The sequence below is a fragment of the Adonisia turfae CCMR0081 genome, assembly GCF_011009555.1.
GTDB classification, from domain to species: Bacteria; Cyanobacteriota; Cyanobacteriia; order Phormidesmidales; family Phormidesmidaceae; genus Leptothoe; species Leptothoe turfae.
Map to the genome: position 1 here is coordinate 1,988,550 of NZ_QXHD01000004.1, position 56,577 is coordinate 2,045,126.

Here is a 56,577-nt window from a genome sequence, read left to right on the forward strand (position 1 = left end):
AGTCGTCACGAGCCCAGGCATGCCTGGGGACTCTCAATCATACCCGTTGCTACCAAGCAGTTGAGTCAGCAGTTCCCAATTATAAATTCGGCCGTAATCGCGTAACCAATTGAGTAGCGTTCATGGCACCTTCAATTCGGTCCACTTCTTGACCATCCTTAAAGAGCACCATAGTCGGTAGCGCATGGATCTGATACTTGGATGCCAGCGTGTCGTAGCGATCCGTGTCAATTTTCACGATTTGCAGCTTATCCTGTAGCTCATCCTTAACTTTCTTCAATTCTCCTGCCATCAACTGACAAGGACCACACCAGGTAGCATAAAAATCCACCAGCGTAGGCTTATCAGACCCAGCTAACATATCCTCAAAACTAGAAAATTGTTGTTTTACAGCCATTGTCCTAAATCCAGGCTAGGTTCAGCCTTCATGCTAAGCGAGCCCCATCAAAATGGTGGGAATTTAAGGGAATTCTTGGCATTTTTATAAGCATTTGTAAGGTACTGGATTTTAGGCTAACTATTTGGGCCAAGATGGGCAGTGAAAAGAGGGTAATTGATCCCCAACCCCCAAAAATAATAGAGTGATCGAGCCGTTAACCATTTCCCCTCACCATGACTGGAGCAATGCAAGATCAGGTCGCTATCATTACCGGCTCGTCCCGTGGCATCGGTAAAGCAGCTGCCCTCGCCCTCGCCGCAGAAGGGGCCAGCGTTGTGGTCAACTATGCACGCTCTAGTACTGCTGCTGATGAAGTCGTTTCTGAAATAACGGGTGCAGGTGGTAATGCCATTGCCCTTCAGGCTGATGTCTCTAAAGAAGATCAGGTAGAGACCTTGATCAAGGGCACTATGGAAAAGTTTGGGCGCATCGACGTGCTAGTCAACAATGCCGGCATCACCCGAGACACGTTGCTACTCAGAATGAAGCCCGCCGACTGGCAGGCAGTGATCGATCTCAACCTCACAGGCGTATTTCTCTGCACCCGTGCCGTTGCCAAAATCATGCTCAAACAGCGTTCAGGGCGCATCATTAATATTTCATCCGTGGCCGGTCTCATGGGTAACCCCGGTCAAGCTAACTATAGTGCCGCTAAAGCAGGTGTCATCGGTTTCACAAAGACTGTGGCCAAGGAAATGGCAGGCCGTAGTGTAACTGTCAATGCCGTTGCACCTGGCTTTATTGAGACTGATATGACCAGCGAACTCCCTAACACCGAGGAAATTCTCAAGTACATTCCGTTAGGTCGCTACGGTCAAGTAAGTGAAGTTGCTGGACTCATTCGATTCTTAGCAGCTGATCCCGCAGCAGCTTACATCACCGGTCAGGTAATGAATGTGGATGGCGGCATGGTGATGTAATTGAAATTCAATTTGTAGGGGTGTTGGATGTAGGGGTGTTGCATGCAACGCCCCTACATGGGTGCCTTCATCTCATTTTTTGCTAACGCTGCCTGCACCGCCGCCTGCTGATCTCGGTAGGTCATCCAACGGTGGTACGTCCGATTGTGTACCTGTACCGAGTGGCCCATCATTCTGGCGGCGACGGCATCGGGTAGGCCCATTAATATAGTGCGCACAGCCCAGGCATGACGCAAGTCGTAGGGTGAAAACGGAATTTTGTAGCGACGAAACTGGGTGGTCACCTGCTGACCGACACGCTGCAAAGTCGTTGCATCTAGATCGGTATTGACGTTTGGGAGTTCACCAGTGGTGAGGTTAAAACGCTCTACCCATTCGGGGTAAAAGGGCCAAACTTCGTGGTGGCCGGTTTTGGTGGTTTCGCGGACAATGATTTCAGCGTTAGGGGTGCAGGTGCGATCGCAAAAGAACACCTCATGGTTCCGTAAACCATAGGTAGCCATCATGCCGTAAACATACTGCCAACGAGGATTTTTTAGGCTGTCGTAAACTTCAACAATCTGTTCATCAGAAGGCAGCTCCCGTAATTGAGTTTGGCTATTGCCATAGTTACCCCAAAAGGACTTGAGATCTGTAGGCAGGTCTAAGTTTAGAAACTCTGCTAAGGCAGCTAAAGCGGTGCAGCAAATCTGACGGCTGCGGGAATTGGGCTTGGTACTTTGCACTGTGGCATAAATGGCCTCAGGCAAACTGAGGTTACGATGATGCTCCGCTGTGGCTTGCAGTTTCCGCAGGTAAGGCACGTAAGCTTTTTCCCACGTCGTTTGCAATGAAGCAGCTGAGGATTGTGAGCGCCGGGTTTCAAAAAAATACTGCTCAAAAGCATCAATCTGCGCAGATAAATCAGCCCCTGCCATGCGCAATCCTGCAACAACTCCCAGATAGTTGCGCCAATCAAAGGTGTTTTGCAATAACTGAGCCGCAATGATTTTAGCCGTTTGCTCACATTGCTTCAGCCCCGCTTTAGTCGCAGGCAACTTTAAAGGAACTCGCTGTTGATAGGGGCGTAGCTTAGGGCTACCAGGCCGTGGTGGCAACGTACCCCGCAGATTTAAGCGATCTCCTCGCCGTTCGATTTGCAGCCCTAATTTCGCAGCTTTTAAGCGCTGATTCACCTGCGCTAATGACTTATCTATGGAATGCGCTATGGATACATCCGCCATACTAAATGAAAAAAATTCTCAACTTCTACAAATCTGATATGCCTATCGAGTAGTTAGTTGTTACGATAAGTCAAAGATGATTAAAACTTCGTTTATAAAGGTAACTGCGCTGTCATGGGTCGTACTGGAGTCTTACTACTTAATCTTGGGGGTCCAGAGCAGTTAGAGGATGTCCGTCCTTTTCTGTTCAACTTGTTTGCTGACCCAGAGATTATCCGGCTCCCATTTCCCTGGTTGCAAAAACCTCTCGCTTGGCTAATTTCCACTAGCCGTGCGAACAAATCCCAGGACAATTATAAGGAAATTGGGGGTGGCTCTCCCCTACGCCGTATTACTGAAGAGCAGGGAACGGCTCTCAAGGATTACTTACAAAAACTGGGGCGCGATGTCAAGATTTATATTGGCATGCGCTACTGGTATCCCTTCACTGAAGAGGCTGTTGCTCAAATTAAGCAAGATGGCATTGAAGACCTCGTTATTTTGCCTCTCTATCCTCAGTTCTCCATTAGTACTAGCGGCTCTAGTTTCCGCCTGCTAGAAAAACTTTGGCAGGCTGACCCCGCCCTACAGAAAATTAACTACACCCTGATTCCGTCTTGGTACAACAGCCCTGGCTATGTCAGAGCTATGGCAGATTTGATCATTCAAGAGCTGGATAAACTACCAAATCCTGAAAGTGGTCACATCTTCTTTAGCGCCCATGGTGTACCCGTTAGCTATGTCGAAGAAGCAGGTGATCCATACCAGCGAGAGATGGAGCACTGCGTTGACTTAATCATAAAAGCGGTCAATCGTCCCAATGACTTTACACTGGCTTATCAAAGTCGTGTAGGCCCCGTAGAGTGGCTACAGCCCTACACAGAAGATGCCATTGAAGAGTTGGCAGAGAAAGGCATTGATGACCTTGTGGTTGTGCCCATTAGCTTTGTATCTGAGCACATTGAAACTTTGCAGGAAATCGATATTGAATATCGCGAGTTGGCTGAAGAATCTGGCATCAAAGGATTCCACCGAGTTCCTGCCCTGAATACCTATCCTGTCTTTATTGAAGACATGGGTAACATGGTGGTAAAGGCTTTGGAATCTCCCCGTAAGCTATTTTCTGACGCTGCGCAGTTGCAGAAACAGGTACGTATTTACCCTCAAGATAAGTCTGCATGGGGGTTAACTCCCTTTGCCGAGGTCTGGAATGGTCGCCTAGCGATGGTGGGTTTCTTGGCACTACTGCTGGAAATGGTAAGCGGTCATGGGCCGCTGCACATTGCTGGACTGATGTAATTCTGCAAGAGCAATACAAAAATGCCGGAGGGTGGGCAATGCTCACCCTCCGGCATTTTTATCACCGTTTTTTCTGCCATTGCCGCCAGACAGCTGAACTCCGGATAGCAAACCAAAGTAAAAATAAAGCGATTAGGCCACCTTGTTCCGGTGCATCAAAGGCAAAGAATACCAGGCAGATGCAAAGGGCATCTTCCACAAAAATCATCCACATGGGCGGGCTGTTAAAACGATATAGCCAACCCACTTGAACCATTTGAATAACCAAGGCAAGCACGCCCCCGGTCACGGCTAAAAGGACAAGGGTGAGGCTGTCATTGATATCAGCGAGGCGTGCGATCGCAACGCCAGCAATTGTGCCAACAAACGGACTGATAAACAGCTCCGCACTTTGCAAAAATCGACGACTGACCCGATCTTTAGAAATCGTCAATTCTAGCAGGGACCAAATCACCAACACGGCAACCACCAACATCTGAGGAATGTTGGCCAAAATTGGCACAGCGGCCCATAACTGTTCGCCTGAAAACAGGCCAATCAGCAGTAATGGTAACGCCAGTCTGAGGCCAGTGGCTGCCGAAATCGAGAGCACCGCTAGCAGTTCTGGAAGGATCACGTCGTTTCTGTAAATGGAGTGAAGGGAGTCAAACGTGAGATGAGGGTGGTGACGCAGGTAGGGCGGTAGAAATGCAAATTTGCAAGAGAAGCGAAGGCAACTTTACGGTAGTTGGCTTAACCTAGGAACTAGTGGTTATTCCAAGCCTGTGCCGCATAGGTTGCCCACATCCTGAATTAATGCCATCTCAAAACATGTCATCCGATCGTCCTCTCTTATCTGAACTGAAATCTGCTACCGTAGCTCGATTTCAGCTATTGGGTATCATTTTGATTACCCTATGGTGTATTGAAATTATAGATTTTTTAGTGTTTGGTGGGCATCTCGATCGATACGGTATTCGCCCCCGTTCTATAGATGGGATCTGGGGAATTCTCTTTGCCCCATTTCTCCATGGTGGATTTAATCATTTATTAGCGAATACAGTACCCATGCTCACCCTCAGCTGGTGGGTGATGCTGCGCTCTATCGACACCTGGATCAAAGCCACAGTGATGATTACGATCCTGGGGGGAGCAAGCACATGGTTATTGGGCAGTCTCTTTTCTCTAGGTTCAACCGTCCACATTGGGGCCAGTGGCCTAATCTTTGGCTATTTAGGATTTTTAGTAGCCCGAGGATATTACGAACGAACGATGGGTGCGATCGCAATATCCTTATTTATCCTAGTTACCTATGGCGCAATGTTTTGGGGAGTTTTACCCACACAACCTGGAATTTCCTGGGAAAGCCACCTTTTTGGCTTTATCAGTGGCATTGTCGCCGCCTACTGGTTAACGTCTAAGCCTGACATAATCTCTGATAGATAACTAGATGTGGCTTCAACAGCTGCAATTGTATTTTCATACAGCATCCGAGTGGGTCCCATCACCCCCACACTACCCAACGGCAGAGAGTCCCGATTATAGGTCGCTGAAATCAGAGCACAGCTTTGCATTGGCTCCAGCGGATTTTCCTCTCCAATCCAAATCTTAAGCAGCGGGCTATCGTCTGAGTAGATCAAGGGCCATAGCTGCTCGCGTCCATCTGCCAACAACGACACCAGGTTTCTCAGCTGACTTTGCTCTGCAAACTCCGGCTGACTCAACACATCCGCTACACCTTTTACCAAAATATGGGTTTGGGGCTGACGCTTACGGCGCGACAGGTCATCAATGGCCTGACAAAGGGCTACAACATGATGTTCGGCTGTATCTACTTCATCCCAATCTAAGCTAGAGATCTCAGACAGCTGCCTGCCACATAGCTGAGCGGTTAAAAAATTGGATAAAATCTGTAGCTCTCGATCCAGCACTTCCTCGTCTTGGGTTCCCCCGGCCCCCGTAGTGCCTCTAGGCAAACTAACCACCATAGACTCAGTACCGTAGCTATCTAAGACCACCACTAAAAGCACTTGCTCAGCCGATATTTGCACTAGCTGTAAGTGCTTGACCACCATTTTTTCTAATACAGGCATGGTCACTAAAGCCACATAGCCACTCAAGTGAGCCAGAATGTGAGCCGCTTCCTGCAACAAGGCCTCAATGCTCCATCCCTGCCAATCTAGATGCTGTGACAAAAGTTGATCGATCCGCAGAGCCGTTGGCCTTGAAGGCTTAATCAGCTGATCCACATAGAGCCGATATCCTGAGTCAGAAGGCACTCGCCCTGCTGATGTGTGGGGCTGATATAAAAAACCAGAGCGCTCCAGTGCCCCCATGACATTTCGCACTGTGGCCGCACTGACATTTAAGTCATAGGCATCCAGCAAGGCTTTGGACCCCACAGGCTCTGCTGTCGACACATAGTGGCGCACAGTGGCACGCATCACATTTTGTTGACGGAGATTAAGATCCCTAGATTTATCGACAGCCATCAATATCTAAAAATACAAGCAGCCACATCAAGTATTATCTGGCCGAGCCCTCAATTAAACCCATACTAAAGGGTGCTGTTTACCTAGAAAGCTCAATAAGATACTAAATCTTTTAATAAAGATATTAAATTGTCTTTCTCAAAAAGACCTTGAAGACTATGGGCGTAAACATATCGTTACAAAATAATCTAAGCAATACAGGGACCTGCCTACATAGTGCCGTCTACCAGATACCTACATTCTAGGTACTGTGGTTGAAATACTCGTTCAGGTTTAAATCGGCACCATTTGCAATTTTGCGTAGCATCGACCGGGTAATTAATTTGCCCTGTTCTACCAGCACTGCACCAGTCAAAGGGTGTAGTAAATCTTGGTCGGCTCGACGACCAATCAGGGACTCAATGTCCTTGATGGAGTTGACGTACATGCCAGGGGGTAACTCCACCACTACACCATTCCCCTTCACCCGAGCTTGACAGGCTAAACGAGAATTGGCTCTACAGGAAGTAATAATTGCTAGGGTACGTTGCTCTCGTCGACTGATGGGGGTCAATTCATCCATGCCTTCATTGACATAAACGTGACAGGTAGCACACATACCTCGTCCGCCACATTCCTTTAATACAGTTAACTCTTGATGCAATAAGACCGATAACAGGTTGCCGTTAGTTTCAACGGCACTCTCCTGAGCAATCGGTTCTAACCGAACTGTCTTTACCATAGGTGTTTAAATATCGAGCAAAAGTTTCCACTATTCACGTAAACATAGTGATTGGCAAGTGTTTAAAATTGACTCAGTTTTTGGTTTACCGCCACTAATATCCGCCAAACAATAGTTAGCCACCAAACAGCAGCTGCCAGTGCTCTTTAGGTAGTGTCTGCTCCACTAATACGTCGTAATCTCGAATAATACGGGTACATCGCTGATGAAATCGCTGAGTCCACAGACGAATCTCTGTGAGCTGTTCCGGCGAAAGTTTTGAATCTACATCCTTCACACTGATCGTGCCATCAACAGAAATACAAAATTTCTTCAGCCAGACCATATCCTGGGATTGATAGGTGCGCCAATGATTAGCCACCAATTGCGTGCCTAAATATCGACTCGTTACCTGACTAAGACTATTCATCGCCGCTACAACATCATCAACACTAGCTGTTTGCCGCTGTGCAGAGAATGTTGTGGCAGGAGTTACATTGTCGGCATGAATGGACTGTATGCTCTCAACTAACGCTAAATAGTCAGCTTTAATGAACTGCATTAGCTCACTGACCGACTTCGAATACTGGCTAGAGAGTGCACCTTCACTAAAAACTAGTAAGACAGCTCCGCTCTCAACCTTGTGCAACTCCACCTGATACGACCCAAATTGAAATGCACAAAATTCTAGCGAGGTGGGCGTTGTCTTGATAATCTGTTGAATTCCTTGTAGCAGTAGGGGATTTTTATCAGGCCCGTTCCCTTGAGGAAAGCCAACGCTATAAGCGTGATTGGAGGTGTCATTTAAAGGCACCAGACTAAAACCAATAATACCGGGCAGGTCTAGAAAATTTTGAATTAATTGGAACTGCATATAAGCAAGACTAGAGCAGATAGAATATGACCACAAACGTTCAATAAAATCGGTAAACTCATTGACAAGCTTTAAAAGTTTTCCTCACAAAAAATACTTTAGCTAACGTTTTGAGTTATTCTCCCCTCATAAGGAATGAATGATCTACGTATCCTGTGGACTTTAACGTGCTAGTAAGTGTGTTAAGCAGCGACAGGGTAGCTCTATTTGTTAGATACTTTAAAGTGCTCTTATTTAGTAGAGGCCCTTATTGATCGTGCCACGGATTTTGCTTGAAATACCGGCGTTAACACCCTAACCGTTATGTCTGACCTCCCGTTTACGTTAGATCAACTGCGCATTCTAAAGGCGATTGCGGCAGAGGGTAGTTTCAAGCGAGCTGCCGATAGTCTGTATGTATCTCAGCCTGCCGTTAGCCTGCAGGTACAAAATTTAGAGCGTCAGTTGGATGTCCCTCTATTTGACCGTGGTGGTAGGAGAGCACAGCTCACTGAAGCGGGATATTTGTTGCTGGAATATGGCGATCGCATCCTCAGTCTTTGCCAAGAGACCTGTCGCGCCATTGAGGATTTGCAAAAACTACAGGGGGGCACTCTGATTGTGGGGGCCAGCCAAACCACAGGCACCTATCTACTACCAAGGATGATTGGCCTGTTTCGTCAACGCTATCCAGATGTGGCGGTACAGCTTCATGTGCATTCCACTCGCCGCACCTCTTGGAGTGTCGGCAATGGCCAGATTGACCTGGCGATTATTGGGGGTGAAGTCCCTCCAGAACTACAGGATTCGCTGGAAATTATCCCCTACGCTGAAGACGAACTGGCGTTGATTATGCCTGTCTTCCACCCACTGGCCAGTAGTCAAGCGATTCAGCGAGAAGATCTCTACAAACTAAAATTTATTTCCCTCGATTCCCAATCTACTATTCGTAAGGTAATCGACCAGGTACTCACCCGGTGCGGCATTGAAACCCGGCGGCTAAGAACCGAAATGGAACTGAACTCCATTGAGGCCATTAAAAACGCCGTTCAGTCTGGGCTGGGAGTGGCCTTTGTCTCAATCTCAGCCATTGAGAAAGAATTACAGATGGGAGTATTGCATCGAGCCAAAATTGACTCAGTCGTAGTCAAACGAACCCTATCGGTGATTTTTAATCCCAATCGCTATCGCTCAACGGCAGCTGGAGCTTTTACCAAGGAGATTCTGCCTCAGTTTACAAACCGGGAAATTGACTTTGACCAGCGCTCTGATCGCAAGAAAAATGGGGGAAATCAGGCAGCACCCGCTAAAGCAGATACCAACGGCAAGCAAGTAGACCAAAAACCTGTTGAAGAGAGCAGTTAAGCTTTAGTTAAGCTTATTCTTGGGCGTTGCCACTTGAATACGTCGTCACGTTGCTGCTCCATGCAATTACACTGCACTAGACCCGGCTGTTCTCGACCAGTTAACTTCCATCCAAACCTAAAGGATTCGCTTCAAACAGCGTCTCAGCTCTTTTGCACGAGCTGTGGCATGCCGTTAATTTTAAGAGGACGGTATTTGCCACAGCGACTTTTAGGTCAAGGGGGGTTTGGGTCAGCTTATTATGCGTGCGATCGCGACACCCCCACCTTACGTCCCTGCGTTGTCAAGCTATTTCAACCATCAGCCCAACTCAACCAACAACAATTAAAGATTGCTCAGAAGCTCTTTGCCCGTGAGGCTGAGGTCCTAGAGCGTCTAGGTAATCAACATCCACAAATTCCCGATCTCTACGCCTATTTCCCCATCGTGGTGAAATCTCCATCATCGGGTCAGGATGAAGAATACTTTTACCTGGTCCAAGAATTTATTGATGGTGAAGACTTAGACCAAATTCTCGATCGGCGCGGCACCTTACCCGAAAGGGCAGTTAAAGCTATCCTCATCTCTATTTTAAAAGTCCTGGATTTTGTCCATAGTAACGGAGCTATTCATCGCGATATCAAACCTTCTAACATTATGAAAACAGTTGATAATCAGCTGTATTTGTTAGATTTTGGAGCAGTCAAACAGGTCACTGGAGCCGCTGCATCAAATCGTTCAACAGGCATCTACACCACAGGCTACGCACCTCCCGAGCAGGTTACCGGTGGACAAGTTTTTCCAGCGTCCGATCTCTATTCCTTAGCCGTTACCTGCATTATTTTATTGACTGGCCAAGAAACAGCAGATCTATTTGATAGCTATAGCAGCGAGTGGCTTTGGCAAAAATACATCACCCTTGAAGACAAAAATCTGGACCATGTCATCACCAAACTACTAAGTGCTAGTCCTCAAGATCGATATCACAGTGCCCAGGCCGCCTTAGATGTCTTGATGCCCAGCATCAGTCATTCGGTATCTGGTGCAGCGACACCTACGCCCCAAACACCGACGTCACCGTCACCACCTCAGCCACTCAACACAGCAGCCTCCCCAAACCCTGTTTCAACTCGCCAAACCAAACCAGGAGTCATACGGTCATGGATGCTCGGTCTGGCTCTACTCGTCGCATTGGTAGCTGGAGGAGGTTGGTGGATAAAACAAAAGGGTCTGTTTAACACCCCAACATCACAGCTATCCGACATCAAGCCAGCAGAAAAATTTGCAGATGTCGATGTACCAACCGGGCAATTCACCTATGGTGGTAGCACCACTTGGGCTCCCATTCGAGGCATCATTGATCCTCAGCTACAGCAGGCTATTCCGGGGTTACAACTAACCTACCAAGCACCCAGCAATCAAGCGCCAGGGTCGTCTGCTGGTATTCAAATGCTGATCAAGGGTGAACTAGATTTTGCCCAGACATCGCGCCCTCTCACTCAAGCCGACAAGCAACAGGCCCACCAACAGGGTATAGCGTTACAAGAAATTCCTGTGGCCATTGAAGGTGTTGCCGTCGTTACCCACCCAACGTTACCACTTTCAAATTTGAGTCAGGCTGACCTCCGGGATATCTACACTGGCCGTGTCAATAATTGGCAACAACTCGGTGGCCCTGATCTTCCCGTTGTACCCATTTCCCGTGATGATGCAGGTGGCACCGTGATGTTTTTTAGCCAAACCGTGCTGAATGGAGAAGCCCTAAGTACTCAGGTACAACGCAGCAATAACACGACTGAAGCGATTCGTCTCACAGCTAACACACCAGGCGCTATTTACTTTGCATCGGCTCCAGAAGTCATAGGTCAGTGTACGGTCAAACCGCTCTCCATCAATCAACAGCCTCCGTATCAACTCCCCTATATTGATTTACAAAACTGCCCTAATCAGCGCAATCAACCCAACCTAAAGGGATTTGAGTCAGGAAACTATCCTCTAACGCGTCAAATTTATATTGTGTCAAATATCGATAAGCCCATTGGCCAAGCCTATGCAGAGCTAATTTTATCGGATGAAGGTCAAGCCGCTTTAAGCAGCGTAGGGTTTGCACGCCTGCAATAATCCTAAGGAACCGTGCCAAGCTCCACAAATTCTAGAAACACCAAAACGTAGGGGGGTGCATGCACCCCCCTACGTTTTGGCAAATAAAAATAAACTCAGCTCTTATCCCTGTTGCTTGAGGCTGGCACTAAAAGGAATACTAATCAAATTTTCCCCATGGCTCTGAATTAGACCCCGCTGACGCAATTTGCCCATCAGACGTGTGACGGTTACTCGGGTTGAACCGATAGCACTACCAATTTGAGCATGGGTTAATGGGAAGGGCAGGTAATAGCCATTTTCACAGGGCTCACCGTACTCATCAACCAGTAGAGTTAGAAAACCAAGCAGGCGATCGATGGTACGACGCTGCCCCAAAGTACTTAACCAAAGCAATTTACGCTGGTGCTGACGACGAAATGCGTCTAGCACCTCACGACGAAAATGAGGCCACGTGTCCAAATCGTTCCAGTAAAGCCAAACGATAGTTGTTTGATCTACATGGGAAAAACTTTGCAGGGTAAATGGTGGCTGCGCAACGATCTCAAACGGCTGACCTGCACCGACAAACCCTAGGAATGCTTCTTCAGCTGCCACCAAGGGGACCCTGGCAGATGAACTCTTCTGCTGCTTTAGCGTGGCGCTAACCTGAGCGCTTCCAACTAAGCGCACAGCTCCCTGTTGCACTAAATAAAGCAGTCCAGGGCGTGTCGGAATCCTCTCATCTTTACTAAAAGTGCGGCATCGATAGTGCTCTTGCGCCCAATCCAGAATGCGTTGCCATACATGAAATGGCCGAGCGTCATCTGATGGGATAGATGAGGACATGGAGGAGGTGCTGGAAGTTGTCGATAATTCAGATAGTGTCATTTACCTAGTGTCAAGCCATAGAGTTTGTAGACAAAACAAACAACCTGGAAAGCTTCCGATTAAAGAAAATTCCAGTTATCGATACGCCCTGAAAGTAATCATTTATGTAAATTAAAAAGAAGTAATTTAAAGCTCTATGTCAACTACCAAGGAACCACCATATCTGTCAACCGTAAAACCACGATCAGTATACGGAACAAACATGTCAAGTACATTAATACAAACGACTAACCTGGTTGGCATCCTAAAATTGATTTCTTTATATTTACTTCAGCTTTTATTGAAGTAGATGATTGAAATACAACCATTAACCTTCAGTAAAGCTAAAAAGGCCTGAACAGAGTCGGGTCTGTCCTACTTACTTTGACTATTACAAATATGACATGGTTTTCGTTAAAACGGACATTGCAGTCTAATCTAGCTTCCTCGATTGAAGTTCTTAATCCCATCAATCAAGATGTACCTAGATTAAACCTTCATACTCACCTTAGGTATTCAGCAGTTTTGTTAAGCATCGGTAAAACCACACAGATTTGTCATCAGAATATTCCCTTAAAAAAAGTTAACTGTAACGGAACAGTTACATACATTTCTGCAATTTCACGGAAGTTGGCGACAATCTGGCAGCAGCCAAGCGATGACATCGCAAATATGCTGTTATCGATCTTACGCCAACAAACCACTCCACCCCTATGGTCTAGTGTTCATAAGACCAGGGATGGTTGGTTGGAGTTCGTCATTTCTCAGCGAGGAATGGCACAGTGGCAACAGCAGCTAGAACAGTGGATACTGCCCTTGGCACCATCGCCTTGGCCGATTACGCCTGAAGACCTATGGCAACTGCAATCTGCTTATGAGCTGTGCTGTCGATGGCAAACCCGTGATCATCAGCGCGATTTTTTAACTACAAGAAGCGCTGCAAGGAGCATCGAAAGGGGCCCAACGGAAACATTTCAAACTTCCTGGTCTCCTTTACAAGCTCTGATTCATTGTTTGTTGGATATCTGCGATCGATGGCATCAGACAACCTCACCTCAGCTTTTGCGACAGGTTCAACAGCTTGTCCTGGCATTAGCAGCCTGCACTACGCCAATCAATCAATCACCAGAAGTCTTTGCCCTTAGACCTTGGCTAGAATCAACTCGAATTGTCTTGAAACAGTCTGTGAACGGCAGATTAGGCTACCAACTAGCTGAACGATTGTAGGTACTCTAGATATCTAACCTATGCAAACCTGCCACGGGGGGATGACAAAGTCCACGATGTGCCCTAACATATGGATGTGTGTGAGGAGCGAACCAGTGAGGGTACCGAGACGAAACACGGCCAGTCGTCGGTACCCTTTCTGCTTTTAAAATTTTCAATTAGTCAATCAGATACACTTGCTTCTCCCACATCCTTCTTAAAAGATTTAGAAAAGCATTCGCTGCAACCAACTTTTCTAAACTGCTGTCAAGGACTCGTATAGCTATTCGTATTGTTTGAATATTGAGCTGAAGTTTCTGTCTGCTTTTGTCAGCAAGTTACAGACGTTTGAGAAACATATGATGAGCGATGGCATCGGCTCGTGATGTCTTTGCCTGTCAGACCTGAAATTAATTTAGGGGCATCAGGTCTATTCTTACTATATTTACTCTAGCTACTGGTTAAATCAGTAGCTTTTTTATTGTTTCCTATAGGTAGGATCCAATGTTCATGGCTCATACGACATCTTGACTGATAGCGTTCGGTAGGGAAAATCATGGCTAACCCCACATTCAACTTGAAAGAAAATCCCCCATGTTCATAGATGCTGGGCAACAAAGGCAAACATGCTACCGCCTATTGCTCATGATGCTCTGGGCTAATTTAGTGATTTTGACAATTGAGGTCATAGCGGGTTGGGTCAGTCATTCTGTATGTCTATTAGCAGAATCACTCCACACTCTGATTGATGTATTTAGCACGGCTCTAAGTTTGACAGCGGTCGCTTCACCGCATCGTCCATTAGGACGCGAAATATGGGGCCATGGTCGAGGAGAAGCAGGAGGGGCATTAATTCTAGCAGCTACGTTAGGGTTCTTTGGCGTCAGCCTATTAATCATTGCTTTAGGGCAATTTCAACTAGCAATGCAAAAGATTACGACTCCTTTTCCAGTAGAAGTGACCGTAGCGCTGATGCAGTTGATGGCTGCCATGGTAGCCATTGCCTTAACGTTAGCTTTATTGGTGTCTTACCAAGGCAGATATCTAAATAGTTTGGCCCTTAAACTCACGACACAACATGTCTTAGGCGATGGCTGGCTCAGCATCATAATGCTGTTAAGCTTGGTAGGTATCTGGCGTGGTTATACTTGGCTCGATCCACTGCTTGCGATCGCACTTATCATCTTCACCCTTCACAGCTTCTGGCGCGTCCTAGACACCCAACTACCCACATTGTTACGTCCCACTGCCATTGCACCTGAAGCGATTGCCCAGGTAGCGACTAGCGTAGAGGGGGTCACCCGATGCAATCTCATTCGGTCACGGGGCATGGTCGGTCGCCAAGTTTGGATCGAACTTTATCTGGCCGTTCATCCAGAATTTTTAGCCATGTCCCACACTATCGGTGAACGTGTGGAAAATGCGTTACGCCAGCATTATGGACCAGTAAATACCCAGATTTGGGTAGAACAGGCCTACACACCACCCCCCGCTAGAAATTATTACTAGCCCTACCCCCACTCCTACTCTTCACTATCTCCCCCGCCAATCTTCGTTGCATTGGTCAGCTCGACTAAATTACTGGCAAACTCTTCAATTACCTGCTGGTTATTCGTAGCAAACATACGGGCCATCATGGCAATGGCAGCCAGCCGTTTAAGCCTTTTGTGGAGGGTTTGCAAGCTAGAACCATCCGTATGGGTTAGATCTGTGCTGAGGTCATCAAGTTCTAGCAGGACATCTTCCCGCTGTTCCTTAGGAAATGCTTGCGCTAGTTGACGCAAATTCACTAAACGGTCTTGGACCGTCTGTGACTCAGGCGAATGTTCAGAAGCGTTGCTCATAATGGAAATCCATAACTAATCCCTTCCTAGCATCTAAGAGTCTGGGACGTCCTTGCAACTCATCATTGACTGGCCCTGACAAACGTTCTAAGCGCTATCTTGATGCTGTACCTGCCACATCCGGATCGCCAACATAGGCCAGCAATCGGCTATCGGTAAAATCTGCAATCGTACACTGGGCTCCTAATTGACATAGGATCGTGTCGCTATGGGTAGACGTCACGCCAATAGTGGGAATGCCCGCCGCAGTCGCTGCCTGAACACCCGTGGGGGAATCTTCAAACACAATTGCCTCATCTGGAAGCAGCCTCAACTGCTCTAATGCAGTTTGATAAGGAAGCGGATCAGGCTTACCTTTAGGTAAATCATCCGCAATGACAATAGGATCAAAAACACCGTTTAAGGCCAGGGTTTTCAGCATAAATTCCGCATTGGGGCGGGGGGCATTTGTCACTAGGGCAATGGCATATCCTTTCTGCTCAATGGAGTGAAGAAAGTCGGTCAGCCCTGGCATCCGCTGGAGTTGATTCGCGGCCATTTCTCGAAACTGAGCTTCTTTATCAGCAATAAAAGCTACTCCTGCTTCCACTGAAAGCTGCGGTAAGAGATCTTGCACAATATCAGGGTTAAGACGCCCGCTGATAAAGCGATCATAAAATTCCTGGTCGACGACCATGTCATGGGATGCCAGCAATGTCTGCCACACTTGGAAGTGAATTGGATCGGTGTTGGCCAGGGTGCCATCTAAGTCAAATAAAACTGCTTTTAACATTGGAGTGGCGTTCTAAAAAACGATATAACTCTTCGACCATAGCGTGGGTTAGCCGTTGAGAGCTGTGTCGTGGCTATCCTCAAACCCTGTGTTACGATAGCGACCTACGAGACTTGAACGATGAAAAAACGGATTAAAGCAGATAGAGCTAGCGTGGTGATTGCGATCGCAACTCTTACCCTGGTGGCCGTGGTGGCTTTAGCGTCCCCAGCTTTCGCAACGTAGATTCTCCCTCCCATCAGATAGTACATCTTAACTATATAGTCTATATAGCACTAAGCCTGAGCTATGCAAGGTTGGGGCATCCATCACCAGTGGTGAGTATCATTATCTTTGCAAGAAAATCATCATGTTAAGTAGCTGCTTAAATCTGTCAGGTATGCGCTATATTTAGGGCTCTACTGAGAAAGTGCTACTAGATATAGCGTTTTATGGTTCAACAGCTGAGGGTAGATCAGAATGCCCGCCGCCCATCCCGCCTCTCGCCTGTTCCTGATGTTTCCCAAAGCATTGCCAGCGGGGAGCGTCACCCATTTTTACAAGCCCTTGAAGGATCAATACGGGTATTTACATCTGTTCATCGCAGCTTTTTTACCAATGTCATGGTTCAAGCCCTGCACTCTGCAGACCAAGGTATGACGGTACTAGTAGCTCAGTTTCTCAAAGGCGGTATTGACCAAGGCCCAGGTCACATGACCCACATGGGGCAAAACTTAGACTGGTTACGCTGCGGGTACGCTGGTTGCATTTTTGAAACTACAGACGATGCCGATGCCCAAAGGGCAGTAGGTGAGCTGTGGTCCCATGTCAAGTCAGTTGTACAAAGCGATCAATATGGTTTGGTCATGCTAGATGAGCTCAGCCTTGCCATTGAATACGGTTTAATTCCCGAAGCAGAGGTACTCGATTTACTTAAGCACCGCCCCACTCAAATGGATATCATTTTGACAGGCCCTAAGATGCCCTATTCAATTCTGTCAATGGCCGATCAGGTCACTGAGTTCCGCCGTGAGTTTTTGCCCTAGTCAAAAGGCAATCAAGCCCATTTCCATATGGTGAGTCGTGAGTCGTAAACAATGATCAAAAATGATGCTTGGATCAACACCATGGCCAAAGAGGGCATGATTGCGCCCTTTGAAACCAAACTAGTGCGACGGGTAGACCTAAATGGTGCCAACGTGCCCGTCATCAGCTACGGACTATCTTCTTTTGGATACGACATCCGCTTATCACCTAAAGAATTTCGGATTTTCCGTCATATACCAGGCACGGTCATCGACCCTAAACACTTTAATCCAGAAAACTTGGAGCTCACTCAGCTGCAACGTGATGAATCCGGCAGCTATTTCATATTGCCTGCCCATTCCTACGGCTTGGGAGTAGCCCTAGAGCGACTTGCGATTCCCGACAACATTACTACTATTTGTATCGGCAAAAGTACCTATGCCCGCTGCGGGATTATCGCTAACCTGACACCAGCCGAAGCCGGCTGGCGTGGTTACCTTACATTAGAGTTTTCCAACTCCTCCAGCGCAGACTGCCGTATCTACGCCAATGAGGGCGTCGTGCAGCTTTTATTTTTGGAAGGGGATCCTTGCCAAATTAGCTATGAAACTCGCCAGGGTAAGTATCAGGATCAATCAGAAATGGTCACCCTGGCGCGGGTTTAGTTAACCGATACTATATATAGAGACGGTTCGTTGTAGAGGCGTTCCATGGAACGCCTCTACAACGAACGCCGGAAGTTAAACCAATTCTCAGCCCCATCTCGTCGCCATTGCCCTTCACACCAACGGCAATGTTTCCATTGATCAATCGCTTGATAAATAACATCCAGCAATGTGCCAGGTCTAAAACTAGCAGTTATCCATGGGCTCAAGGTCTGCATATCAGGTTTGTTACCCAAAGCTGCTGCCAATGTAGGAGCCCCATCCCCCATCAGATGCATCCCAATAATCTGCTGACCTAAGATAATAAGTTTGCAAAAATTAATCTGTGCAACATTTTCAGCCATCACTGGCAGACAAAATGCCTGAAATATCTGCACATCACGCCCATAACATCGTCTCGCCTGGCGCTCCGTCAAACCCCAGCGGCCAATGGGGGACAATAAATTAATTCCATACAACACCCGCTCATATTGCATCGTTAATCGTCGCCCAAACAAGGCATTGACCAAAGCAATACTTATTTCTTGCTGGGTCAACTCAGGACGATTCTCTCCCCCCAGACTACTGCCAGTCACATAAAGCTGAGACCATTGTGTTTGCAGACAGACATTAACCGCCATGGGAACATCTGAAGCAATACCAACATTGCTTAAAGCTAGCGTCTCCCAGGCATAGGGCTGAGGTACAATCACCAATTGCTCAACATTAAATTTTTCCGCCTTAAACTGGCACTCATCAGATCCAGGGGAATTATGCGAGAAAATGACCTTAACACCTATGCTCCGAAGCTGAGCCGCAGCAAGACGTTGAATATCTTCATCTTCCGCTGGTAAAAGCGACCGATCTTGCAAAATGAGAACGACCTTGGCATGATGACTCAAAGCATAGGCCCATTCCAGAGCTGTTGCACCATATCCAATCACGCCAATGCTTTTAGGAAGTGTCTCAAGTTTTGCTAACTGATGGCATAAGAGACCAGTCGCCATGGGACCTGATGTGGCATAACCATCCGTTAGCAAATATCCCTTTGCCTTAAGATAACGATTTGCTAGTTTCAACCGTCGCCCTCGTGTGAAACTAGCCGGTTCAAGGATTACATCCACACCTTGGGAGTTAAGTGCCGCAGGAGAAAGAACTGTATGGGCACATTGCAAAGCAACCCAATCACGCCAAAAAGCCCAACGTTTCTTTGGTGTTGAAGTAGACCCAGCATAGCTAAGTGCTGCCAAGGTGTATCGAGTCATATCACTAATCTGCCAGTGCGGCGCGATCAAAGCGACCCGAGCACCTTTTTGAGCTGCAGTACAAGCAGCCATCCGACTGCTGAGACTACCCCCAAAAATCGCCAAGTCATAATCTGTGTCGTAGATTGCCATACTGTCCCATCAACGTCTGTCACATTGCTTTGTATTACAAACAACCTTTAAGACAGCTAAAAAGAAGTGCCGCTACAACTAAAAGCGGTTTGAGTGTAGTTGCAGAATAATTTCTGACAATAACACTGCCAATACGCAAAGTCGTAACGACACTATTAATAATTTTCTAATTACTTTTGACCAGCTTACTTTTTAGCAACCATTTCCTTGAATAGCTTACCTGCCGAAAATGCGGGCACAGTAGTAGCTGGGATAACCATAGTATCGCCAGTTTTCGGGTTACGGCCCTCACGTTCTTTGCGGTGGCGAGGCTCAAAAGAGCCAAACCCTACCAGTGTTACCTTCTCGCCATCGGCAACCGCTTCCATAATAGACTCAACCGCTGCAGAGATGACTGCATCAGCCTGCTTTTTAGTAACAGAGGCCTTTTCAGACACCTTGTCCACAAGTTCACCTTTATTCATCTTCGTCTCCTCGCAGATTAAAACCAATGAATGAACCATGTCCATGGTTGGACAAACAAGTCGAAAAACATAAGGAAAATCTCAACAGATCGCTGAAACCCCTGAGGCCCCATGTTTTCTCTGCCCTATTCTAAGGGGTACTTTGTCAGTATGGATCTATAAAACATTGAATTTATATGGATTTCAGCGATTTTTAGGAAAATTCATAGGATCTGTCCTCACAAAAGATACATTTTAAAGCAGAAAAATCTCTGAAAACCCTAAAAAATAAGGTCTTCAGAGATTTTACAAAAATGTTACAGAGGCTAACGTAAACTACTCGTCTTCTCCTAACAATTCCCGCACATCTTCCCCAGGTGTATAGCTATAGCCAAAGACACTCTCATCAGAGTCATCCAAAATCTGGGGTGTAACCAAAACAATTAGTTCACGGCGTTCATCTTCATTTTGTGTATCTCTAAATAAAGCACCAATTAGGGGTAAATCACCCAGAATTGGAACTTTACTGACTGTGACGCGATCAGTCTCTTGAATAATGCCTGATAGCAGTAACGTTTGTCCATCTCGAACTCTAATTTGCCCAGATGACAAAGCTCTGGTCGAAATTGGGGTCACTAGTCCCTGGTCTCCTCCTAGATCAATATCAGCCAGTGGAGATGAAATACTTGGCGCTACCGTCATGTTGACAAATCCATTATCGTCAATGCGGTCGATAAGAATCTGTAGTGTCAAACCAACGTCCTCGAAGTTAACAGTGTTAGTTTGCCGCGGAGGATCAGTGTTTGTGAAATTCACTGTAATGCTGCTTACAACCTGCTCAACTAGAGTAATGGCAGCATCTTGTCCTTCCTGAACAATCAATGTGGGATCGGTAATAATCTTGGCATGGCCATTTCTAATTTGGGCATCAATATCCAAAAAGAAGCTTGTGGCCAGCTGCGCTAAATTCCTTATACCAAAGCTAGCGTTTCCATTATCAACCTCAAACCCAAAATCCCCTGCACGAAAGCTAAGGCTAGTATCAACCTCTTCTATGGCACTGAGGTCAACATCGATCACCCTTACGTTGACAGCTACCTGACGACGACGAAGATCAAGCTGTACCAGCTGAGCGGTAGCAATTTCGATCTGGCGTGGAGTACCCACCAAGGTTACGGAACTAGTCCGCTCATCGCCAATCACCTCTAAACCGCGCAGCAAAGGTGCAGAGTCTTCATATTCTGCCCGCAGAATCTCAACTTCGGTTTCTAGTTCAGTTCTTTCAACTTCCTCGACTTCACCCACATCAGTCGTGGCCACAACCTCAGTAATCTCCTGCTGATCAGTGAACGCACTCTCAGCGCCCATGAAGACCAAGAAGTTAATCGCCGTTGCAACATCCACCTGGTTGAGACGAACACTGCGTATGTTTACGTTACGTGCAGCTTGAGGTAAACGGGGTCCAACAAAAATAGTTCTACCGACACGGTTGGCCTCAAGGCCAGAAATTTGCAAAACATAGTTGAAGACATTTTGCACAGGCTCATCTTCTATATCCAGAGTCACCTTAGTCTCTGCCTCTGCAGCACCTTCGCCATCTGCACCAGCCTCGGTGAACGCTAGGTTCAGGCCTGCTGCACGAGCCAATAGTGATAGTGCTTCACGGGCAGTTGCATCTCTCAGTACTAAACGGGGAACCCGCTCAGCCGTACCTAGATCAATAACATCTAGGCCAGAATTGATTTCAGATACCGAAATATCACCCACCGGAGGTGGAACAGCCTGGGGTAAAAATGGCGGTGCAACGTTGACTGATGGAGTTGGTACAACTTCGCCATCGATGATGACTTCGGGATTGGGGACTAAGATATCCGGTGTATCTGTTTCCGGCGTATCTGTGTCTGCCTGGGCGATATGGGTGGGTAGCAGAGTCTCATCGGTGACGGTTTCAATGGATTCGGGTAGCTCTGTAGGCTTGGGGATAGCATTGGGGCGTGTATCAAGACTTACGAGCAAGCCTTGACCATCAATCTTTTGCAAGTCAGCCACTGGAGCCGTGTCATTGCCCTTAATAGTTAACCTCACAGTGTTATCATTAAGGGTCTCTAATTGAATCGACTTGATCGTCGATGCAGGGTTCTGCTTGGTATAGGCCTTGCTGCTAGGTAACGTCAACTGAGCATTCGTGATGTCTGCCTGTAGCACATTATCGCGATTGACAGCAAAGATTTGAGGAGTATCACCGCCTTTAGTTGAAAGCAGCAACTCCATGCCAGTTTTAGTTACGTTAAGTTCAACGTCTTGAATGGCTGTAGCAGCAGCTTCAGCAGACTGGGCTGTGAGGACGCTGATAGCTCCGCCAGCAATTAAACTTCCGAGTTTGAAAAAGCGTTTCACAGTTCACTCCTTAAATCTTAGTTAGCGTACGTCAATGCCTAGGGATGGAATTTTGAAATTGGATAGGATTTACCAATCCACTGATCGGAGACTATCTACTACTCCGCAGGGGTTTCACCCTCAGGTGGCGGCGGTGGTGCAATTTCTGGCGGCACATTCGGATCCCCCGTTGGGATCAGCGCATTTACCTCAAAGGAAGTATTGATGCGCTGTTTTGGTTGCCCCACCACTTGTCCCTGGTTGTTAAGAACAGTTTCAGTTACTAACTGTCCTGCACCTAAGGAGAAATTCCTCAGCAACAGTAAAGGCTCTAATCGCTCAACATTGCCCAAAACTGCCTGAGTTTGACCAAAGTCCCCTGAAAACTGAACGTCATAGGTCTGACGTTTCAGTTTTCCATTCACCTCTTCCCCCAAACTGCCATCGTCAATAACAACTTCCTCACTGGGAACGAAGCTGTTTAGCTGAGCCTCAACTAAAATCGGCGGAATGCCACGGGTCTTAATCTGATTACGTTCTGCGGCAATCGTCGCATTACTATTCTTGATGCGCTGGTTAATGTCTAACAACAGGGTGTCCATTGAGGACTCATCTGCAAACAAGGAATAGACATTCCGCCGCTGAACCAACGCAACATCTCGGGCTTCTTCTAGCTTGGCAATCTCTTCAAGGCGTTCAGATTGAGTAGCCAATTGTTGCTCTTTCTCAGCAATAGCCTCTCGCAATTCTTGATTGCTTTGACGAACGGGTTGAACAAAGCGCTGGAAAAGAAAAATGGCTAAGCCAATGCCCGCCAGAGCAGCCAAAATCCCTAAAACCTTGGGAGTCAGCTCAATGCCAAAGACGACAGGGTTTATCGGCTCATCATACAGCTCATCTTCGGCTGGTATAAAGTCTCCGCTTAATGTCATTATTCGAGCACTCCTGTCTCTAAAAGGGCTTTTAACCTAGATGAAAGACCTACAGATGCTTGCTGATTTTCAAGTTCAGCCAGTAGTCGATCAAATTGTTCAGTAGATACACTCTTGATATTGCCTGCAATTGTGTAATTGACAAGCTGTGTAGGCTCATCCCGTTGAGCTTCTCCTGGGCATCGGCCTAAAACCTCTGACCCCAGGTTAGATGTGGTTAGGGCCACTGTTTCACCTTCTAGAAACGGTGAATTTTTGAGGGTCAGAACAAAGTCATTGACATCATCAAAGGAACAGGCTGTACCATTAATGCTGATGCCACCAGCCTCAGGGACGACGGGCTCCCCTCCATCTTCAACAGGTACGGCTTCACCTTCGGTTTGACTCACCTGGGTGAGCTGTGCCCGAGTAGGGATGCGATTTTGAATGTCTTTAACAATAGCCGACCAGGGTCGAATTTTAGTAAACACGCTGGCCAGGGCACGACTCTCGTCACGGGCGGCAGCAGTCTCGGCCTTAATGCGATCAACCTCAGCTAGCTTTGCTTGTAGCTCTGTCAGTTGACTGTCTAGTTCAGCCTGGCGTTTTTGCAAGTTTGATTCTTGATATTTCAGTAAGCCTAAAAAGCCACCGACGCCAGCCAAAGCGGCAACTAAGACACCTGCACCAATAACAATGGGGGTGCGATCGCTAGTGGGTTGCTGTCGAACAATGGGCGCTCCGGTAGCCACTACAGGGCGCTCTTCACGATCATTGAGAAAATTAATATCGATGCTATACATGTCCTAAACCTCCCGCAGACCCAAGCCAAGAACCGTAGCCAACCCAGGACGCTGAGCCTCAGAAATCTCATCGCCCACTTCTAGCGATAGAGCCTCAATGGGGTCAATGGGGCTAGCTGGCAAACTCAAACGTTGAGCAAAGAACTCATCCAATTGACCGATGGCGCTACCAGGTCCAGCCAATAACAATTGAGCAACTTCCATGTCTTCACCTTGATTGAGATAGAAGTCAATGGAACGACGTAGTTCATCAGAGAGTTCGCCCAATACTCTTAACATGGCAGCTGTACCGGGATTAGTCCCTCCTGCCATTTGGGGAGCCCCCATACTATCCATGGGTGTAGCCGGTACCGTCATACCCTGAAGTAGCTCTGTATTTCGCGTTGGTGGGAGGTTCATAGCACGGCTGAGAGCGCTTTGAATCTGGAACGTACCAATGGGGACTGTTCGCGAAAAATGGGGAATACCATCGACAACAATCGAAATTTCTGTGCTTTCAAACTGAATATCAACGATAGCCGCAGCCTCTTGGGGAGTAAATTGTCGCAGTTGCTCACGAATAGTACGAATTAGAGCAAAACTACTCGTTTCAACGACATCAAGATTGAGCCCAGCCTGCTGGAAGGTTTCCATGTAGGTGTCGGTCACCTCTTTCTTAACCGCCACCAGCAATACTTGCACTTTTTCGATGCCATCCTCATCGACAAAAAAGCCTAGTTTCTGATAGTCAACATCAGCTTCTTCTCGCGGGAAAGGCAGATAGAGACTTGCCTCTTGATTAAGGACCATCTCGCGGAGTTCATTGTCGTCTAACTCAGCTGGCACTGGAATCACCCGTGTGATTGCTCGTCCAGGAACAGCCGTTGTCGCCCGTTTCACCCTCAGCTTGCTTTCCGTTAAAGCAGTCCGAATGGCTTCAGCCATAGCTGCCATATCGATAATTTGCCCCTCTTCAAAAATGCCCTCGGGAATCTCAGCGGAGGCAAGAGTTTCTAACTTTATCTTTTGCCCCTGCTTGCGCAGGCGAGCAATATTGACCCGTTCGGGCGTAAGTTCAACACCAACGCCAGGGGATTTCCTCGAAAATAGTGACTTTAAACTATTCACAGCATTATCCGGTCACAAAATTATCCGGTTATGGAAAGCAATTTGAACTAGTAGGCGACGCCTAAAAATTTGAGTCAGATAGAGCCCAAACTTTTGGTCTGATTTTTTGCTAACGCATCGTACACAATTTGTGCAGGAATAGCCAGCAATCGCCAAAAGATACAGAGTTTGGTGTCAATACTGCCCTAAAAAACTCACAAAACGTACTTTTTTATTTGAGATTTTTCCCGTCATAGATGAGGAGAAAAAACCGCTTTACCATTGATGCCTCCATGATTAAACGTTTTAGCTTGGGCAGCCTTCACGCCCCCTGAAAACATTTCATTGCAGATTGTTAATCACCTTGAATGTTTCATCAGTCCAGCATTTAAGTTTGAACATCGGCAGCTTATCACCTCCTAATCAGAACAACAGACAGATGCTCTGGGAAAGAAGGTGATTTTTTACGAGCGATATTACACGCAATTGGCTAAATTGATCACACGATTTCTAAAAAAAAGTTGGATTTTTATCAAACAACCATGGCAAAAGTGGCAATTCACCCTGAAGATGATGTCTGGGGAACTCCTCTATCCGGTAGCGGACACCGTCTGCTGTTATTGGGTTCCGGAGAACTGGGGCGCGAGGTGGCTCTAGAAGCAATGCGTTTGGGCATTGAGGTGATTGCAGTGGATGCCTATGCCAACGCTCCTGCTATGCAGGTGGCCCATCGTAGCCATGTCCTCAGCATGCTAGACGGCAAGGCGCTCAAACATGTGGTGGCACAAGAACAGCCAACATTGATTGTGCCGGAAGTCGAAGCGCTTGCAACGGAAACACTACTTGAGCTAGAGGCAGAGGGCTGGAAAGTTATTCCCACAGCTCTGGCAACGCGTCTGACCATGGACCGTGAGGGAATTCGGCGATTAGCAGCTGAGGAATTGGCGTTACCCACATCGCCCTATCAGTTTGCAGCAACGGCATCGGACTATCGAGATGCGATCGCAACCATTGGACTGCCCTGCGTCGTCAAACCCGTCATGAGTTCCTCAGGGAAGGGACAGAGTCTTGTCAAAACGGATGCCGATATTGACAGCGCCTGGACCTATGCCTTTGAAGCCGGACGCGGCAAAGACCAGCGAGTAATTGTGGAAGGTTTTGTAAAGTTTGACACCGAAATCACACTACTGACGATTCGGTCCCAGCCCGACCTCCCCCATGCTGAACCCACAACTCACTTTTGCCCCCCCATTGGTCATCGCCAGCAAGACGGCGACTATCGTGAATCCTGGCAACCCTGTGCCCTGAACCCCAGAACCCTCACCAAATGTCAAAACATAGCTAAAGCGATTACCGATGCGCTGGGTGGTGTGGGCCTGTTTGGTGTGGAATTGTTCATTGCCGGTTCCCCTAACGAAGAACAGACCGTTTACTTTAGCGAAGTCAGTCCCCGTCCCCACGACACCGGCATGGTCACCATGGTGAGCCAAAACATGTCCGAATTCGAGCTACATGTACGCGCAATTGCGGGCCTTCCCATTGGCGACATTGAGCAAATTCGTCCCGGTGCCTCAGCGGTGATTCTGGCCAGTGAACCTAGCAATAGCCCCACGTTTGCCGGGGTAGCGGAGGCACTCACAGTACCCTCCAGTAAGCTCCGGCTGTTTGGAAAACCTCGCGCTTACAAGAACCGTCGCATGGGAGTGGCTTTAGCCCTAGGCGATACGGTGGAGGAAGCCCGCAGCCGTGCCTGTGAATGTGCAGAGCGGGTGAGGGTCCATTAGGTGACTGCATGCAACTTTGCTCAGCCACCCATGGCTAAGGTTCACATACACGAACTTAGAGAAAATTGACAGGGTGCTGAGCGAAGTCGAACCACCACTTAAGACCGTCTTGGTCTAAAGTGTCTGAACACCTCCCTAAAAAATTTCTGTCGTTGCGGATCCTTGGCATGGCGTTGTCCCTCAAGCCGTTATCTGCGGCCCATTGGGTTGATCTGTTCGTACCTTAAAGGCGCAACAATAAATTTCCTTGATAAACAGAAAACCATCATGAAACTGTTTCAACGTCGGCACTTTTTAGCACGCATGGCATCGTGGGCCGCTGCTGGGGTCTTAGTTGCGATCGCAGGCTGTGGTGGAGGTAACGAACAGTCTGGCAAACAGGAGGTGGAATTTTGGACGATGCAGCTTCAGCCCAAATTCACCGACTATTTTGACCAGTTAATTGCCGATTTTGAAACAGCCAATCCAGACGTAGATGTGGTTTGGATAGATGTGCCCTGGGCTGACATGCAGAGCAAAATATTGACTGCAGTTTCTGCTGGAACAGCCCCCGATGTCGTCAATCTCAACCCTGACTTTGCATCTCAGTTAGCCAGTCGAAATGCTTGGCTCCCCTTGGATGAGCAGCTCACGTCTGAGGAACAAGCTGTTTATCTGCCTAAGATTTGGAAAGCAACAACGCTCAACGGCAGCAGCTTTGGATTTCCCTGGTATTTAACAACTCGGGTCACCCTTTTCAACACTGACCTGATGGAACAAGCGGGCATTGACGAGCCCCCCAGCACCTATGCAGAACTGGCGGATGCCGCTAAACAAATCAAAGAGACAACGGGCAAATATGCCTTTTTTATTAGCTTTGTGGCTGAAGATGCTGCTGATGTTTTGCAGTCGTTTATCCAAATGGGTGTCCCCTTGGTAGATGACGCCGGTAATGCCGCCTTCAATACACCTGAGGGTAAAGCCGTTTTTCAGTATTGGACCGATCTCTATCAGCAGGATTTGTTGCCCCGCGAAGTGTTGACCCAGGGCCATCGCCGCGCTATCGAGCTATATCAAGCAGGGGAAACCGTCTTTTTAGCCTCGGGTGCAGAAGCCTTAGACAATATTGCCAATAACGCGCCCGACATTGCCGCTGCCACTCAGACTGCACCCCAAATCACTGGCACCACTGGCAAGAAAAACGTGGCTGCTATGAACCTGGTGGTCCCTCGCTCCACCGATGTGCCTGAGGCAGCGGTAAAGTTTGCCATGTATGTCACCAACAATGACAATCAGCTATCTTTTGCTCAGGCGGCCAATGTACTGCCATCGACAGCCGCGGCTATTGATGGCACCTTGACGCAAGCCCCTGCCGATGCTACCCCCATAGAAGTAGCGAGGGCCGTCAGTGCCAGCCAGTTAGCAGATGCTGAGGTGCTGATCCCAGCCCTTGAAGATGCGAAAAAGTTGCAGAAGGTCATTTATGACAACCTACAGGCTGCCATGCTAGGCGACAAAACCGTAGATGAGGCCGTTTCAGATGCAGCGGACGAATGGAATAACCGATAGATACTCCCCGGAGGAGGGTGGGCAATGCCCATCCTCCTATGCCATCCCAGTACCAAACCGGGCAAGAAAATCACCAATTAAATACAAAGAACCACACAAAACCTTGGTCGCACCATCTGCTGCTGAAAATGCATCCAGCCCAGTAGCTAAGGTGTCGTGGGTATAACAACCGGACAGCTCTGGACAAACTTCTTGAGCTAATTTTGCTAAATCTGTTGGATCCGCTGTTTGGTGACCTGGTACAGGCACTATATATAGTGTGTCACCTGGGTGCAACAACACTTCAAAAATATCCTTATGATCCTTAGTAGACAGCATTCCCATCAGCCAGACAACAGGCTGGGAAAGAGAATCTACATAATGACGCAACATTGCGGCCGCCGCCGGATTATGGGCACCGTCAATTAAAAGTTGTTGTCCCTGCCAGGTCATCCATTGCAAACGTCCCGGCCAACGAGTTGCAGCCATGCCTGTCTGGATGGCCGTAGTGGGGATCTGCCAGCCTTGCTGTTGGAGTAGCTGGAGAATTGCGATCGCAATTCCACTATTCACACGCTGATGATCACCCAACAGCCCTGACTGATAGTCAATCGACTGACCTAAGCCACTACGCCACTGCCCTGATGCCATTAATTCAGCAGGCGCTACCTCGTACAGGGGGCAACCCAGTTCCAACGCTCGCTGGCGGACAACGGCATCAGCCTCAGAAGGCAGAGGCCCCATCACGACTGGCCGCCCCTGCTTAAGGATACCAGCCTTCTCTCTGGCGATATCAGCCAGGGTAGGGCCCAGCCGCTGCCAATGCTCACGACTAAGAGAAACAACAGACGTTACCAGAGGCTCAGAGCACACATTAGTAGCATCCAAGCGCCCTCCCAAACCCACTTCAATCACAGCAATATCCACGGCCTCAGCCGCAAAATAGGACCAGGCCGCCGCTGTAAAAACCTCAAATTGAGTCGGTGTTTCTGATGTCGGTGTGGAAAAATTTGCATCAATGGTCGCAGCGACCACATGCAAATGGTGCTCCAACGCCTGATCAGTAATCGGCTGCTGATTGATACAAATACGCTCGTTCCAGGTCAACAAATGGGGCGATGTATAGCGGCCTACTCGATAACCAGCCTCAGCCAGCACCGATGCCACATAGGCGCAGACTGAACCTTTGCCATTGGTACCGGCCACATGAACGATAGGCACCCGCTCCTGAGGGTTATCCAGACATTCTAAAAGCACCTCAATACGGGATAGCCCAAGGTTGACACCAAAGCGATCAAAGCTCGCCAGGAAATCGTCAATTGACAGCTTGTCAGAGAACACTAAACAGCTTCCGAATCTTTCTCGCCAGTACGAATACGAACGACTTCATTCACAGGCGTAACAAAAATTTTGCCATCACCGATTTCACCAGTACGAGCAGCCGAAATAACCTGATCAACAATGGCATCCACCTGATCATCATCAACCACAATTTCCACCTTGAGTTTTTGCAAAAACTCAACGGTATATTCTGAGCCCCGATAGCGCTCAGTTTGACCTTTCTGACGACCAAACCCACGAACTTCAGACACTGTCATCCCGACAACGCCTGCATTTACAAGTGCAATTTTGACTTCGTCAAGTTTAAACGGGCGAATGATGGCTTCTATTTTTTTCATACGAATTTATAAACTCCATACACCGGCCCAACAACAGAATTGGACCAACATACGATATCAACGTTTAAAGGGTCACACAGGTAAACTACCGTATCAATTGTTACGGTGTCACCTATATGCTGCGTAGTCAATTTTAGAGTAGAACCTGGGCTAAGCGATGTTTTTGACTAACGGTCATTAATCAACGGACGCATAATCAAAAAGCCTGCTCCAAACGCTGTGAAAATAATGATGGCAATGGAGAGAATTAGCCAAAGGGTACTCAAACTACCGCTAGCTGACGATTCAAGAGTATAACGACGATTTTCCCCAGCCTGTTCTGTAAAAACTTTAGATAGGGCCGCCTTAGGTCTTTTAAGAGGTTTAGGCGCAGGTTCTGGAACTGATTGTAAGGGCTGTGGCGCAGCCTGAACAGGAAACTCTGCCGGTGGAGGCGAGGAGAAGGTCATCTCCACTTCAGCAGGATGAGCAACACCCGCAGAATGCCCCAGTTGAAGAGCCACCTGTACCATCTGATGAATGTTCTGCCGCAACAGATGATTCTGGTTCGTAAGGTGTGTGTTTTGGGCGCTCAATGAATCTACCATTGCCTTAGTGGCCTGTAGCTCAGCTGCCAGCTCACGGTATACCGACACGGGTACTGAAGGGGCATAGCTGGAGTCTGATCTCATCGGTTTTCTCCCTGAGTCAGAATTGTGGGAAGGATTCATAAGCAGTTCCAAAAATCTCCGATAAAAATACACGTCAGCTGCTCTATGCGGTTTGCCAAATAAAGCCTTGCAAGCTGCAAATCTAAAAACAGGTGGGAAGCTGACCGTTCGGGACGTTCAAATTAGAGCAACGTCGACGTCATTCGTCAAGTACTTGCTCTAAGTTCTTTGAAATAGTCAGACAAGGCAGACAGGGATAAACTGATCAATCCACCTATGTAATCCTTGGAATGAAGCACACCTGTTAGCGGTCAATCAACGCCCCTGGAAACGGTTTATCCATTACCAACTTCATTGCTCGTCTAGTTGTACCCTGCTTCTTCAAAACCATCAACTCTTTTTCAGAACTTTCACAGCCATGACTGACACCACCTTTCCTAAAGCTACCCCTCCAGCAGAAATCAAATATGGCGAACGGGCAATTGAGGAAAACCATCTGATCACGTTCCCTAATCCGCGACCTGGCCGACAGTATGACGTTAATATCACGCTGCCGGAATTCACCTGCAAATGTCCATTCTCAGGCTATCCGGACTTCGCAACTATCCATATCACCTACACGCCCAATGAAAAGGTAGTAGAACTAAAAGCCATAAAGCTTTACATCAATGGTTATCGCGATCGCTACATCTCTCACGAAGAGTCTATTAACCAGATCATGGATGACTTTATAGCTGCCGCCGATCCATTGAAGTTCAAGATCAAGGGGGATTTTCAACCCCGTGGCAACGTACACACCACGGTTGAAATTGGCTACGAAAAACCGATAACGGTTTAGGCCAAAATTTCGTGTAGCGGCATTCCATGGAACGCCGCTACACGAAATTTTCAATTCACGTCCCCTGCCATTGATCTAAAACCTAGATCCTGGCCGCTTGAGAAAATCTAACTCGGCCTCAGTACTCGGACGGTCTAGGGTCTGATTACGATGGGGAAATCGCCCAAACTGAGCGATGACATCTCGGTGACGTCGGGCATAATCCAAACCATGGGCAAGGTCCGGCGCATCGAGAATCAAGGCCTCAAAGTAATCAACACAGCGATGCTGATGATCCAAGTTCTCACTATGTTCAAAGGGCAAATAGAGGAAAAAACGCTCTACGGGCAGCATGGCTGCATCATACCCCCGGTCAATGGCCATTTCAGCAGTCGCTAAAGCCTCAGGGTCAGCTGCAAAACTCTGGGGCGTATCTCGAAACATATTGCGGGCAAACTGATCCAACACAATGATTCGGGCTAGGCTTGATTTAGCCATTTTCAACCAAGGTTCAGATGGTGACGCTACCATGGCCCAATATAGATCTAGAAACTGCGTTTTGATCTGTTTATCGAAGTCAGGATCTTTACGAAACCACTGCTTGCGATACTCACCCACTGGTGAGCCAAACCAAAAGTCTAAGACTGCTTGGGTATCGCTGTTGACTGAGTCCATCAATCTCTAGATAGGTAACACTCGGGGGAAATCGATCATGTCGTCCATCTTTTCACTCATCTTCGCTGTGGTGCTGGTGGTGGCAGTTTTTTGTTGGTTGACAGGATATCGATTGCCCATCCGATTTACCGCACCGTCTTTACCCACCGGCCCATCTAGCGTTCCTAGGGCAACACGCCAGCGATTGATGCGACTCGTTAATGGTAACCAGGCAGTGGCAGCTCGACTAGTGCAGCGGGTGCGATCGCAAAATCCTGAACGCTCAGAACAATGGTGTTGGGAAAAAGCAATTTACGATATTGAACGCGATCGCAGAGCATAAATCTCCTTGCCTCGCTTACTAACACCTCACAGTGTCTTGATTTAATACCCAGATATTTAAAGTTAACGTGGTGGTTACCATCAACATAGGTGGCGACCAACCACCATCAGCAGATGCCAATATAACAATATATCTGCCAGACTAGGCCCAAGTGGGCAGCCTAGTACGTAAAGGTACCTTTAAACTCACTGATTAAGCAGGCAGTCATAGCTAAACTTAGCTAACTGTCATACTGAGCCCATTAAAGTACCTCATCTTAAGCTTTCATAGTTTGAAAGTCTGCTCATTCGACGGCTCCTCTGGAACCCTAGCAGTCCTATCAACTATGAATGCATTCCTCAATTACCAAATATTTGGTTATTAGGGCTATCTACTAGCAATTTTTTTATAGAGTAAGGAAGCTGACAATATGACGCAGACTAAGCGTGCGCTAATTACTGGAATTACAGGCCAGGATGGATCTTATCTTGCAGAACTTCTATTAGAAAAAGGCTATGAGGTACACGGCATTATTCGTCGCACCTCCACATTCAATACAGACCGTATTGACCATATCTATATCGATCCTCACAGTGATGATGCCCGTCTATTTCTCCACTATGGAGACCTCAATGACGGCACCATGTTACGGCGCATCTTAGAGCAAGTTCAGCCTAACGAAGTCTATAACCTCGGCGCTCAATCTCACGTGCGGGTGAGTTTTGATTCCCCAGAATATACCGTTGATACAGTCGCCATGGGTGCTCTGCGTTTGATGGAAGCCATTCGCGACTATCAGCAGCGTACTGATTCAGAAGTACGTTTTTACCAAGCAGGCTCTTCTGAGATGTTCGGTAAAGTTCAGGACATTCCCCAGAAGGAAACTACGCCCTTCTATCCTCGCAGTCCCTATGCCTGTGCCAAGGTTTATGCCCACTGGCAAACCGTTAACTACCGTGAGTCATACAACATGTTTGCCTGCAATGGCATCCTGTTCAACCATGAGTCACCTCGCCGTGGCGAGACATTTGTCACTCGCAAAATCACCCGCGCCGTGGCTCGGATTGTCGCGGGTCGTCAAAAGGAGCTTTACCTTGGTAACCTAGACTCCAAGCGAGACTGGGGTTATGCCAAGGATTATGTTCGCGCCATGTGGCTGATGCTGCAGCAAGATGAGCCTGGAGACTATGTTGTAGCAACTGGTGAAACTCACACCATTAAAGAGTTTCTAGATATCGCATTCAACTATGTCAACCTTGACTGGCATGATTACGTCAAGTTCGACCCTCGCTATCTGCGTCCTGCTGAGGTCGATATTTTAATCGGTGATCCTACCCACACTCAGGAAACGCTAGGTTGGCAGCCTTCTATTGACTTCTCAGGCCTAGTCAAGCTGATGGTGGATGCTGACCTGGAAGCCATCGGTCTAGACCCCGTCAGCAAGCAATCTGATGCCGCTACGGTACGTGCTGCTATTGCCGGTGTGATGTCCTAGGTTTCACTCTATGAACGCTCCTTTTAGAATCTGTTTTCTATGGGGGCGTTCTATTAATATAGGAAAGACCTTGTTTGGAGTGTGGTCTATGCTCCAAGCGCAAACTAACAGAACAGACAAAAAGCATGGCAGACGAGTCGACTCCTAAGGCCCCTGCGGCAAATTCCGCTGACAAAGCGCCAGCTAAGGCCCCTGCAAAAGCTAAGAAAGCAAAGCCACCTAAGTTAGAAGACAAACCGTTTGCTGAATTCATCGAGCAGCATTTTGTACCTGCTGTTAGGACGGCCCTCGAAAAAGAAGAGGGGCTTAACGATTTACAGCTTTCTTTTGAGAATCAGCCCATTAACGTAATCGGTGTGGATAAAGATAGCTATCCCCAGGTTATTGGTTGCTGGGCTAAAGGTGCACGTCAGTTCAATATCACCTTCCTAGAGGAAAGCATTACAGGTCCTAAGATTTATTCCTTTGCGACGAATGGTGCGACACCCAGCACCATCGAGCAGTTTATGGGCGATGAGCGCCGAGTTACGCTGGACCTCATGGTGTTGTATGTGCTGCAACGCATTAGGGGCCAAAAGTGGTTAAAGGGCAATTAGCCAATTTATTGGCATATCCCGGCTATAAGACCGGAGGATGGGTACTACCCACCCTCCGGTTTGTTCATTGGGGGCTAATGCAAGAAATGCCGCGTCCCGGTCAACGCCATAATCACCCCTAGTTCGTTAGCTGCTTTAATCGAATCCTCATCACGAATACTGCCCCCTGGCTGCACAATTGCCTTAATGCCAGCAGCAGCAGCCGTTCGCACCGAGTCATCAAAGGGGAAAAATCCATCACTGGCCAATGTCGCGCCTTCAGCTTTTTCCGCAGCCTGCTCTAGGGCAATTTTGGCAGCACCTACACGGTTCATTTGCCCCGCCCCAATACCGACAGTAGTGCTTTCATTGGTCACTACAATGGCATTGGATTTCACGTGTTTAGCCACACGCCAAGCAAATAGCAGTTCTGTGAGTTCAGCTTCGCTGGGCTGACGCTCAGTCACGATTTTCCACTGGGTCACATCTTGCTGGACGTCGTCAGAGGTTTGGATTAAAAAGCCACCTGCGATCGCACGAAGCGTTTGACTAGGACCGCTCAATAAATCTGGCAGTACTAACACCCGCAGGTTCTTCTTCTTCGCAAGGATTTCTTGAGCTGCTGGCACACAACCGGGGGCCACCACACATTCTAGAAACGTCTGGGTCAGCGACTCAGCCGTCTCCACATCAATTTCCTGATTGAGGGCAACGATGCCACCAAAGGCAGACACATTATCAGCTTCAAAAGCACGTCTATAGGTAGACGCCATAGACTCACCGATAGCGACACCACAAGGGTTAGTATGCTTGAGCACAGCCGCCGCAGGACCATTTTCACTAGGGAATTCCGCAATGATGCGACGAGCAGCTTCAAGATCCACCAGATTGTTGTAGCTGAGATCTTTACCCTGGAGTTTTTCGGCAGCGGCCCAACCACTAGGTTGGTTGCCGGTTTGATACCAAACAGCAGGTTGGTGGGGGTTCTCGCCATAGCGGAGGGGTTGCTTTTGAGTGCCGCTGAGGGCAAAACGCTCACTGGTGGCATCGCCAGCTTGCTCGGTTAGGTACGTGGCAATAGCCTGATCATAGGTAGCCGTATGCCAAAAGACTTGACGGGCGCATTGGGCACGGAATTCTAAAGAAGGTTGACCGTTATGAATTCTTAGTTCGTTGAGATAACCTTCATACTGACCAGGGTTGCAGAGAACAGTCAGGTAAGCGTGGTTTTTTGCCGCCGAGCGCAGCATGGTGGGGCCACCGATGTCGATGTTTTCAATGGCATCTGTCAGATTAGCGTCGGGCTTAGCAATGGTCTGCTCAAAGGGATACAGGTTGACAACCACTAGATCGATCGGACGAATATCGTTATCGGCCAGATCTTTTTGGTCATCAGGATTATCGGTACGCGCTAGCAAACCACCGTGGATGCGAGGTTGAAGAGTTTTAACGCGTCCACCAAGGATTTCAGGAAAGCCAGTGTAGTCGGATACTTTGGTGACGGGGATGCCTGCTTCGGTGAGGGTGCGAGCAGTACCACCGCTGCTAATGATATCAAAATCGAACTCTGTGGTGAGGACCTTGGCTAGATCAACAATTCCTGTTTTGTCAGATGCACTGAGCAGCGCTAAGCGTGTCATGGGATTTTCTATCTTCTCGGGGTGATCACCCCTACTAGGGTAGAACGCAAGGGTGCATTTTTCCGCCCCCAAAATCCCAGCTATGATGAATAAGCCTTAGTAGGAGTATGACCTTTGTGCCTACTCCATTCTGAACAGATCGCTATGCAACACTTCATCTAATTCAGCGTCAGCCAGCCAAACACATCAAGCGCCGTTAAGGATAAGTCAAGCCCTTCCAAAACCGGTAGATCTGCTTTATTGGTCAAAATCCGGATTCGTTGCTCCTTATCAACTACCAACACACTGTCTTCCCCTGGATCAAGTAACCAACCCAACTCACTTCCATGCTCAATACAGTGCAATAAATTACTGAGCACCTGGGTTTGACTCTGATCCGGCGACAAAATTTCAATGGACCAGTCCGGCGAAATTAGAAATCGATTGGCAATCCGCCCAGTTTCGGTCAGGGGAATGCGGCCCCAACGAAATACTGAAATATCGGGCACAATGGAACGTCCGCCAAACGTGCAGCGTAATTCTGGAAATGCGGCTGCCCGCTTGGTTGACCTTGCCACTTGGTTAATCGTTTCACAAAGCGTACTTTGCAACAGACTATGCTCACCCTGGGGCATCGGCTTCTGTAAGATACGGCCCTGAACAAATTCGGATGCAGGCTTAGTTTCTGGCAGTTCCAGAAAGGCTTTAAGCGTAAGTGGTTGAGTTGCAACAGTCATACGACTCAAATTTTGTAATCCAATCCTTCTCTGAACTGTAACAAATAGGATGAGCTTTCATATCTATTGACTGAATCCTTGCTCTTAACCAAAATCCCTAATTGGGGGAAGATGCTGAAACTGCATACAAAGCACTACTACCTGCCCCCTTCGACTTCGCGAAGGGGGCGCTTAAGATAGCTAGAAAAAACGTTGACTATCCAACTTAATCGTCGTCGTCGTCATCATCGTCATCGTCGTCATCGTCATCGTCGTCGTCATCATTGCATCGACGACATTCGCCATGATCATCCGAACGATTATCGATGACCGTAGTCGACGACCCGACAATTTGAGTAATTTCAGTAACCGTTGTGGTCACAATGCTCGTATAGCTGCGCGTGTAGGAAAACGTTTCCCGAATATCTCGACCGCCACCAACCAGGTCATAGCGAATACTGGCGACACAGTTAATTTCCACATCCTCCAGCCTGAGGTCATCCCCCAGTTCTGCCCGCAGCTCTCGTTCCAACTGAGTCAGGGAAATCACCTCAGATTTCAGAATATATCTACCACCAGCCGCCTCAATTAAACGGGCTCCACTGTTGGTATGAATCTCCTGCCAGCGGCCACCACGGGTTCTAGCAAACACCTGATAAACCACATTGGCATAGGTCGTTTGCGGCTTATTCAGGATCTCCAACTGCAGGACTAAATTACGGCTCTGCTGGGTGCTGCCCGTCTGACGAGCCACATGTAATACCGACTCCCAAACACGACGCGTAACCTGGCTTTGAATTTCTGAACGTCTACGGGTTGAACGACTGCTGTTGGTCTCCGTACGAGACCTTGAGCTACGCCGACGGCGTTGAGCGCGACTATCGCCATCATCATCATCGTCATCACGACTTTCTTGGCCATCGTCATCGTCATCATCGTCGTCATTACTACTTGATGTTAGGATGGCTGGCCGGTTAGAAGTGCGGCCAGAGACTGCAGTTTCTGTGGATTCAGTGCGGCTGGCTGTGACAGTACTTGATGTGGAGGTACGGACAATGGCTGTTGTCGTAGTTGTACTGATTTCTCTGTAGCTTTGTCGATAGGTAATCTTTTCGCGCAAGTCACGACCACCACCGACTAAGTCGTAGCGAATGCTAACGACACAGTCCAGCTCTACGTCTTCGATACTTAAATTCTCACCCAGTTCATCCCGGAGTTCCTCTTCTAGATCAGCAATGGAAATGACTTCTGATTCCAGGATGAACTTACCGTTACTAGCGGGAATTAACCGTGCACCGCGATTTGTATGAATTTCTTGCCAATCGTCACTGCCACGGGTCCTAGCAAAGACTTGATACACCGCATTAGCGTAGGTGGTCTGGGGTTTATTAAGCACCTCTAACTGCAACACTAGACTTGTACTCCGCTGGTTACGCTCCACCAGACGAGCCACATGCAAGACAGAATTCCAATCCTGAGCTCGACTTACTTGCTTTTGCGAGATCGGTGACGGGGCTGCAGATACTACATTTCCACGGGTTGGTGATTGCTGAGCCTGCCAAACCAAGGAAACCAACGCGGCTGGCAAAGCAGCCTTAAAGAACACTCTTCGGAAAAAGGAATACTGCATAGCATTTCGTGATGACGCTGGTAGCCCATGGAGCTACCAAAGGGGCATCCATAGCTTCAGGCGTAGCTGACTTGAGGGATTTATGGAGTATTGATGAAATTTATGTGGTCAAGTGAGCTTACCCCAACGTCCTCATATATGCTTTTATGGGGTTTCCATTGCTATTCAAGCCTCGGTTACAATTTTTTAGTTCTTGTCATTGACGGTAATACGCAAGGCCTTTGGTATTTACTATTTCTAGACATAGAACAGAGATTGAAAGGTCTATGGCGGGTCTACGGTAGAATCCGTAGCGACCTTCCCACTAATCACTGTTTGCCTATGTCACTTCGTGCCCTGTCCGCTGGTGACTCTACCGCTGACCATCTTTTGATTCTTCTCCATGGCTGGGGAGCTAATGCGCAGGACGTTGCAGGCATTGCCCCTTATATGCAGCTAGATAAGTATCAAATGCTGTTCCCAGATGCTCCCCATGCTCACAAAATAGCCAATGGTATGGGAGCACCTAACGGACGGATGTGGTACGCCCTACCTGACATTTTCGACTTTGACCAGCCCTTCACCCATCAAGCAGATCTACAGCAAAGTCGGCAGTTGCTACTCGACTGGATCACCGCTTTACCGGAAAAAACCGGCATTCCATTGGGGAAAACTATCCTCGGCGGCTTTTCCCAAGGGGGAGCCATGACATTAGACATTGGCATGGGGCTGCCCGTTGCAGGAATGATGATCCTTAGCGGTTATAGCCACGGTCCCTTAGTAACGCCCATTAATCCACGCCCCATTCTGCTAGTCCATGGCCGCCAAGACCCAGTGGTTCCCATTACCCAAGCCCATCAAAACAAAGCTGAACTCGGCCACTTGTCAGTTGATGTTGACTATCACGAATTCAACATGGGGCACGAAATCAACCTACAGGTACTAGAGATGGCCAAGAATTTTTGCGAAAAACTTTGTAAAAACTAGGTGTAACATTTCAGACGCACTCCGGGACAGTGATAACGACACCGAATACACTGGAGACAGCGCCCGCCCACAGGAGCCAGCACCCATGGTTTTAAGTACAAGCAAAGTTTCTGATAAGCCCATTGCTGACGTTACTCAAGAAGAGGTCGATCAGCTGGCACAACGTCTAGAACAGGATGAATACACGACAGCCTTTGAAGGTCTGCAGGATTGGCATCGACTACGGTCAATAGCATTCCAGCGTCCAGAGCTAGTGCGTTCTTATCTACATTTATTAGATGTAGAAACCTACGACGAAGCCTAATGACAGATGCGTCACCAACGACCAAAATTTTGGTCGGCATTAGTGGCGGCATAGCGGCCTATAAAGTTTGTGAGGTGGTGTCTACCCTGGCTAAAGCAGGGGCAGAGGTACGGGTTATTCTGACGTCCTCGGCAGAGGCGTTTGTTTCGGCTTTGACCTTTGCCACCCTCTCACGTCATAACGCTTACACCGATGATAATTTTTGGTCCGCTGACCAGGCTCGCCCCCTACATATTGAGCTAGCTGAATGGGCGGACTGTTTTTTGATTGCACCGTTAACAGCAAATACTCTGGGGAAATTGGCCCACGGCTTAGCAGACAATCTGCTAAGCAATACGGTCTTAGCATCCACATGCCCAGTGCTACTGGCTCCGGCTATGAATACGGATATGTGGCTACAGCCGTCTGTCCAGCGTAACTGGCACCAGGTTTTAACGGATGAACGTTACCATGCGGTGGGACCAGCGGCTGGCAGGTTAGCGTGCGATCGCATCGGCACCGGTCGCATGGCCACACCCCAGACCATCCTCGCTGCCCTAGAGTCTCTCAAACACACCCAAGGTCGTCGTGACCTCAAGGGCAAGCGCGTCCTCATTAGTACTGGTAGCACCCAGGAATTTATCGACGCCGTTCGCTACATTGGCAATCCATCGACTGGTCGTATGGGCATTGCTTTAGCCACTGCCGCCGTCCATCGTGGAGCACATGTATCCTTAGTACATGGCCCCATGGAAAGACATCTCCGCCAGACCATTCCAGATCCAGTGCAAACCACAGCCGTTGTTAGTGCCGCCGATATGGAAGCGGCCCTGATGGCTCAGTTAGACACTGTAGACTGGATCATCATGGCCGCAGCAGTAGCTGATATGCGCCCCCAGTTGCACGTCACTGGCAAACTTGCTAAGGCAGATTTACCTAACCCGTTACCCCTTGAACCGGTCACAGATATTGCGGCAAAACTGTCCGCTAACAAAAGAGCCGACCAAACCCTGGTGGGGTTTGCGGCTCAAACAGGCGATATTATTCAGCCTGCCCTAGGCAAGCTACAGCGTAAAGGATTGGATGCCCTTGTGGCCAACCCAGTAGATCAGCCGGAGAGTGGATTTGGCAGCGATCGCAACCATGGCATCTTCCTAGATAAATACGGCCAACAAATAACATTGGCCACCGACACCAAATTATCGATGGCCCACAAAATCTATAGCCTGCTCCGCAAGATACCTAGTGAGGCCCCATTAGACCTTTAGCGTCGAACCTTACCTCAATAATCAATCTCACTCAGACGCTCACCCAGTATGATCGCTGTCGCAACCTTCAGACTAGATGAGCCACTACCCACTATTGCAAGTCCAAACTCTGAATATGATTAATCACATCTGAATCTGGCAAGAAGCGAATACGCTCAAACGCTTCATTATCACTGCCCAAGATATTCCCAGATAAATCTGCCAAGGAAACCACACCAACATTTACCTGAGACATATTAGGGTTAGACGCTTGAATAGAACTTAAGACACTATCTGCATCCTGCTTGGAGAAGAACATGGAGAAAATAGACTCTTCAGAGTCATCACCAATCGATAGCGGCAGATAATTCCCAGCAGCATCTTGCAAAGCAAACAAAGGAACCAACGATGAAGAGGTAGTCCCACCAAAATTACTATCCAAAGCACGCGCTGCCTCCAATTCTTCAGCCTCAGGAATAAAGATCAACTTTAAAGGGACTTCCCGTTCTTCCTGGGCTAGGCGATGAACAGATGCTAAGTCAATCACACCAACAGAGCCACCTTGGTTAAATCGAGGCTCCTCTTCGCGAACCTGCTCTACAAAACTGAGCACATCATCTTCAGTAAAGAACACCCGTAGTAGAGATACATTTCCCATGCCATCATTGGGCAAATCAACAACTGATGTCACATAGCCACCAGAACTATCAGCCACCACAAAAACAGGGACTTCTGCAAATTTAATGAGCAATTCATCTTCCGAAAGCGCTGCTGCTTGAGGGGTATGGAATGTAGCGGCAATAACACCACCACCTAATAGGCCACATAGAAAACGACCAAACATTGCTTTCATACTTCCTCCTGATGCCAAACTACTGACTTGCTCAGTCTTCATCATCTAACACAGCTTAACTTCATCTACGATAAGCTGAGACATTTCTACAACTGGCCACCGTCCCAAGCAAAGATCCCAAGCTACCCCAGGAGTACTGATAATATCCCGCATCCAATAGACTCAAAAATCTTGCACAGAGAGATTACAGGATTACAACACAAATTTAAAAAATCGGGATGACAGGATTCGAACCTGCGACATCCTGCTCCCAAAGCAGGCGCGCTACCAAGCTGCGCTACATCCCGTGGTCAAAAACACCCTAGACAATTAAACTGCTAAAGCCCAAGTGCAATAGATTAACAACCTAACATAAATATACCTCTGTTTACCCAATGGTTTTTGAACCGCTCAGAATACCTAACTCTATCCGACTTCAAAACTGGGCTATTGAGCAGCTACCAGGCATCTCTGACGAGCACCAGCAGCAGCTAAATATATTGAATATTTTCACGACTTTTGACCTACTCAATGCAACTCGCACCCAGTCAGCACGCTTAAAGCTGGCCCAGCAGCTTAACTCTCATATCAAATATGTCAACAAGTGGACGGCCTTAGCCCAACTAGCTTGCCTCCCCAGCGTAGGATGCAAATACTGCGGTCTACTATTGCACGCTGGCATTAGCTCACCTCAGCAATTGGCACTATTACCTGTTGCCCAACTTCACTCCCAACTTAAGCGACTCCAAATAAAACTCATGCAGCGAGCTGACCTGAGCCCAGATACAGCCCAAGTTTCACAATGGATTACTGAAGCCAAACAACTATGCAGGTAGGGCAAGACTAGACTCGCACCTCAGATATCACTCTTGATGTCTTAAATGCGTACAACCCACCTCAATACCAGAAACTAGCAAAGCTTATGGGGCAATTACCGTTTAATGCCTAATCTGGGTACCAAAACATCCCCTTAATGCCCTCTGGGTCTGGCATAAACCCTAAGTTTTTGTAAAAGTTCACAACATGGGGATCGGCAAACAGCGTAACGTTACTGATATCTTCACTGCGAAGTTTCTTGATCAGTTGCTGCATCAGTGCCTTGCCCAAACCTCTACCCTGAAAGCTAGGATGCACCACAACATCCCAAATGGTTGCATTAAAGGCATGATCTGAGGTAGCTCGGGAAAAGCCAATTAATCGTTTACGGGCCCCTTGCTGCTCCCACATGGTGACCACTAAAAAACTGTGTTGAATAGCTTTTTTGACCTTTCTTAGAGGTCGACGCGACCACCCAACAGCATCGCAGAGCTCTTCTAACTCATACAAATCAATGTTTCGATCTGTACTAAAAACAATACGAGCCACCTGGTCAGAACCGGTTGGATTTATCGCATAATCATCAGAAACAGCTTGTGTGGGCACTGATGAAGCCTCGGTGGGACTAAATAAGCTTTTCCAGAAACCCATGCAAACAAAACGGTTGGAAATATGAACTCTGCTTTAACTCTAGCAGTATAGACCTATCCTTTCCTAAGAGGGTAAAAACATTGCTTCAGGATCAATCAAAATTACATGGCCAATCGGTAACCAGCGAACACAGTAGTGTATGTATTTCTAATGATCTCTGTTTCTCACACCGGACACGGTTTTCCTTAGCAGAGATAACAAGACACTTTGGGTAATATTGCGTCAGGGACTTTGGAGCAAAGTCATCAAAGTTTTAATTGATGGGGTGTGTTCATGTTTCAGTTTGCCAAATGTGGTAAACCAAATTAGCCAACCGGTACAACTCATGCAGTTTCTGAATACATATGGCAGCCGGATTAAAGACATCGACAGTAGAGCTGCTGAAGCGCTTCAACCGAGCGTTTCCGCAATTTTATGAGCAATTTGTCAGTAGTGAGATTCAATTGCAAAACCTACGGCTTGCCTATCAGCTCTACAAAACCAAAAAGGCCGTTATTGAAATCAAACCGGAAGGTAATCGCAGCGCCCTCCATTTTGCCTATCGTAATCAGTCCTTTTTACTCAGCGATATCTTTGGTGTACTCACAGCCTATGGTCTAACAATCCATAGCCTCAGCCTATACGGACAGATTTATCCACCCATGCTGGTGTTTGTCAAACTGGTGGTCTCGCGTGGGGGTAAAGCCCTCAGTGATAAAACTGCCGATAACACCTGCCGGGCTATTCGAGAAGCTTTAGCCGGACGCTACGAAGTGGAAGAAATGCTCAGCGTTGAATTCAACCTCAACGCAGGCTTAGAAAAAGTTGAAACTGAATTTTATGTAGACCCAGTCTTTCATTTGCCAGCCTTACTCATCGAAGCAGATAACCAACCAGGTCTGTTTTATAAGGTCATGTATGCCATTTGGCAAGAAGATTTGCTGGTGGTGAATGCTAATCTATTGGTATGGCGTGGTCGTACCCGATTGATCTTGTACCTATTAGGCCCCAATGAGAGTTTAATTCCAGAATATTTAGGACATAAGATTGCCGATGGTATGCGCGAGCGTTTACTTGGCGGGCCTTACTAGAGAATGCGGGAACAGAGGTTATCTATTTGTTATCTGTTGATAGGTGAAGCCTTTAGCAATCGAACGTTGGATGGGACTAGTTCGAGTTTGAATGTTGTCTTACGAATGCGATTTGCACCATGGTGGTGACACCTGTCTTCGGAGTGCCCCATGTCTATGATTTCACTCCCAATTTATTTTCCACTACCACCACCCATCGTTCAGTATTAGTCTGCATTCATGGCTGGCTACTCAGTAGAGCCTATTGGCAACCTCTGATGCAGCAGCTTGCTCCAGATATTGAGTGTCTTGCCTACGACTTGAGAGGCTTTGGGGATTCAACCCAAGATCTATCTTGCCGCTCTATTACTGTAGATGCCCCCACCTACGGGCTTACAGCCTACGCCTATGATTTAAATGCATTATTAGAGGCCCTCGAACTAGAGGATGTATGGCTAATGGGCCATTCTTTGGGGGGCAGTATTGCTCTATGGGCAGCTCATTTGTTTCCAGAACGTGTGCGAGGAGTTATCTGTGTAAATGCAGGGGGTGGCATATATATCCACAATGCCTTTGAAAGATTTCGCAGCACTGGGCAACAAATGTTAGGGTGGCGACCTCAATGGCTACAGCATCTGCCATTATTACCATGGGTATTTGCCAACATCATGGTGCAACAAACCTTGAGTTATCGTTGGGGCCAACAACGGCTGATTGATTTTCTAAGGGCAGATCCAGAGGCGGCAGCTCAGTCACTCCTAGCATCAACAACTGAAGATGAAGTCCATCAACTGCCCCAGATAGTCTCCCAGCTATCTCAACCGGTATATTTCATCACCGGTGAACAAGATATGGTTATGGAGCCTCGCTACGTACAGCATTTGGCTAGTTTTCATAAATTTTTTCGTCAGGGCAAAGAAGCAGTTGTTGCGTTCAAACAATGCGGCCACTTTGCCATGCTAGAACAGCCACTAGCGCTAGAAGCACAGATCCGCCAATGGCTGCTCCTTACCAGTTAACGCTGGTATAACTCAGCAACGTGTTCTAGAGGGAGCCGAGAATAAACTCCCAGATCTAATTTAGAACAATGTCCCTGATCAAAATGATCGCTAGCAGCACAGGCAATCATGGCTGCATTATCCGTGCAAAATTTTAGCGAGGGAATGTAAATGTTAATACCTTGCGCTGCTGCTGTCTCAGCAATTACATGACGCAAGCCACTGTTGGCAGCCACACCTCCTCCCATCACAATCGCAGGCAGGTTTTGGTCTTGGGCACAGCGCATCGCTCGTTTCACTAATGCCCGCACCACAGCGTACTGGAAGCTGGCAGCGATATCAGCTACAGGGAGTGGATCCACCCCCTCTGATTTAAGGCGCTCTACCAGCCTCAAAACAGCGGTTTTAAGACCACTAAAGCTTGCATCATAAGGATGATAGCCACCTTCTGGCAAGGAAATGTTGCCCTCTGGCAGTCGAAATGCTTTCGGGTCACCCTGCTGGGCTAATTGATCAATGATAGGGCCGCCGGGATATCCCAGAGCCAGCAAGCGAGCGACTTTATCGAAGGCTTCACCGGCAGCGTCATCTCGGGTTTTACCGAGCAATTTGTATTGACCGCAGCCATCAACTCGAATCAAGCTGGTGTGCCCACCGGAGACTAATAGACACAGGAAAGGCGGCCGCAGATCAGTGTGTTCTAAATAGGCTGCATAGATGTGTCCCTCCAGATGGTGCACACCTAAAAACGGTTTGTGATGTACCATTGCCAGGGTTTTACCAACACTCATACCAACCAAGAGAGCACCCACCAGGCCCGGTGCACAGGTGGTGGCAACAGCGTCGATATCAGCCCAACCCAATTGAGATTTAAGCAACGCTTCATTCACTGTGTCGCCAATGGTCAGCAAATGTTCGCGGGATGCTAACTCTGGCACAACACCACCATAGCGACTATGCAGGTCAATTTGGGATGCCACAACACTACTGAGCACTTGATGATGCTTCACCACCGATGCGGCTGTTTCATCACAGCTGGTTTCAATTGCTAAAATCGTGGCCATGCGTCAATTGTGTCGTCATGTAAAGTCTTGTGAGTAATTTCCCTGCCAGGGTTTGGCAGAAAGGTATGATCCCTGAGAGTCAAGTAGATCCTTAATTTAGTTCACGTTGGTTGAGTTTTAAAAGCGACTTCAATACTGCGTCGGCTAACTGATAAAGCATACACACTAGGGAACTAGTTAAAGCAGCATTACAGTTAGTTATCTAAGTTAAGAGATTCACTGAATTAATTTTTTGTCTTTTGTAAAACACAAAGGAAACATTTTATGCGACGGTTGTTTGCTCTGGCTCTAGTACTTTGCCTCTGGTTTGGCTTCGCGGCACCCGCCTCTGCCAGCTTGGCTGGAGACAACGTGGCTGGTTTGACCCCCTGTGGCGAATCTGCTGCGTTCCAACAACGTGCCTCTGCGGCCAAAACAGAAGGTGCTAAAGCACGTTTTGATTTTTATGCTAACTCCAGCCTACTTTGCGGCGAAGATGGCCTCCCCCACTTGGTGGTAGATGGAGATTTTGCTCATCTTGGTGAGTTTGTCATTCCCGGCATTTTATTCCTTTACATCGCTGGCTGGATTGGTTGGGCTGGGCGTTCTTACTTGATCGCGTCTCGCACTGCCAAGAAGCCCGAGGAGAAAGAAATCATCATCGATACTGGCTTGGCTATCAAGTCTTCTTTGGCGGGTGCGGCTTGGCCCCTAGCTGCATTCAAGGATATGGCATCCGGTGCCATGTTTGCGAAGGATGATGAAATCACAATTTCACCTCGCTAATTAATACATCAGAGGCACGGCTTGGGCTTGATGAGTCGAATCAATATAACTGGGTCGTGCTGACTTATTGTTTTTAGATGTTTTTATTCAGGACACTTTCCCATGCCCGAAGGCTTAGTAAAATACCTGTCTACAGCCCCTGTATTAGCTACAATTTGGATGCTGATCACAGCTGGTATCTTGATTGAATTTAATCGTTTTTTCCCCGATCTACTACTTCATCCTTAGGGATAGCTGACTATTTGTCACTGCACTGGTTATAGATTGGAAAAAATCCCACCTCAGTTTTCAAAGCTGAGGTGGGATTTTTTAAGATAACGGGCTTATATCTCCCTTAAATTCCTGGTTTTTCATTTAATGACCAGTAATATTCCACTGGCAACCTTGAAGCTCGGCAACTTTCTTCCAGTTGCTTTTGCTGAGACATTGCCTTACGCAGGGTAATAATCAGTTCCTGGAGTTGTTCCTTCTGTGGGGAGTGCTGATAGATAGCCGCAGTAGTTTCACGTTCCAAGAGCCTTAGTAATAGCTCGTAATGGATATGGGATGGCAGGGGAATAGGACGATCCATAGTCGGAAAATCAGAGTAGGGAACCTGAAACGGGTAGACAATAGACAACTTCCAGGGACTAGGTCATGAGCTGCCCAATAGCAGCACCGGGATCGGGCTGCCGCATCAGCGACTCACCCACTAAAATGGCATGGGCTCCAGCTTGCGCTACCCGCATAACGTCATCCGGTCGATGGATACCAGACTCACTTACAAACAACATGTCATCAGCTCTGACATGGGTTGATGCATGGGCCAACAAATCCTGCGTAGTGTCTAAGCTAACCGAAAAGTCCTCGAGGTTACGGTTATTCACACCAAGCACGTTAACCTGGTCTACATTGAGCACCCGGTCTAGTTCTTCAGCGGTATGGACCTCCACCAGGGCAGTCATTCCTAAGGCTTTAGCGATTCGCGTAAAGTAACTCAAATCCTTGTCTGACAAAATGGCCGCAATCAGCAAAATAGCATCAGCTCCATAGATTCGGGCCAGATAAATCTGATAGGGATAAATGATGAATTCCTTACATAGAATCGGCAGGCTTATGGCGTGACGCACTTGAGCAAGATAGTCAAAACTACCCTGGAAAAATTTTTGATCGGTAAGCACCGATAGACAGGTAGCTCCACCTTTTTCGTAGGCGGTTGCGATCGCAACCGGATCAAAATCTTCCCGGATCACCCCCTTACTGGGGGAGGCTTTCTTTACCTCAGCAATCACAGAGGGTGATGTCTTACCGCTACGTAAAGCCGCAGCAAAATCTAATGGAGGAGGTGCCGTCAAGACCTGCCGTTGTAACTCTGCCAGCGATGTTTTTCCCCGCAGACGCTCCACTTCGACTTCCTTGTGCCAAACAATTTCCTCAAGGATATGGCGGGGTTCACTATCAGGAACCTTCACCTGATAGCGCAGAGTATCAACAGCTACCGCAGGATTGGGAGGACGCCGTCTAATCTTCATGCCGTCACCTCAGCACGCTTAAAGGCCTCATCTAACACCTCAGATAGCGTTGGGTGTGTATGGACGATAAAGGACAGATCTTTAACGGTTAACCCCTGAGCAATAGCATTAGCAGCCTCTTGAATCAGGTCCGCTGCATGGATACCGATAATGTGAGTTCCCAGAATTTCCCCCGTGTCCTTACGGTAGATTACCTTAGCCAGGCCATCAGATTCATTTTCTGCCAGCGCTTTGGAGTTGGCTTTGAAGTAGCTGCGTACGGCACCAATCTTAAAACCTTCTGCCGCAGCTAGCTCTTTAGCCGCAGGCTCAGTAAGACCGACAAAGCTCACCTCTGGATGGGTAAATGCGGCGGCCGGAATACTGCGATAGTCAACGGTACGATTATTTTCCAAAATATTTTCAACAGCCACCACACCCTGGGCTGAGGCAGCATGGGCCAACATCATCTTGCCAGTAGCATCACCAATAGCCCAAAGATGGGGTATGGGCTCACCATCCCGCAGAACTTCCATACGGTCATTTACTGGGATAAAGCCACGACGGTCAGTTTCAATAGCCAGACTTTCTAAGCCCATATCCTTCGTGGCAGGGATGCGCCCAGTTGCCACCAGACAAGCATCAACCTCTAGCACATCGACCGTTTCCTTCGTTTTTAAATCAGCCAGCTCAATGGTCACTGGAGAGCCAGGTGTAACGGTCTTAGCAATCACACCCACATGGGTATCAATATCACGAGGGTCGATGAGAACGCGCTTAGCGATTTTGGCGATGTCCGGATCAAAGGTGGGCATCAGCTGGGGCAAAGCCTCAATCATACTGACTTCACACCCCAAAGCCGTATACACATCAGAAAATTCTAGACCAATATAGCCACTCCCAATAATGGCCACCCACTGAGGTAGCCAGTCCAGCTTAATTGCTTCGTCGCTGGTAAATACGGTTTTACCATCAGTCTCAATACCAGGGGGCACAAAGGGAACAGACCCTGGCGACAGCATAATGTCCTTAGCGGTGTAGGTCTTTTCACCATCAGCCGTGGTCACAGTCACTTTCTGAGTGCCGGCCAGCTTACCCCAACCGCGAATCGTATCTACACCCAGTCGAGTCAGACTATTGGTTAAGTCACCCTGGATCTTGCTAACCAAGTTACTGGCATGATCAGCAATGGCAGAGCGCTCAAACTGCACGTCTCCCACTTGAATGCCGAAGGACTGTAGATGATGCTTGTCGCGCAATTCGCGGACGCGACCAGATGCAGCCAACAATGCTTTCGAAGGTATACATCCTCGATTAACGCAGGTGCCTCCCATATCAGCCGCTTCAATAATGGCGGTCTTTAACCCGCTTTTCACAGCGTGCAATGCCGCCCCATGACCACCGACACCGGCACCTACGATGATTAGGTCATAATCAAAGGATGAACTCACAACGATCTCCTGTTTCAGCACATTTGCGACCCCTTAGTTATTGAATTGATGCCGTTTGCCTAAGGTAGAAAACGACATGGGCAACATAGGGGCAGAATCCATTCTCAACTAGATTGTGGATATTAGACAACTTGATATTGAGCAATTATTTTCAAATTTGTTAGATTCGATATCTGTCTGACTAAATACCTGTAGATCCATTTTTATCCCCAAGGCCAGTTCCTAACGAACAGAGCTCTTTACAAAAACGTAGTTAACTTTCTACTTTTGCCTAGACTTGGAACATCTTGGCTAGGGTTAGATTCACAAATCTCATTACTAAAGACCCCACACCAATTGCGATCGCTAAAATCATAGACATTGCTCAGTCAATGTTAAGCAATTCAGCAATGGTTGAAAGGGCCTACTAACGAGGCAAGATCAATGGATAAACGTCAGCTAAGGCAGTCTGCTGTTGCCGATTTTCTGCAATCTTTGGAGCACCTGGATGAGCTATTAGGCGATACAACGGATACGCTCGTTTTAGATGATGGGCCTCAAGAACCGGAATCAGGTCAAGATGAATCGCGATCTTCCCAGCCACATCAGCCTCGCAACATTCAAAAAAACCACGCTCGTCAAGATCCGCCTAACTCTCATCAACCATGACGCTGACGTTTGGCTTCGTAAAGCATTAGAGCTGTTGCGATCGCAACATTCAACGATTCCACACCAGCCGCCAATGGGATTTTGACCTGATGTGTGGCTAAATCCATAGCTTGCTCCGACAGCCCAGCGCCTTCGTTTCCCATCAAAAAAACAGTCGGTTGCCGCAGATCTAAATCCCAGTAGTCCAGGGAAGCTGTAGGGGTGGTGGCCACCAGCTGTACATCTAAGCTTTTTAAGTCATTCAATGTAGCAATGGTCTGCATTGGTAAACGAAACCATTGCCCTGCCGTAGCCCGTAGCACCTTGGGATGATCTACGTCTACGCTATCGGTTGTGAGCCAGATGCGATCGCATCCTGCTGCCGCTGCTGTACGGATCACCGTACCCAAGTTACCTGGATCCTGTAACCGTTGCAGCGCCACACCCAGGGAAACCCTTTCTACAAGCCTGGTGGACTGCGCAATGCGCCGCGCAATCGCCACCACTCCATCCGGGCTGACAGTGGTACACATACTGACTAGCACATCAGGACTGACCAAGCGAATATCAGTCCCCAGCCGCCTTAAGCAGTCCAATAAATCACCATGGGTATGTCCCCAGTTTTCTGTGAACGCGACCTGAAGCAATGGATATTCAACAGCACACGCTTCCTGTAAGAGATGAGTTCCTTCTAGCAGAAACACATTTTGTCGTCGCCGCTCCTTAGCCTGATGCAGCTTTCGAAACTGCTTGGCCAGGGGATTTTTAGTGCTGATAATTGTTGTCAGGTTCTCTAGCATTTAAGTGCTTTATCACTCAGACCTTGCCGTTGGGCGCAGTCTGCTTTACTCACCACATTGACAGAGTCAATAAACAGTAAAGGATACAAGTGTATCGATTGCTACTGCCCAATACTCAACCAGCTCACTATCAATTTCCTGAGCAATCAATCAATAATTGATAAAAAAGTCTGAATAAATAAGGAAAACTAAAGCACTTTATTGCCGCCATCTAACAACAACAAAACGATTCAGAATAGTTTGAGTCAAACATCAGGACAAAAACCAGACATAAAAGTACTGAATTAAAAATGCGGAACCCGGGACTTGAACCCGGAAGTCCTTGCGAACACTAGAACCTGAATCTAGCGCGTCTACCAATTCCGCCAGTTCCGCTTAGGGCTATAAAAGTAACCGTAGTTTACTATCGTCTAGCAATCAGACTGATTCGTCAATCCCCAGTTTTGGCCTTTTAAGGACGATTTTTCGCTTTTCAAAAGAATTAAAACACCTATTCAACGACAAAAGGATATTAATATGGCTTAACAAATAAGTACTTTCAGGTAGAATCGTCACCATTGTTAACAAAAGTGGCTAGATTGCCATTTTTATGTTCTTGTGTGGCTGAGTCTCTTTATTGAATTTGGAGGACATTATCATCAATACCTCACTTCAGGCTGATCAACGCTCCTCCAGCGAGTCCTCACCTGTTATTGAAATTTGGGGCAAACAGCCCCTCAGTGGCCATATATCCGTCAGTGGAGCCAAAAACTCGGCATTGGTCGTTATGGCAGGTTCAATTCTGTGTTCGCAGGATTGTCGGATTCGCAACATCCCTGATTTAGTAGACATCGGTCGCATGGCGGATGTGCTCACTGCCTTGGGTGTGAAGGTGTCTCGCCATGGAGACATGCTGGATGTAGATGCCAGTTCTATCAGTCATTCCCGTGCACCTTACGAAATCGTTAGCAAACTTAGAGCCAGCTTCTTCGTCATTGGCCCTTTACTAGCCCGTCTAGGCGTTGCCCGGGTGCCGCTGCCAGGAGGCTGCGCCATTGGTGCTCGTCCTGTGGCTCTTCACATCCGAGGACTACAGGCACTGGGTGCAGAAGTACACATGGACCATGGTATTGTTCATGCCTACGTACCTGGCACCCGCAATCGCTTAAAAGGCGGAAAAATTTATTTAGATTACCCCAGCGTTGGTGCAACAGAGACCCTGATGATGGCAGCTACCCTAGCTGAAGGGGAAACCATCATTGAGAATGCCGCTCAGGAGCCAGAGGTACTGGATCTAGCCAACTTCTGTCGAGCCATGGGTGCACGCATTCGTGGAGCAGGCACAAACACCATCACCATCGCTGGTGTTCCTCACCTTCATTCCACCGACTACGGCATTATTCCAGACCGAATTGAAGCGGGTACGTTCATGCTTGCCGGGGCTATCACTAAATCCCCCATCAGCCTGTCGCCCATTCTTCCAGAACACCTAACACCTGTGATTGCCAAACTGGCAGAAGCTGGCACCAGGGTTGAAATGGAAGGCCACAATCGCGCCAGGATCATTCCCGGTGAACGGCTTTTACCCATCGAAATTGAGACTCGCCCCCACCCAGGGTTTCCCACCGATATGCAGGCCCAGTTTATGGCGCTGACCACCCTTGCAGACGGCGATAGCGTCATCACAGAAACCGTTTTTGAAAACCGGTTACAGCATGTTGCTGAGTTCAACCGCATGGGTGCAAATATTCGCCTGACTGGGAATTCTGCTGTAATTCGCGGCGTTCCATACTTGTCAGGGGCTCCGGTGACGGGCACTGATTTGCGAGCCGCCGCCGCCCTACTAGTGGCAGGCTTGGCTGCTGAAGGCAAAACCACACTGCATGGGTTACAACACCTGGATCGCGGCTATGAAAACATTGAGGCTAAGCTAGCCGCAGTCGGGGCTAAATTACGTCGAATCCCAGACCCTGCGCTAGCGTCTACGGATATGGCGAATCCGGCAGTTATCGTTTAGGTGCAGACCGCTACACTGTAGCTTAGTAAAGCTCAGCGATAGGGGAGATGGATGGCGTGGGTGAGAAATGCATTTTAACTGGATTACGAGCTAACCATTTTCGCCATCCCCTCGATCTACGGGCGACAGAATCTCTTAAGCAACTACCAGGCTTAGACCTGGCCATTCGCGCTCTGCTACGTCCCACAGCAGAGCAATTTTTTTACCTAGAAAATATTGCGACCAGTGTTTTGGTGGGCCCCCAACAGCTGCCAGACATCCATCAGCTATTGGTTGAAGCTTGTCAAATTTTAGACATAGAAGCGCCTCAACTTTATGTGAAGCAGCATCCCGTTCCCAATGCTTATACCTTTGCCATGCGAGGTAAGCAGCCGTTTATTGTGGTGCACACCTCATTGATCGAGCTGCTGAATGCCAAGGAACTGCAGGCAGTCATCGGCCATGAACTAGGGCATCTCAAATGTGACCATGGCATATATTTGACCCTGGCTAATTTGCTGACATTGGCCGCCAGCCAGCTACCGTTGGGCCCAGTATTGGCTCAAAATCTACAAAATCAGATTCTGGAATGGGTGCGGTGTGCTGAATTTACGTGCGATCGCGCCGCCCTTTTAGTCAGTCAGGAATCCAGAGTTGTAGCCTCGGTGTTGATGAAATTAACGGGAGGCTCCCCCACCCTCTCCCCTCAACTCAACTTAGACGCATTTCTCGCTCAAGCAAACGCGTACGAAGATTTAAACTATGACCAACTGGCAATTTTTCTCAAACAATTACGCACCCAGGAGCTGACCCACCCCGTCCCAGTGCTACGTGCTAAGGAAATCATGCAATGGCATAACACCCTCAATTATCAAAGGCTACTACAAACACGCCGTCTGCAACTAAATGAAGATGCCAGAGGCGGCTGGCGAAACTGGTAAATGGGAAAAAGGGGGTTACAGAGGTGGCTGAACTCTGTATAATGTTAAAGCTATTCGGGCGGATGGCGAAATTGGTAGACGCACCACACTCAAAATGTGGCGGCCTTTGGTCATGCGAGTTCGAGTCTCGCTCTGCCCATTGAATATTGGTCAACATTCTTATCATTTTTTTGGTGTGGAGATGTTCTATGAACATCTCCACACTTTGCATTCTGACGAGAATTTATACTCATCTTTGGGAAATCTAGACCAACGGAAAACAATGCAATGCCTGGATAGGCACTGAGGGAAGGTTGGCTAGTACATTCCAGTTGGGTCACTCCCCACACAACGCCACGTTTTATCACGTTCATCTCCTAACCCATCAAGAAGAATGTCTATTTGGTGATGTTTTGGGAGAACATACACAGCTCAATCCTTCGGGGCAAATTGCTGCAGACGAATGGCAACAGATAGCCGCCGCCCATCAGCGTGATATTGAGCTAGACCATTGGACAGTACTCCCCAATGGTGTACGAGCATTAATCGCCGTAATCCAAAGCGACGCAAAATCTGTATGCAGCTACAGTTTGCAGCAAAGCCAGCCAAAACCCCGTGCTCTCTCATCCTTTGTCGCTGGGTTCAAAGCTGCAGCTGCTAAGCGCATCAATCTTGTCAGAGGCGTACCAGGAGCTCCTGTATGGCAGCGGGGTTACCAGGAGCAACGGATTGATGACCCTACAACCCTCGAACGGATCCGGCAACTACTAACCAGCCAGGCCCAAGCGGCAGGACTTGTTATCGACAACCGACAGCCGCATAACGCTAATCAATTAAGCCATCCGGTGGAGTAATCTCAACACGCCCTTGCGTTAAATCAACCACCGGCACTATTGCTTCTACAAACGGAATCAGAACTGTTCGCGCTTTTATTTGTCCGTTATCTTTGGTAGCCTCCTCTGGCTGATCTGACGCTAAAGCGACCTCCAGCAAATCGTTACCGGCTCGATACACATCAATTACCGACCCAATTTGCTCTCCAGTCTCCTGCAAGATCACGGCTAGTCCCATCAGATCGCCCACATGGAATTCCCCCGGTTCAAGGGGCAAACGATCGTCAGCGGGTATCAACAGCTGTGCATCACGCAGTATCTCTGCTTGATTGCGATAATTGATACCAGCCAGTTTGAGAATATACAGGCCTTTACCCTCTTGAAACCGCCCCTTCACCAGCTTGATGGGTTCTGGGTTAGCGGCTCCTGGCTTGAGCAACCAACGCTCACCCGGCTGTTCAAAGCGTTCTGGAAAATCGCTGTCGGGATAGACCCGAACTTCGCCATTCAAGCCATGGGCACCAACAATACGGCCAATGGTGAGCCAGTCGATTGGGGATTGAGAGTTGTTAGGCATGGGTTGTCGACTGCCCGTAAATGTCCTCAGTTAGCTGGGCCAAACGACGAATTGCGATCGCAATTCGCTCTGCGGTATCCGTCAGGCTAATCCTAAAGCACTGGTGTTTATGGGTCCAATCGTCACGCAGACCAGGGAAAAATGGACTACCGGGGACAATAATCACCCCGTAACGTTTCAAGGCTTGATAAAACGCCTGATCATCTATGGGGAGATCCTGAAGCCACAGCCAGGCAAATATGGAACCTTCTGCCTGGTGTAGGTACCAGGGAACATCTGGCATCGTCTCGTCTAAAGTAGCTTCAATGACTGAAAATTTCTGCTGATAGTGGGGACGAATCACAGTCTTAGCAATGTCGGCTAAAGCCCCTGAGGCAATGGCATGGGCAGCAATCGCCTGACCATAGCGAGAGGAATGAATACAGAGATTGGTCTGAAAAGATTCCAGCACTCGAATGGTCGCTGCATCACCCATGGCAATGCCTACACGCTCACCGGGTAATCCGGCTTTTGAAAGGCTGATGCAGTGAACTACGTTAGGCGTCAATATCGGCGTCATCTCAGTAAAATTGAGGGCCGGGAACGGGGGAGCATAGGCTGAGTCAATAAAGACGGGGACATTGGCCGCCAGACGGGCAATGCGTTGCACCTCTTCGTCGGTGAGAACATTGCCTGTGGGATTACAAGGTCGAGAAAACAGCACAAACCCGGTCTGTTCAGTCACCGTCAGCTGGCTGAAGTCGGGGCGATATTTGAACCGATGGGCGGCAGCATCCACCTCCAGGGTGGGTCGATACGCTCGCACAGCCTCGGGATAAAGCGAAACACCACCATACCCGGTATAGTCAGGGCTTAAGGGTAAAAGAATTTCCTTGAGTTTGCCCTCAGAGGTGTAGCCACCCAAGGCATTGGCAGCCAGAAAGTACAGCGACTGACTGCCGGGGGTAATCAGGATATTCTCGGCGGTGAGGCTCAGGTTATAGCGTTGATTAAAATCAGTTGCGATCGCATCAATCAATGGTTCATAGCCTCGGCTAGACCCATAGCGACACACCACCTCGCCGTAGTCTGAACTGGCCAATAAATCAGTGGTGCAGTCGC

The 56,577-nt window shown here is 48.0% G+C and carries 58 protein-coding genes, 3 tRNA genes and 1 pseudogene (1 of these 62 cut by a window edge); 29 read left to right on the top strand and 33 right to left on the bottom strand.

What is annotated here, in order from left to right; genetic code table 11:
* Positions 1–79 precede the first annotated feature (79 nt).
* A complete protein-coding gene (gene trxA / locus DXZ20_RS12785; RefSeq protein WP_163668323.1) occupies positions 80–397 on the bottom strand; it encodes a thioredoxin in 318 nt (105 codons plus the stop codon).
* A 215-nt stretch (positions 398–612) separates the two neighbouring features.
* Between trxA and fabG the strand changes: the two genes are divergently transcribed.
* Positions 613–1,359: a 3-oxoacyl-[acyl-carrier-protein] reductase gene (gene fabG / locus DXZ20_RS12790; RefSeq protein WP_006517947.1), complete on the top strand. Its 747-nt coding sequence runs from the start codon at positions 613–615 to the stop codon at positions 1,357–1,359.
* 53 nt (positions 1,360–1,412) lie between these two features.
* Here the strand turns inward: fabG and DXZ20_RS12795 are convergent, their stop codons facing one another.
* A complete protein-coding gene (locus tag DXZ20_RS12795) occupies positions 1,413–2,582 on the bottom strand; it encodes a site-specific integrase (protein WP_163698570.1) in 1,170 nt (389 codons plus the stop codon).
* A 114-nt stretch (positions 2,583–2,696) separates the two neighbouring features.
* Here DXZ20_RS12795 and hemH point away from each other — a divergent pair, with 114 nt between their 5' ends.
* Complete coding sequence (hemH, locus tag DXZ20_RS12800; RefSeq protein ID WP_006517949.1) at positions 2,697–3,860, top strand: ferrochelatase; 1,164 nt, start codon at positions 2,697–2,699, stop codon at positions 3,858–3,860.
* 61 nt (positions 3,861–3,921) lie between these two features.
* Here hemH and DXZ20_RS12805 read toward each other — a convergent pair whose 3' ends face one another.
* A complete protein-coding gene (locus tag DXZ20_RS12805) occupies positions 3,922–4,476 on the bottom strand; it encodes a DUF4126 family protein (protein ID WP_163668329.1) in 555 nt (184 codons plus the stop codon).
* Positions 4,477–4,655: 179 nt separating this feature from the next.
* On the opposite strand from DXZ20_RS12805, the gene DXZ20_RS12810 reads away from it, so the two are divergent.
* Complete coding sequence (locus tag DXZ20_RS12810) at positions 4,656–5,285, top strand: rhomboid family intramembrane serine protease (RefSeq protein ID WP_348918248.1); 630 nt, start codon at positions 4,656–4,658, stop codon at positions 5,283–5,285.
* Here the strand turns inward: DXZ20_RS12810 and hrcA are convergent.
* The 3 genes from hrcA to DXZ20_RS12825 form a co-directional block, all read right to left on the bottom strand.
* A complete protein-coding gene (gene hrcA, locus DXZ20_RS12815) occupies positions 5,243–6,331 on the bottom strand; it encodes a heat-inducible transcriptional repressor HrcA (protein ID WP_163698572.1) in 1,089 nt (362 codons plus the stop codon). The genes DXZ20_RS12810 and hrcA overlap by 43 nt on opposite strands.
* 241 nt (positions 6,332–6,572) lie before the next feature.
* Positions 6,573–7,052, bottom strand: coding sequence for a 2Fe-2S iron-sulfur cluster-binding protein (locus tag DXZ20_RS12820; RefSeq protein WP_006517953.1), 480 nt, complete (start codon positions 7,050–7,052; stop codon positions 6,573–6,575).
* A gap of 115 nt (positions 7,053–7,167) precedes the next feature.
* Complete coding sequence (locus DXZ20_RS12825) at positions 7,168–7,905, bottom strand: hypothetical protein (RefSeq protein ID WP_163668333.1); 738 nt, start codon at positions 7,903–7,905, stop codon at positions 7,168–7,170.
* Between the two features lie 303 nt (positions 7,906–8,208).
* On the opposite strand from DXZ20_RS12825, the gene DXZ20_RS12830 reads away from it, so the two are divergent.
* The 3 genes and pseudogenes from DXZ20_RS12830 (at position 8,209) to DXZ20_RS12835 (ending at position 11,349) form a co-directional block, all read left to right on the top strand.
* Positions 8,209–9,249: a LysR family transcriptional regulator gene (locus tag DXZ20_RS12830; protein ID WP_163698573.1), complete on the top strand. Its 1,041-nt coding sequence runs from the start codon at positions 8,209–8,211 to the stop codon at positions 9,247–9,249.
* A 60-nt stretch (positions 9,250–9,309) separates the two neighbouring features.
* A pseudogene (locus tag DXZ20_RS38500) lies at positions 9,310–9,414 on the top strand (4-Cys prefix domain-containing protein); the annotation flags it as partial.
* A gap of 3 nt (positions 9,415–9,417) precedes the next feature.
* Positions 9,418–11,349: a protein kinase domain-containing protein gene (locus DXZ20_RS12835; RefSeq protein WP_250565745.1), complete on the top strand. Its 1,932-nt coding sequence runs from the start codon at positions 9,418–9,420 to the stop codon at positions 11,347–11,349.
* 102 nt (positions 11,350–11,451) lie between these two features.
* On the opposite strand, the gene DXZ20_RS12840 is transcribed toward DXZ20_RS12835, so the two are convergent.
* Positions 11,452–12,156 carry a Crp/Fnr family transcriptional regulator gene (locus DXZ20_RS12840; protein ID WP_163668339.1) on the bottom strand — a complete coding sequence of 235 codons (705 nt, stop codon included), beginning with the start codon at positions 12,154–12,156 and terminating at the stop codon, positions 11,452–11,454.
* A 693-nt stretch (positions 12,157–12,849) separates the two neighbouring features.
* Between DXZ20_RS12840 and DXZ20_RS12845 the strand changes: the two genes are divergently transcribed.
* Together DXZ20_RS12845 and DXZ20_RS12850 are read left to right on the top strand one after the other, a co-directional pair.
* Positions 12,850–13,404 carry a hypothetical protein gene (locus DXZ20_RS12845; protein ID WP_163668341.1) on the top strand — a complete coding sequence of 185 codons (555 nt, stop codon included), beginning with the start codon at positions 12,850–12,852 and terminating at the stop codon, positions 13,402–13,404.
* A gap of 573 nt (positions 13,405–13,977) precedes the next feature.
* Positions 13,978–14,892: a cation diffusion facilitator family transporter gene (locus DXZ20_RS12850; protein WP_163698577.1), complete on the top strand. Its 915-nt coding sequence runs from the start codon at positions 13,978–13,980 to the stop codon at positions 14,890–14,892.
* Between the two features lie 14 nt (positions 14,893–14,906).
* Here DXZ20_RS12850 and DXZ20_RS12855 read toward each other — a convergent pair whose 3' ends face one another.
* On the bottom strand, positions 14,907–15,227 hold the full coding sequence (locus DXZ20_RS12855; RefSeq protein WP_163664869.1) for a hypothetical protein: 321 nt from the start codon (positions 15,225–15,227) through the stop codon (positions 14,907–14,909).
* 94 nt (positions 15,228–15,321) lie between these two features.
* The gene (locus tag DXZ20_RS12860; RefSeq protein WP_163664867.1) at positions 15,322–15,999 is read right to left on the bottom strand and encodes an HAD family hydrolase; all 678 of its coding nucleotides are present in this window, start codon (positions 15,997–15,999) and stop codon (positions 15,322–15,324) included.
* 431 nt (positions 16,000–16,430) lie between these two features.
* On the opposite strand from DXZ20_RS12860, the gene DXZ20_RS12865 reads away from it, so the two are divergent.
* A complete protein-coding gene (locus DXZ20_RS12865; protein ID WP_250564953.1) occupies positions 16,431–17,024 on the top strand; it encodes a cob(I)yrinic acid a,c-diamide adenosyltransferase in 594 nt (197 codons plus the stop codon).
* A 51-nt stretch (positions 17,025–17,075) separates the two neighbouring features.
* Positions 17,076–17,669 carry a dCTP deaminase gene (gene dcd / locus DXZ20_RS12870; RefSeq protein WP_163664865.1) on the top strand — a complete coding sequence of 198 codons (594 nt, stop codon included), beginning with the start codon at positions 17,076–17,078 and terminating at the stop codon, positions 17,667–17,669.
* A gap of 56 nt (positions 17,670–17,725) precedes the next feature.
* Here dcd and DXZ20_RS12875 read toward each other — a convergent pair whose 3' ends face one another.
* From DXZ20_RS12875 to pilM, 6 genes are all read right to left on the bottom strand, one after another.
* Positions 17,726–19,045 (bottom strand): NAD-binding protein, encoded by a 1,320-nt coding sequence (locus DXZ20_RS12875; protein ID WP_163664863.1) that lies wholly within the window; start codon positions 19,043–19,045, stop codon positions 17,726–17,728.
* 185 nt (positions 19,046–19,230) lie between these two features.
* Positions 19,231–19,548 (bottom strand): HU family DNA-binding protein, encoded by a 318-nt coding sequence (locus DXZ20_RS12880; RefSeq protein WP_163671673.1) that lies wholly within the window; start codon positions 19,546–19,548, stop codon positions 19,231–19,233.
* A 276-nt stretch (positions 19,549–19,824) separates the two neighbouring features.
* Entirely contained in the window at positions 19,825–21,885 is a 2,061-nt protein-coding gene (locus tag DXZ20_RS38505; protein ID WP_163698579.1) for an AMIN domain-containing protein, read from the bottom strand.
* A 98-nt stretch (positions 21,886–21,983) separates the two neighbouring features.
* Positions 21,984–22,796, bottom strand: a complete 813-nt coding sequence (locus DXZ20_RS12890; protein WP_163664859.1) for a hypothetical protein — start codon at positions 22,794–22,796, stop codon at positions 21,984–21,986.
* Positions 22,796–23,578, bottom strand: coding sequence for a PilN domain-containing protein (locus DXZ20_RS12895; RefSeq protein ID WP_163664857.1), 783 nt, complete (start codon positions 23,576–23,578; stop codon positions 22,796–22,798). The genes DXZ20_RS12890 and DXZ20_RS12895 overlap by 1 nt, the downstream gene beginning before the upstream one ends.
* A 3-nt stretch (positions 23,579–23,581) precedes the next feature.
* On the bottom strand, positions 23,582–24,685 hold the full coding sequence (pilM, locus tag DXZ20_RS12900) for a type IV pilus assembly protein PilM (RefSeq protein ID WP_163664855.1): 1,104 nt from the start codon (positions 24,683–24,685) through the stop codon (positions 23,582–23,584).
* Positions 24,686–25,206: 521 nt separating this feature from the next.
* Here pilM and purT point away from each other — a divergent pair.
* Both purT and DXZ20_RS12910 read left to right on the top strand, forming a co-directional pair.
* Complete coding sequence (purT, locus tag DXZ20_RS12905) at positions 25,207–26,448, top strand: formate-dependent phosphoribosylglycinamide formyltransferase (RefSeq protein ID WP_163698582.1); 1,242 nt, start codon at positions 25,207–25,209, stop codon at positions 26,446–26,448.
* Positions 26,449–26,715: 267 nt separating this feature from the next.
* A complete protein-coding gene (locus DXZ20_RS12910) occupies positions 26,716–27,996 on the top strand; it encodes an ABC transporter substrate-binding protein (RefSeq protein ID WP_163698583.1) in 1,281 nt (426 codons plus the stop codon).
* 36 nt (positions 27,997–28,032) lie between these two features.
* Here DXZ20_RS12910 and DXZ20_RS12915 read toward each other — a convergent pair whose 3' ends face one another.
* The 3 genes from DXZ20_RS12915 to DXZ20_RS12925 form a co-directional block, all read right to left on the bottom strand.
* A complete protein-coding gene (locus DXZ20_RS12915; RefSeq protein WP_163698585.1) occupies positions 28,033–29,316 on the bottom strand; it encodes a glutamate ligase domain-containing protein in 1,284 nt (427 codons plus the stop codon).
* Positions 29,316–29,654, bottom strand: coding sequence for a P-II family nitrogen regulator (locus tag DXZ20_RS12920; protein WP_006517973.1), 339 nt, complete (start codon positions 29,652–29,654; stop codon positions 29,316–29,318). Before DXZ20_RS12920 ends, DXZ20_RS12915 begins: the two co-directional genes overlap by 1 nt.
* A 167-nt stretch (positions 29,655–29,821) precedes the next feature.
* Positions 29,822–30,325 (bottom strand): hypothetical protein, encoded by a 504-nt coding sequence (locus tag DXZ20_RS12925; RefSeq protein ID WP_163664847.1) that lies wholly within the window; start codon positions 30,323–30,325, stop codon positions 29,822–29,824.
* Positions 30,326–30,722: 397 nt separating this feature from the next.
* Here DXZ20_RS12925 and queF point away from each other — a divergent pair, with 397 nt between their 5' ends.
* On the top strand, positions 30,723–31,142 hold the full coding sequence (gene queF, locus DXZ20_RS12930; protein ID WP_163664846.1) for a preQ(1) synthase: 420 nt from the start codon (positions 30,723–30,725) through the stop codon (positions 31,140–31,142).
* A gap of 75 nt (positions 31,143–31,217) precedes the next feature.
* Here the strand turns inward: queF and DXZ20_RS12935 are convergent, their stop codons facing one another.
* A complete protein-coding gene (locus tag DXZ20_RS12935; protein ID WP_163664844.1) occupies positions 31,218–31,796 on the bottom strand; it encodes a DUF924 family protein in 579 nt (192 codons plus the stop codon).
* 37 nt (positions 31,797–31,833) lie between these two features.
* Here DXZ20_RS12935 and DXZ20_RS12940 point away from each other — a divergent pair, with 37 nt between their 5' ends.
* From DXZ20_RS12940 to DXZ20_RS12950, 3 genes are all read left to right on the top strand, one after another.
* Positions 31,834–32,118, top strand: coding sequence for a hypothetical protein (locus tag DXZ20_RS12940; protein WP_163664842.1), 285 nt, complete (start codon positions 31,834–31,836; stop codon positions 32,116–32,118).
* Between the two features lie 409 nt (positions 32,119–32,527).
* Positions 32,528–33,592 (top strand): GDP-mannose 4,6-dehydratase, encoded by a 1,065-nt coding sequence (gmd, locus tag DXZ20_RS12945; protein WP_163664840.1) that lies wholly within the window; start codon positions 32,528–32,530, stop codon positions 33,590–33,592.
* A 125-nt stretch (positions 33,593–33,717) separates the two neighbouring features.
* Positions 33,718–34,188 carry a DUF2996 domain-containing protein gene (locus tag DXZ20_RS12950; protein ID WP_163664839.1) on the top strand — a complete coding sequence of 157 codons (471 nt, stop codon included), beginning with the start codon at positions 33,718–33,720 and terminating at the stop codon, positions 34,186–34,188.
* Positions 34,189–34,262: 74 nt separating this feature from the next.
* Here the strand turns inward: DXZ20_RS12950 and purH are convergent, their stop codons facing one another.
* The 3 genes from purH to DXZ20_RS12965 form a co-directional block, all read right to left on the bottom strand.
* Positions 34,263–35,807: a bifunctional phosphoribosylaminoimidazolecarboxamide formyltransferase/IMP cyclohydrolase gene (gene purH / locus DXZ20_RS12955; RefSeq protein WP_163664837.1), complete on the bottom strand. Its 1,545-nt coding sequence runs from the start codon at positions 35,805–35,807 to the stop codon at positions 34,263–34,265.
* A gap of 158 nt (positions 35,808–35,965) precedes the next feature.
* The gene (locus DXZ20_RS12960; protein WP_163698587.1) at positions 35,966–36,523 is read right to left on the bottom strand and encodes a Uma2 family endonuclease; all 558 of its coding nucleotides are present in this window, start codon (positions 36,521–36,523) and stop codon (positions 35,966–35,968) included.
* A gap of 205 nt (positions 36,524–36,728) precedes the next feature.
* Complete coding sequence (locus DXZ20_RS12965) at positions 36,729–38,132, bottom strand: hypothetical protein (RefSeq protein ID WP_163696627.1); 1,404 nt, start codon at positions 38,130–38,132, stop codon at positions 36,729–36,731.
* Between the two features lie 321 nt (positions 38,133–38,453).
* Between DXZ20_RS12965 and DXZ20_RS12970 the strand changes: the two genes are divergently transcribed.
* From DXZ20_RS12970 to coaBC, 3 genes are all read left to right on the top strand, one after another.
* A complete protein-coding gene (locus tag DXZ20_RS12970; protein ID WP_163698589.1) occupies positions 38,454–39,098 on the top strand; it encodes an alpha/beta hydrolase in 645 nt (214 codons plus the stop codon).
* Between the two features lie 85 nt (positions 39,099–39,183).
* Positions 39,184–39,402: a protein IsiD gene (isiD, locus tag DXZ20_RS12975; protein ID WP_163664831.1), complete on the top strand. Its 219-nt coding sequence runs from the start codon at positions 39,184–39,186 to the stop codon at positions 39,400–39,402.
* The gene (coaBC, locus tag DXZ20_RS12980) at positions 39,402–40,649 is read left to right on the top strand and encodes a bifunctional phosphopantothenoylcysteine decarboxylase/phosphopantothenate--cysteine ligase CoaBC (protein ID WP_163664829.1); all 1,248 of its coding nucleotides are present in this window, start codon (positions 39,402–39,404) and stop codon (positions 40,647–40,649) included. Before isiD ends, coaBC begins: the two co-directional genes overlap by 1 nt.
* 91 nt (positions 40,650–40,740) lie before the next feature.
* Here the strand turns inward: coaBC and DXZ20_RS12985 are convergent, their stop codons facing one another.
* A complete protein-coding gene (locus DXZ20_RS12985; RefSeq protein WP_163698591.1) occupies positions 40,741–41,481 on the bottom strand; it encodes a Tic22 family protein in 741 nt (246 codons plus the stop codon).
* Between the two features lie 213 nt (positions 41,482–41,694).
* Positions 41,695–41,768, bottom strand: a tRNA-Pro gene (locus DXZ20_RS12990).
* Positions 41,769–41,855: 87 nt separating this feature from the next.
* On the opposite strand from DXZ20_RS12990, the gene DXZ20_RS12995 reads away from it, so the two are divergent.
* Positions 41,856–42,296, top strand: coding sequence for a DUF4332 domain-containing protein (locus tag DXZ20_RS12995; protein ID WP_163664825.1), 441 nt, complete (start codon positions 41,856–41,858; stop codon positions 42,294–42,296).
* 109 nt (positions 42,297–42,405) lie between these two features.
* On the opposite strand, the gene DXZ20_RS13000 is transcribed toward DXZ20_RS12995, so the two are convergent.
* The gene (locus tag DXZ20_RS13000; protein WP_006517988.1) at positions 42,406–42,927 is read right to left on the bottom strand and encodes a GNAT family N-acetyltransferase; all 522 of its coding nucleotides are present in this window, start codon (positions 42,925–42,927) and stop codon (positions 42,406–42,408) included.
* 344 nt (positions 42,928–43,271) lie between these two features.
* Between DXZ20_RS13000 and DXZ20_RS13005 the strand changes: the two genes are divergently transcribed.
* Together DXZ20_RS13005 and DXZ20_RS13010 are read left to right on the top strand one after the other, a co-directional pair.
* The gene (locus DXZ20_RS13005; RefSeq protein ID WP_006517989.1) at positions 43,272–43,997 is read left to right on the top strand and encodes a hypothetical protein; all 726 of its coding nucleotides are present in this window, start codon (positions 43,272–43,274) and stop codon (positions 43,995–43,997) included.
* A 119-nt stretch (positions 43,998–44,116) separates the two neighbouring features.
* On the top strand, positions 44,117–44,995 hold the full coding sequence (locus tag DXZ20_RS13010) for an alpha/beta fold hydrolase (RefSeq protein ID WP_163698593.1): 879 nt from the start codon (positions 44,117–44,119) through the stop codon (positions 44,993–44,995).
* On the opposite strand, the gene tsaD is transcribed toward DXZ20_RS13010, so the two are convergent.
* Positions 44,992–46,038 carry a tRNA (adenosine(37)-N6)-threonylcarbamoyltransferase complex transferase subunit TsaD gene (tsaD, locus tag DXZ20_RS13015; RefSeq protein ID WP_163698595.1) on the bottom strand — a complete coding sequence of 349 codons (1,047 nt, stop codon included), beginning with the start codon at positions 46,036–46,038 and terminating at the stop codon, positions 44,992–44,994. The genes DXZ20_RS13010 and tsaD overlap by 4 nt on opposite strands.
* A gap of 264 nt (positions 46,039–46,302) precedes the next feature.
* Here tsaD and DXZ20_RS13020 point away from each other — a divergent pair, with 264 nt between their 5' ends.
* Positions 46,303–46,803 carry a Photosystem I reaction center subunit III gene (locus DXZ20_RS13020; RefSeq protein ID WP_163664819.1) on the top strand — a complete coding sequence of 167 codons (501 nt, stop codon included), beginning with the start codon at positions 46,303–46,305 and terminating at the stop codon, positions 46,801–46,803.
* A 102-nt stretch (positions 46,804–46,905) separates the two neighbouring features.
* The gene (psaJ, locus tag DXZ20_RS13025) at positions 46,906–47,031 is read left to right on the top strand and encodes a photosystem I reaction center subunit IX (RefSeq protein ID WP_006517993.1); all 126 of its coding nucleotides are present in this window, start codon (positions 46,906–46,908) and stop codon (positions 47,029–47,031) included.
* Between the two features lie 106 nt (positions 47,032–47,137).
* Here psaJ and DXZ20_RS13030 read toward each other — a convergent pair whose 3' ends face one another.
* The 3 genes from DXZ20_RS13030 to lpdA are packed head-to-tail and all read right to left on the bottom strand — an operon-like array spanning position 47,138 to position 49,744.
* Positions 47,138–47,374: a DUF5340 domain-containing protein gene (locus DXZ20_RS13030; protein ID WP_163664818.1), complete on the bottom strand. Its 237-nt coding sequence runs from the start codon at positions 47,372–47,374 to the stop codon at positions 47,138–47,140.
* 58 nt (positions 47,375–47,432) lie between these two features.
* Entirely contained in the window at positions 47,433–48,314 is an 882-nt protein-coding gene (gene trpC / locus DXZ20_RS13035) for an indole-3-glycerol phosphate synthase TrpC (RefSeq protein ID WP_163664816.1), read from the bottom strand.
* On the bottom strand, positions 48,311–49,744 hold the full coding sequence (gene lpdA, locus DXZ20_RS13040) for a dihydrolipoyl dehydrogenase (RefSeq protein WP_006517996.1): 1,434 nt from the start codon (positions 49,742–49,744) through the stop codon (positions 48,311–48,313). Before lpdA ends, trpC begins: the two co-directional genes overlap by 4 nt.
* Before the next feature lie 423 nt (positions 49,745–50,167).
* Between lpdA and DXZ20_RS13045 the strand changes: the two genes are divergently transcribed.
* On the top strand, positions 50,168–50,392 hold the full coding sequence (locus tag DXZ20_RS13045; RefSeq protein ID WP_163664814.1) for a hypothetical protein: 225 nt from the start codon (positions 50,168–50,170) through the stop codon (positions 50,390–50,392).
* Here the strand turns inward: DXZ20_RS13045 and DXZ20_RS13050 are convergent.
* Positions 50,383–51,171: a TrmH family RNA methyltransferase gene (locus DXZ20_RS13050; protein WP_163664812.1), complete on the bottom strand. Its 789-nt coding sequence runs from the start codon at positions 51,169–51,171 to the stop codon at positions 50,383–50,385. The two genes, DXZ20_RS13045 and DXZ20_RS13050, sit on opposite strands and share 10 nt — an antisense overlap.
* A gap of 291 nt (positions 51,172–51,462) precedes the next feature.
* Positions 51,463–51,546, bottom strand: a tRNA-Leu gene (locus DXZ20_RS13055).
* Positions 51,547–51,793: 247 nt separating this feature from the next.
* On the opposite strand from DXZ20_RS13055, the gene murA reads away from it, so the two are divergent.
* From murA to DXZ20_RS13075, 4 genes are all read left to right on the top strand, one after another.
* Entirely contained in the window at positions 51,794–53,167 is a 1,374-nt protein-coding gene (murA, locus tag DXZ20_RS13060) for a UDP-N-acetylglucosamine 1-carboxyvinyltransferase (protein ID WP_163698597.1), read from the top strand.
* A 47-nt stretch (positions 53,168–53,214) separates the two neighbouring features.
* Positions 53,215–54,087 carry a M48 family metallopeptidase gene (locus DXZ20_RS13065; protein ID WP_163698599.1) on the top strand — a complete coding sequence of 291 codons (873 nt, stop codon included), beginning with the start codon at positions 53,215–53,217 and terminating at the stop codon, positions 54,085–54,087.
* A 56-nt stretch (positions 54,088–54,143) separates the two neighbouring features.
* Positions 54,144–54,226: transfer RNA gene (locus DXZ20_RS13070), tRNA-Leu, on the top strand.
* Between the two features lie 154 nt (positions 54,227–54,380).
* Entirely contained in the window at positions 54,381–54,920 is a 540-nt protein-coding gene (locus tag DXZ20_RS13075; protein WP_163664806.1) for a hypothetical protein, read from the top strand.
* On the opposite strand, the gene rimM is transcribed toward DXZ20_RS13075, so the two are convergent.
* Positions 54,892–55,476, bottom strand: a complete 585-nt coding sequence (rimM, locus tag DXZ20_RS13080; protein ID WP_163698602.1) for a ribosome maturation factor RimM — start codon at positions 55,474–55,476, stop codon at positions 54,892–54,894. The two genes, DXZ20_RS13075 and rimM, sit on opposite strands and share 29 nt — an antisense overlap.
* Positions 55,469–56,577 carry the 3' portion of a valine--pyruvate transaminase gene (locus DXZ20_RS13085; RefSeq protein ID WP_163664802.1) on the bottom strand. The gene runs 166 nt beyond the window's last position, so only the last 1,109 of its 1,275 coding nucleotides appear in the window; its start codon lies beyond the right edge, outside the window; the stop codon is at positions 55,469–55,471. The genes rimM and DXZ20_RS13085 overlap by 8 nt, the downstream gene beginning before the upstream one ends.

Excerpts from the sequence above, each read along its gene's own strand:
- trxA (WP_163668323.1), bottom strand. The coding sequence starts at position 397 with ATGGCTGTAAAACAACAATTTTCTAGTTTTGAGGATATGTTAGCTGGG.
- fabG (WP_006517947.1), top strand. The coding sequence starts at position 613 with ATGACTGGAGCAATGCAAGATCAGGTCGCTATCATTACCGGCTCGTCC.
- DXZ20_RS12795 (WP_163698570.1), bottom strand. The coding sequence starts at position 2,582 with ATGGCGGATGTATCCATAGCGCATTCCATAGATAAGTCATTAGCGCAG.
- hemH (WP_006517949.1), top strand. The coding sequence starts at position 2,697 with ATGGGTCGTACTGGAGTCTTACTACTTAATCTTGGGGGTCCAGAGCAG.
- DXZ20_RS12810 (WP_348918248.1), top strand. The coding sequence starts at position 4,656 with ATGCCATCTCAAAACATGTCATCCGATCGTCCTCTCTTATCTGAACTG.
- hrcA (WP_163698572.1), bottom strand. The coding sequence starts at position 6,331 with ATGGCTGTCGATAAATCTAGGGATCTTAATCTCCGTCAACAAAATGTG.
- DXZ20_RS12820 (WP_006517953.1), bottom strand. The coding sequence starts at position 7,052 with ATGGTAAAGACAGTTCGGTTAGAACCGATTGCTCAGGAGAGTGCCGTT.
- DXZ20_RS12825 (WP_163668333.1), bottom strand. The coding sequence starts at position 7,905 with ATGCAGTTCCAATTAATTCAAAATTTTCTAGACCTGCCCGGTATTATT.
- DXZ20_RS12830 (WP_163698573.1), top strand. The coding sequence starts at position 8,209 with ATGTCTGACCTCCCGTTTACGTTAGATCAACTGCGCATTCTAAAGGCG.
- DXZ20_RS12835 (WP_250565745.1), top strand. The coding sequence starts at position 9,418 with ATGCCGTTAATTTTAAGAGGACGGTATTTGCCACAGCGACTTTTAGGT.
- DXZ20_RS12840 (WP_163668339.1), bottom strand. The coding sequence starts at position 12,156 with ATGTCCTCATCTATCCCATCAGATGACGCTCGGCCATTTCATGTATGG.
- DXZ20_RS12845 (WP_163668341.1), top strand. The coding sequence starts at position 12,850 with ATGCTGTTATCGATCTTACGCCAACAAACCACTCCACCCCTATGGTCT.
- DXZ20_RS12850 (WP_163698577.1), top strand. The coding sequence starts at position 13,978 with ATGTTCATAGATGCTGGGCAACAAAGGCAAACATGCTACCGCCTATTG.
- DXZ20_RS12855 (WP_163664869.1), bottom strand. The coding sequence starts at position 15,227 with ATGAGCAACGCTTCTGAACATTCGCCTGAGTCACAGACGGTCCAAGAC.
- DXZ20_RS12860 (WP_163664867.1), bottom strand. The coding sequence starts at position 15,999 with ATGTTAAAAGCAGTTTTATTTGACTTAGATGGCACCCTGGCCAACACC.
- DXZ20_RS12865 (WP_250564953.1), top strand. The coding sequence starts at position 16,431 with ATGGTTCAACAGCTGAGGGTAGATCAGAATGCCCGCCGCCCATCCCGC.
- dcd (WP_163664865.1), top strand. The coding sequence starts at position 17,076 with ATGATCAAAAATGATGCTTGGATCAACACCATGGCCAAAGAGGGCATG.
- DXZ20_RS12875 (WP_163664863.1), bottom strand. The coding sequence starts at position 19,045 with ATGGCAATCTACGACACAGATTATGACTTGGCGATTTTTGGGGGTAGT.
- DXZ20_RS12880 (WP_163671673.1), bottom strand. The coding sequence starts at position 19,548 with ATGGTTCATTCATTGGTTTTAATCTGCGAGGAGACGAAGATGAATAAA.
- DXZ20_RS12890 (WP_163664859.1), bottom strand. The coding sequence starts at position 22,796 with ATGACATTAAGCGGAGACTTTATACCAGCCGAAGATGAGCTGTATGAT.
- DXZ20_RS12895 (WP_163664857.1), bottom strand. The coding sequence starts at position 23,578 with ATGTATAGCATCGATATTAATTTTCTCAATGATCGTGAAGAGCGCCCT.
- purT (WP_163698582.1), top strand. The coding sequence starts at position 25,207 with ATGGCAAAAGTGGCAATTCACCCTGAAGATGATGTCTGGGGAACTCCT.
- DXZ20_RS12910 (WP_163698583.1), top strand. The coding sequence starts at position 26,716 with ATGAAACTGTTTCAACGTCGGCACTTTTTAGCACGCATGGCATCGTGG.
- DXZ20_RS12920 (WP_006517973.1), bottom strand. The coding sequence starts at position 29,654 with ATGAAAAAAATAGAAGCCATCATTCGCCCGTTTAAACTTGACGAAGTC.
- DXZ20_RS12925 (WP_163664847.1), bottom strand. The coding sequence starts at position 30,325 with ATGAGATCAGACTCCAGCTATGCCCCTTCAGTACCCGTGTCGGTATAC.
- queF (WP_163664846.1), top strand. The coding sequence starts at position 30,723 with ATGACTGACACCACCTTTCCTAAAGCTACCCCTCCAGCAGAAATCAAA.
- DXZ20_RS12935 (WP_163664844.1), bottom strand. The coding sequence starts at position 31,796 with ATGGACTCAGTCAACAGCGATACCCAAGCAGTCTTAGACTTTTGGTTT.
- DXZ20_RS12940 (WP_163664842.1), top strand. The coding sequence starts at position 31,834 with ATGTCGTCCATCTTTTCACTCATCTTCGCTGTGGTGCTGGTGGTGGCA.
- gmd (WP_163664840.1), top strand. The coding sequence starts at position 32,528 with ATGACGCAGACTAAGCGTGCGCTAATTACTGGAATTACAGGCCAGGAT.
- DXZ20_RS12950 (WP_163664839.1), top strand. The coding sequence starts at position 33,718 with ATGGCAGACGAGTCGACTCCTAAGGCCCCTGCGGCAAATTCCGCTGAC.
- purH (WP_163664837.1), bottom strand. The coding sequence starts at position 35,807 with ATGACACGCTTAGCGCTGCTCAGTGCATCTGACAAAACAGGAATTGTT.
- DXZ20_RS12960 (WP_163698587.1), bottom strand. The coding sequence starts at position 36,523 with ATGACTGTTGCAACTCAACCACTTACGCTTAAAGCCTTTCTGGAACTG.
- DXZ20_RS12965 (WP_163696627.1), bottom strand. The coding sequence starts at position 38,132 with ATGCAGTATTCCTTTTTCCGAAGAGTGTTCTTTAAGGCTGCTTTGCCA.
- DXZ20_RS12970 (WP_163698589.1), top strand. The coding sequence starts at position 38,454 with ATGTCACTTCGTGCCCTGTCCGCTGGTGACTCTACCGCTGACCATCTT.
- isiD (WP_163664831.1), top strand. The coding sequence starts at position 39,184 with ATGGTTTTAAGTACAAGCAAAGTTTCTGATAAGCCCATTGCTGACGTT.
- coaBC (WP_163664829.1), top strand. The coding sequence starts at position 39,402 with ATGACAGATGCGTCACCAACGACCAAAATTTTGGTCGGCATTAGTGGC.
- DXZ20_RS12985 (WP_163698591.1), bottom strand. The coding sequence starts at position 41,481 with ATGAAAGCAATGTTTGGTCGTTTTCTATGTGGCCTATTAGGTGGTGGT.
- DXZ20_RS12995 (WP_163664825.1), top strand. The coding sequence starts at position 41,856 with ATGGTTTTTGAACCGCTCAGAATACCTAACTCTATCCGACTTCAAAAC.
- DXZ20_RS13000 (WP_006517988.1), bottom strand. The coding sequence starts at position 42,927 with ATGGGTTTCTGGAAAAGCTTATTTAGTCCCACCGAGGCTTCATCAGTG.
- DXZ20_RS13005 (WP_006517989.1), top strand. The coding sequence starts at position 43,272 with ATGGCAGCCGGATTAAAGACATCGACAGTAGAGCTGCTGAAGCGCTTC.
- DXZ20_RS13010 (WP_163698593.1), top strand. The coding sequence starts at position 44,117 with ATGGTGGTGACACCTGTCTTCGGAGTGCCCCATGTCTATGATTTCACT.
- tsaD (WP_163698595.1), bottom strand. The coding sequence starts at position 46,038 with ATGGCCACGATTTTAGCAATTGAAACCAGCTGTGATGAAACAGCCGCA.
- DXZ20_RS13020 (WP_163664819.1), top strand. The coding sequence starts at position 46,303 with ATGCGACGGTTGTTTGCTCTGGCTCTAGTACTTTGCCTCTGGTTTGGC.
- psaJ (WP_006517993.1), top strand. The coding sequence starts at position 46,906 with ATGCCCGAAGGCTTAGTAAAATACCTGTCTACAGCCCCTGTATTAGCT.
- DXZ20_RS13030 (WP_163664818.1), bottom strand. The coding sequence starts at position 47,374 with ATGGATCGTCCTATTCCCCTGCCATCCCATATCCATTACGAGCTATTA.
- trpC (WP_163664816.1), bottom strand. The coding sequence starts at position 48,314 with ATGAAGATTAGACGGCGTCCTCCCAATCCTGCGGTAGCTGTTGATACT.
- DXZ20_RS13045 (WP_163664814.1), top strand. The coding sequence starts at position 50,168 with ATGGATAAACGTCAGCTAAGGCAGTCTGCTGTTGCCGATTTTCTGCAA.
- DXZ20_RS13050 (WP_163664812.1), bottom strand. The coding sequence starts at position 51,171 with ATGCTAGAGAACCTGACAACAATTATCAGCACTAAAAATCCCCTGGCC.
- DXZ20_RS13065 (WP_163698599.1), top strand. The coding sequence starts at position 53,215 with ATGGATGGCGTGGGTGAGAAATGCATTTTAACTGGATTACGAGCTAAC.
- rimM (WP_163698602.1), bottom strand. The coding sequence starts at position 55,476 with ATGCCTAACAACTCTCAATCCCCAATCGACTGGCTCACCATTGGCCGT.